Annotated in this window: 48 protein-coding genes, 1 other RNA gene and 2 pseudogenes (2 of these 51 cut by a window edge); 26 read left to right on the top strand and 25 right to left on the bottom strand. The window is 70.9% G+C overall.

The annotated features are described in order from the left end of the window. From AB0M62_RS11550 to AB0M62_RS11540, 3 genes are all read right to left on the bottom strand, one after another. Positions 1-212, bottom strand: partial view of an endonuclease/exonuclease/phosphatase family protein gene (locus AB0M62_RS11550; protein ID WP_366073936.1) — the 5' portion only. It extends 811 nt beyond the left edge of the window; the window shows 212 of its 1,023 coding nt (coding positions 1-212); its start codon is at positions 210-212; its stop codon lies off the left edge, out of view. 243 nt (positions 213-455) lie between these two features. After that, complete coding sequence (locus AB0M62_RS11545) at positions 456-1,079, bottom strand: TetR/AcrR family transcriptional regulator (RefSeq protein ID WP_366073935.1); 624 nt, start codon at positions 1,077-1,079, stop codon at positions 456-458. Positions 1,080-1,213: 134 nt separating this feature from the next. Continuing rightward, positions 1,214-2,818 (bottom strand): MFS transporter, encoded by a 1,605-nt coding sequence (locus tag AB0M62_RS11540; RefSeq protein ID WP_366073934.1) that lies wholly within the window; start codon positions 2,816-2,818, stop codon positions 1,214-1,216. 157 nt (positions 2,819-2,975) lie between these two features. Here AB0M62_RS11540 and panB point away from each other — a divergent pair, with 157 nt between their 5' ends. The 3 genes from panB to AB0M62_RS11525 all read left to right on the top strand — a co-directional run bounded on the left by panB (position 2,976) and on the right by AB0M62_RS11525 (position 5,868). Beyond that, positions 2,976-3,872, top strand: coding sequence for a 3-methyl-2-oxobutanoate hydroxymethyltransferase (gene panB / locus AB0M62_RS11535; RefSeq protein ID WP_366073933.1), 897 nt, complete (start codon positions 2,976-2,978; stop codon positions 3,870-3,872). 107 nt (positions 3,873-3,979) lie between these two features. Beyond that, positions 3,980-5,032 (top strand): ATP-binding cassette domain-containing protein, encoded by a 1,053-nt coding sequence (locus tag AB0M62_RS11530; RefSeq protein ID WP_366073932.1) that lies wholly within the window; start codon positions 3,980-3,982, stop codon positions 5,030-5,032. Beyond that, complete coding sequence (locus AB0M62_RS11525; protein WP_366073931.1) at positions 5,029-5,868, top strand: ABC transporter permease; 840 nt, start codon at positions 5,029-5,031, stop codon at positions 5,866-5,868. Before AB0M62_RS11530 ends, AB0M62_RS11525 begins: the two co-directional genes overlap by 4 nt. A 45-nt stretch (positions 5,869-5,913) precedes the next feature. Here AB0M62_RS11525 and AB0M62_RS11520 read toward each other — a convergent pair whose 3' ends face one another. Further along, entirely contained in the window at positions 5,914-9,519 is a 3,606-nt protein-coding gene (locus AB0M62_RS11520) for a BTAD domain-containing putative transcriptional regulator (RefSeq protein WP_366073930.1), read from the bottom strand. Between the two features lie 284 nt (positions 9,520-9,803). Between AB0M62_RS11520 and AB0M62_RS11515 the strand changes: the two genes are divergently transcribed. Then, positions 9,804-10,598, top strand: a complete 795-nt coding sequence (locus tag AB0M62_RS11515; protein WP_366073929.1) for a site-2 protease family protein — start codon at positions 9,804-9,806, stop codon at positions 10,596-10,598. Here the strand turns inward: AB0M62_RS11515 and AB0M62_RS11510 are convergent. Both AB0M62_RS11510 and npdG read right to left on the bottom strand, forming a co-directional pair. Continuing rightward, positions 10,588-10,776 (bottom strand): hypothetical protein, encoded by a 189-nt coding sequence (locus AB0M62_RS11510; RefSeq protein ID WP_366073928.1) that lies wholly within the window; start codon positions 10,774-10,776, stop codon positions 10,588-10,590. The two genes, AB0M62_RS11515 and AB0M62_RS11510, sit on opposite strands and share 11 nt — an antisense overlap. A gap of 86 nt (positions 10,777-10,862) precedes the next feature. Further along, a complete protein-coding gene (gene npdG / locus AB0M62_RS11505) occupies positions 10,863-11,591 on the bottom strand; it encodes an NADPH-dependent F420 reductase (protein ID WP_366073927.1) in 729 nt (242 codons plus the stop codon). 74 nt (positions 11,592-11,665) lie between these two features. Between npdG and AB0M62_RS11500 the strand changes: the two genes are divergently transcribed. Beyond that, positions 11,666-12,268, top strand: coding sequence for a hypothetical protein (locus AB0M62_RS11500; RefSeq protein ID WP_366073926.1), 603 nt, complete (start codon positions 11,666-11,668; stop codon positions 12,266-12,268). Between the two features lie 65 nt (positions 12,269-12,333). Here AB0M62_RS11500 and AB0M62_RS11495 read toward each other — a convergent pair whose 3' ends face one another. Next, positions 12,334-12,579, bottom strand: a complete 246-nt coding sequence (locus tag AB0M62_RS11495) for a hypothetical protein (RefSeq protein WP_366073925.1) — start codon at positions 12,577-12,579, stop codon at positions 12,334-12,336. A 58-nt stretch (positions 12,580-12,637) separates the two neighbouring features. Between AB0M62_RS11495 and map the strand changes: the two genes are divergently transcribed. Further along, positions 12,638-13,495, top strand: coding sequence for a type I methionyl aminopeptidase (gene map, locus AB0M62_RS11490; RefSeq protein ID WP_366073924.1), 858 nt, complete (start codon positions 12,638-12,640; stop codon positions 13,493-13,495). Positions 13,496-13,634: 139 nt separating this feature from the next. Continuing rightward, positions 13,635-14,282, top strand: a complete 648-nt coding sequence (locus tag AB0M62_RS11485) for a biliverdin-producing heme oxygenase (protein WP_366073923.1) — start codon at positions 13,635-13,637, stop codon at positions 14,280-14,282. Positions 14,283-14,326: 44 nt separating this feature from the next. Here the strand turns inward: AB0M62_RS11485 and AB0M62_RS11480 are convergent, their stop codons facing one another. Further along, positions 14,327-15,034: a PhzF family phenazine biosynthesis protein gene (locus tag AB0M62_RS11480; protein WP_366073922.1), complete on the bottom strand. Its 708-nt coding sequence runs from the start codon at positions 15,032-15,034 to the stop codon at positions 14,327-14,329. A gap of 167 nt (positions 15,035-15,201) precedes the next feature. Here AB0M62_RS11480 and efeO point away from each other — a divergent pair, with 167 nt between their 5' ends. From efeO to AB0M62_RS11460, 4 genes are read left to right on the top strand one after another with little or no spacing between them, the layout of a single operon-like run. Further along, positions 15,202-16,341 carry an iron uptake system protein EfeO gene (efeO, locus tag AB0M62_RS11475; protein ID WP_366073921.1) on the top strand — a complete coding sequence of 380 codons (1,140 nt, stop codon included), beginning with the start codon at positions 15,202-15,204 and terminating at the stop codon, positions 16,339-16,341. 14 nt (positions 16,342-16,355) lie between these two features. Then, the gene (gene efeB, locus AB0M62_RS11470; protein ID WP_366073920.1) at positions 16,356-17,624 is read left to right on the top strand and encodes an iron uptake transporter deferrochelatase/peroxidase subunit; all 1,269 of its coding nucleotides are present in this window, start codon (positions 16,356-16,358) and stop codon (positions 17,622-17,624) included. Between the two features lie 15 nt (positions 17,625-17,639). Beyond that, positions 17,640-18,596 carry an iron uptake transporter permease EfeU gene (efeU, locus tag AB0M62_RS11465; RefSeq protein ID WP_366073919.1) on the top strand — a complete coding sequence of 319 codons (957 nt, stop codon included), beginning with the start codon at positions 17,640-17,642 and terminating at the stop codon, positions 18,594-18,596. After that, the gene (locus tag AB0M62_RS11460; protein ID WP_366074017.1) at positions 18,484-19,464 is read left to right on the top strand and encodes a hypothetical protein; all 981 of its coding nucleotides are present in this window, start codon (positions 18,484-18,486) and stop codon (positions 19,462-19,464) included. The genes efeU and AB0M62_RS11460 overlap by 113 nt, the downstream gene beginning before the upstream one ends. 99 nt (positions 19,465-19,563) lie before the next feature. Here AB0M62_RS11460 and AB0M62_RS11455 read toward each other — a convergent pair whose 3' ends face one another. Both AB0M62_RS11455 and AB0M62_RS11450 read right to left on the bottom strand, forming a co-directional pair. After that, a complete protein-coding gene (locus AB0M62_RS11455) occupies positions 19,564-20,307 on the bottom strand; it encodes a bifunctional DNA primase/polymerase (RefSeq protein ID WP_366073918.1) in 744 nt (247 codons plus the stop codon). Between the two features lie 385 nt (positions 20,308-20,692). Further along, the gene (locus AB0M62_RS11450; protein WP_366073917.1) at positions 20,693-21,328 is read right to left on the bottom strand and encodes a TetR/AcrR family transcriptional regulator; all 636 of its coding nucleotides are present in this window, start codon (positions 21,326-21,328) and stop codon (positions 20,693-20,695) included. A 144-nt stretch (positions 21,329-21,472) separates the two neighbouring features. On the opposite strand from AB0M62_RS11450, the gene ddaH reads away from it, so the two are divergent. Then, entirely contained in the window at positions 21,473-22,342 is an 870-nt protein-coding gene (gene ddaH, locus AB0M62_RS11445) for a dimethylargininase (RefSeq protein WP_366073916.1), read from the top strand. Positions 22,343-22,429: 87 nt separating this feature from the next. Here ddaH and AB0M62_RS11440 read toward each other — a convergent pair whose 3' ends face one another. The 3 genes from AB0M62_RS11440 to AB0M62_RS11430 form a co-directional block, all read right to left on the bottom strand. Continuing rightward, complete coding sequence (locus AB0M62_RS11440; RefSeq protein WP_366073915.1) at positions 22,430-23,428, bottom strand: small ribosomal subunit Rsm22 family protein; 999 nt, start codon at positions 23,426-23,428, stop codon at positions 22,430-22,432. Positions 23,429-23,437: 9 nt separating this feature from the next. Continuing rightward, positions 23,438-24,742, bottom strand: a complete 1,305-nt coding sequence (locus AB0M62_RS11435) for a Bcr/CflA family multidrug efflux MFS transporter (RefSeq protein WP_366074016.1) — start codon at positions 24,740-24,742, stop codon at positions 23,438-23,440. 174 nt (positions 24,743-24,916) lie between these two features. Then, positions 24,917-26,545 carry an alkaline phosphatase D family protein gene (locus AB0M62_RS11430; protein ID WP_366073914.1) on the bottom strand — a complete coding sequence of 543 codons (1,629 nt, stop codon included), beginning with the start codon at positions 26,543-26,545 and terminating at the stop codon, positions 24,917-24,919. Positions 26,546-26,659: 114 nt separating this feature from the next. On the opposite strand from AB0M62_RS11430, the gene AB0M62_RS11425 reads away from it, so the two are divergent. The 4 genes from AB0M62_RS11425 (at position 26,660) to AB0M62_RS11410 (ending at position 29,439) form a co-directional block, all read left to right on the top strand. Then, a complete protein-coding gene (locus AB0M62_RS11425; protein ID WP_366073912.1) occupies positions 26,660-27,421 on the top strand; it encodes an SDR family oxidoreductase in 762 nt (253 codons plus the stop codon). A gap of 53 nt (positions 27,422-27,474) precedes the next feature. Continuing rightward, positions 27,475-28,431 (top strand): PhzF family phenazine biosynthesis isomerase, encoded by a 957-nt coding sequence (locus tag AB0M62_RS11420; RefSeq protein WP_366073911.1) that lies wholly within the window; start codon positions 27,475-27,477, stop codon positions 28,429-28,431. 231 nt (positions 28,432-28,662) lie between these two features. Continuing rightward, a complete protein-coding gene (locus AB0M62_RS11415) occupies positions 28,663-29,115 on the top strand; it encodes a DUF6325 family protein (protein WP_366073910.1) in 453 nt (150 codons plus the stop codon). A 42-nt stretch (positions 29,116-29,157) separates the two neighbouring features. Then, entirely contained in the window at positions 29,158-29,439 is a 282-nt protein-coding gene (locus tag AB0M62_RS11410) for an SHOCT domain-containing protein (RefSeq protein WP_366073909.1), read from the top strand. 30 nt (positions 29,440-29,469) lie between these two features. On the opposite strand, the gene AB0M62_RS11405 is transcribed toward AB0M62_RS11410, so the two are convergent. Beyond that, positions 29,470-30,939, bottom strand: a complete 1,470-nt coding sequence (locus AB0M62_RS11405; RefSeq protein WP_366073908.1) for a hypothetical protein — start codon at positions 30,937-30,939, stop codon at positions 29,470-29,472. A 274-nt stretch (positions 30,940-31,213) separates the two neighbouring features. On the opposite strand from AB0M62_RS11405, the gene AB0M62_RS11400 reads away from it, so the two are divergent. Then, positions 31,214-31,417, top strand: a complete 204-nt coding sequence (locus AB0M62_RS11400; RefSeq protein ID WP_366073907.1) for a DUF6381 family protein — start codon at positions 31,214-31,216, stop codon at positions 31,415-31,417. Between the two features lie 141 nt (positions 31,418-31,558). Next, positions 31,559-31,894, top strand: a pseudogene (locus tag AB0M62_RS11395) (antibiotic biosynthesis monooxygenase); the annotation flags it as partial. Positions 31,895-31,979: 85 nt separating this feature from the next. Here the strand turns inward: AB0M62_RS11395 and AB0M62_RS11390 are convergent. Next, positions 31,980-32,163: pseudogene (locus AB0M62_RS11390) on the bottom strand (DEAD/DEAH box helicase); the annotation flags it as partial. 560 nt (positions 32,164-32,723) lie between these two features. Next, a complete protein-coding gene (locus AB0M62_RS11385; RefSeq protein WP_366073906.1) occupies positions 32,724-39,494 on the bottom strand; it encodes a DUF3320 domain-containing protein in 6,771 nt (2,256 codons plus the stop codon). 375 nt (positions 39,495-39,869) lie between these two features. Here AB0M62_RS11385 and AB0M62_RS11380 point away from each other — a divergent pair, with 375 nt between their 5' ends. From AB0M62_RS11380 to AB0M62_RS11370, 3 genes are all read left to right on the top strand, one after another. Next, a complete protein-coding gene (locus tag AB0M62_RS11380; protein ID WP_366073905.1) occupies positions 39,870-40,088 on the top strand; it encodes a hypothetical protein in 219 nt (72 codons plus the stop codon). 121 nt (positions 40,089-40,209) lie between these two features. Beyond that, a complete protein-coding gene (locus AB0M62_RS11375; RefSeq protein WP_366073904.1) occupies positions 40,210-41,346 on the top strand; it encodes a hypothetical protein in 1,137 nt (378 codons plus the stop codon). Positions 41,347-41,680: 334 nt separating this feature from the next. Further along, positions 41,681-42,160: a DNA cytosine methyltransferase gene (locus AB0M62_RS11370; RefSeq protein WP_366074015.1), complete on the top strand. Its 480-nt coding sequence runs from the start codon at positions 41,681-41,683 to the stop codon at positions 42,158-42,160. A 200-nt stretch (positions 42,161-42,360) separates the two neighbouring features. Here AB0M62_RS11370 and rnpB read toward each other — a convergent pair. After that, positions 42,361-42,761, bottom strand: an RNA gene (gene rnpB / locus AB0M62_RS11365) — RNase P RNA component class A. Between the two features lie 95 nt (positions 42,762-42,856). Between rnpB and AB0M62_RS11360 the strand changes: the two genes are divergently transcribed. Together AB0M62_RS11360 and AB0M62_RS11355 are read left to right on the top strand one after the other, a co-directional pair. After that, positions 42,857-43,588, top strand: coding sequence for a MerR family transcriptional regulator (locus tag AB0M62_RS11360; protein WP_366073903.1), 732 nt, complete (start codon positions 42,857-42,859; stop codon positions 43,586-43,588). Continuing rightward, positions 43,585-44,466 carry a hypothetical protein gene (locus AB0M62_RS11355; protein WP_366073902.1) on the top strand — a complete coding sequence of 294 codons (882 nt, stop codon included), beginning with the start codon at positions 43,585-43,587 and terminating at the stop codon, positions 44,464-44,466. The genes AB0M62_RS11360 and AB0M62_RS11355 overlap by 4 nt, the downstream gene beginning before the upstream one ends. On the opposite strand, the gene AB0M62_RS11350 is transcribed toward AB0M62_RS11355, so the two are convergent. Next, complete coding sequence (locus tag AB0M62_RS11350; protein WP_366073901.1) at positions 44,414-45,859, bottom strand: RNB domain-containing ribonuclease; 1,446 nt, start codon at positions 45,857-45,859, stop codon at positions 44,414-44,416. The genes AB0M62_RS11355 and AB0M62_RS11350 overlap by 53 nt on opposite strands. Positions 45,860-46,033: 174 nt before the next feature. Between AB0M62_RS11350 and yaaA the strand changes: the two genes are divergently transcribed. After that, complete coding sequence (gene yaaA / locus AB0M62_RS11345; RefSeq protein WP_366073900.1) at positions 46,034-46,834, top strand: peroxide stress protein YaaA; 801 nt, start codon at positions 46,034-46,036, stop codon at positions 46,832-46,834. A 70-nt stretch (positions 46,835-46,904) separates the two neighbouring features. Continuing rightward, on the top strand, positions 46,905-47,522 hold the full coding sequence (gene eda, locus AB0M62_RS11340) for a bifunctional 4-hydroxy-2-oxoglutarate aldolase/2-dehydro-3-deoxy-phosphogluconate aldolase (protein WP_366073899.1): 618 nt from the start codon (positions 46,905-46,907) through the stop codon (positions 47,520-47,522). A gap of 22 nt (positions 47,523-47,544) precedes the next feature. Here eda and AB0M62_RS11335 read toward each other — a convergent pair whose 3' ends face one another. From AB0M62_RS11335 to AB0M62_RS11320, 4 genes are all read right to left on the bottom strand, one after another. Further along, positions 47,545-48,816 carry a bifunctional RNase H/acid phosphatase gene (locus AB0M62_RS11335; protein ID WP_366073898.1) on the bottom strand — a complete coding sequence of 424 codons (1,272 nt, stop codon included), beginning with the start codon at positions 48,814-48,816 and terminating at the stop codon, positions 47,545-47,547. 235 nt (positions 48,817-49,051) lie between these two features. Then, entirely contained in the window at positions 49,052-49,795 is a 744-nt protein-coding gene (locus tag AB0M62_RS11330; RefSeq protein ID WP_366074014.1) for a C4-type zinc ribbon domain-containing protein, read from the bottom strand. After that, positions 49,792-50,652 carry a Nif3-like dinuclear metal center hexameric protein gene (locus AB0M62_RS11325; RefSeq protein WP_366073897.1) on the bottom strand — a complete coding sequence of 287 codons (861 nt, stop codon included), beginning with the start codon at positions 50,650-50,652 and terminating at the stop codon, positions 49,792-49,794. Before AB0M62_RS11325 ends, AB0M62_RS11330 begins: the two co-directional genes overlap by 4 nt. Before the next feature lie 98 nt (positions 50,653-50,750). Then, the gene (locus AB0M62_RS11320; protein ID WP_366073896.1) at positions 50,751-51,785 is read right to left on the bottom strand and encodes an iron-siderophore ABC transporter substrate-binding protein; all 1,035 of its coding nucleotides are present in this window, start codon (positions 51,783-51,785) and stop codon (positions 50,751-50,753) included. Between the two features lie 199 nt (positions 51,786-51,984). Here AB0M62_RS11320 and AB0M62_RS11315 point away from each other — a divergent pair, with 199 nt between their 5' ends. Beyond that, a complete protein-coding gene (locus AB0M62_RS11315; protein WP_366073895.1) occupies positions 51,985-53,109 on the top strand; it encodes a hypothetical protein in 1,125 nt (374 codons plus the stop codon). Between the two features lie 425 nt (positions 53,110-53,534). Here AB0M62_RS11315 and AB0M62_RS11310 read toward each other — a convergent pair whose 3' ends face one another. The 3 genes from AB0M62_RS11310 to AB0M62_RS11300 all read right to left on the bottom strand — a co-directional run. Next, a complete protein-coding gene (locus tag AB0M62_RS11310; RefSeq protein WP_366073894.1) occupies positions 53,535-54,479 on the bottom strand; it encodes a 3-oxoacyl-ACP reductase in 945 nt (314 codons plus the stop codon). Positions 54,480-54,489: 10 nt separating this feature from the next. Continuing rightward, a complete protein-coding gene (locus tag AB0M62_RS11305; RefSeq protein WP_366073893.1) occupies positions 54,490-55,566 on the bottom strand; it encodes a Zn-dependent alcohol dehydrogenase in 1,077 nt (358 codons plus the stop codon). A gap of 62 nt (positions 55,567-55,628) precedes the next feature. Next, positions 55,629-56,409, bottom strand: partial view of a MaoC/PaaZ C-terminal domain-containing protein gene (locus AB0M62_RS11300; protein WP_366073892.1) — the 3' portion only. The gene runs 95 nt beyond the window's last position; the window shows 781 of its 876 coding nt (coding positions 96-876); its start codon lies off the right edge, out of view; it ends in the stop codon at positions 55,629-55,631.

The raw sequence follows: 56,409 nt of genomic DNA, 5'->3' as shown, positions 1-56,409 counted from the left end.
GTCAAGCTGCCGAGGTTGCCGATGGTGTTGGGGATCTGCGCGTGGAAAATCATCAGCAGCGCGGTGAGCACGGCGAGGACCGCGAGAAGGATGCCGCGCCGCCAGATGCCGCGGTCGTGCCGCAGGCCCTTCAGCAGGCGCCGGAAGCCGGATCCGGTTCGCTCGGGCCCCGAGCTGCCGTTCCCCGTCTCCGTCACGTACGCCTGCGCCATACCGCTGCCCTCACTGCCTTGCCTCGCACACCGTCTCGCCCCCCTGACCCTAGGGGATGATCGGTGACTTTCCCTGCCGTCCTGAACGGCCGTACTGCCACGAGGACGACGGCACGGCGCGAGGAGTTCCGAACGCCCCGGTCAGGGCCACGGCTGTGACAAAACGCGCATACTCCGAAGCAGATCCGAAGCAGATGTGAGTGCGGACGGGAGTGCAGACAGCACCCTCGCCGCGCAGGTGGGTCACGGCCGGGGCCGGAGCCCTACGAGCACGGCGTCGACGATGCGCTCGGCCAGGTCCTCGTCGAGCGGGCCGTCCGGCCGCAGGACCGTCCGTACGAGCATCGGCCCCACCACCAGGTCGCCGACCAGGTCGAAGTCCAGGTCCGCCCGTATCTCCCCGCGCGCGATCCCGCGCCGGAGCACGTCGTTCAGCACCTCACGGCGGGCCGCGATAACGCTGTTCTGGTAGTGCTGCCACAGCTGCGGATAGCTCTGCACCTGCCCCAGCACACTGCGCAGCATCGCCGAGGAGCGCTTGGCCAGACCGCGGCGGCGCAGCCCCTCCAGCATGACGATGAGGTCGTCGCGAACCGAGGTCCCTGGGAGCGGCGGATCCTCCTGCTCGACGGACCGCATGACGTCGACGAAGAGGGCCTCCTTGCCCTCCCACCGGCGGTAGATGGTGGCCTTGCCCACGCCCGCGGTGCGTGCGATCCGCTCGATGGACAGCTCGACGAGAGGTACGCCGTCCTCAAGGAGCCGGACGACGCTCTCGATAATGGCGCGCTCGGCGGCCTCACTGCGCGGCCGCCCGCGCGGAGAGCCGCCCTTGGCGGGCTGCTCCGGCCGGTCCCTCAACGCCATGTCCGCCAGCCTCTCGCATATGACGTACGACAATCACCACGGAGGATTCTCACGCGAGCGCACGCGAGACCCGGCGGCGGGCCTGGAGAAGCGAGTGGGAAGCAGCGCCGTCCGCCCGCCGGGCAGTCATCCGGTCACTGTTCCCGGACGTCGGCGGGACTGCGGGCCGGCGCGCCGTGCGGGCTGGCGGCCGCGTGTCTCGCGCTCCGGCCCGGCATGAACAGCGCGACGACCACGGCACCCAGGACCGCGACGGCCGCCGCGCCGAGGGCGGTGATGTGCATGGCGTGGACGAACGCCTCGTGCGCCGGGCCGGTCAGCGCCCTGCCCTCCGGGCCGAGCCGCTGTGCGGCCGCCAGGGTCGCCTCGACCGATTCTCCCGCCGCGTGCCGCTCGTCGGGGGGGAGGACGGTGAGGTGGTCCCGGATGCCCATGCGGTAGGCCGTGGAAAGCAGCGAGCCGAGCACCGCGACGCCGAGCGCGCCGCCCACCTGCCGGAAGGCGTTGTTCATGGCCGACCCCGCACCGGCCTTTTCGCGCGGCAGACTCTGCATGACCACGACCGTGACCGGCGTCATGATGTGTGCCGTGCCGGTGCCCTGCAGGAAGAAGATCACTTCCAGCACCCAGATCGGGGTGTCGGTGCCGAGCAGCAGGAACCCGCTGAGTGTGACGGCCACGACCAGCAGTCCCGCCGCGCACGTTGCGCGGGCGCCGAAGCGCTGGACGGCCAGCTGGGCGCGAGGAGCGAAGATCAGCTGGGCCGCGGCGAGCGGCATGACGAGCAGGCCGGTCTGGAGCGGTGAGTAGCCACGCACGCTCTGGGTGTAGAAGACCGAGAAGAACGTGACGCCCATCAGCGCGAAGAAGACCAGCGCGACGGCGGTGACGGCTGCCGAGAAGGCGGGGATGCGGAAGTAACGGACGTCGAACGCGGGGTGGTCGCTGCGTCTCTCGTGCAGGACGAAGACCGTGAGGACCACGAGCCCGCCGCCGATGGGGAGCAGCACCTCGGGAGCCGTGAAGTCGGCGTACCGGCCGCCGGTGATGATCCCGTACACGAGCAGGACGAGGCCCGCCACGGACAGCAGCACGCCGACCGGGTCGAGACGTCCGGGGTCCGGGTCGCGCGAGTCGGGAACCAGGACCACCATCGCGATCACGCCGATGATCACGACGGGCACGTTGACGAGGAACACCGACCCCCACCAGAAGTGGTCCAGCAGCAGCCCGCCGGTGATCGGGCCGATGGCGATCGCGAAGCCGACGCCGCCGGTCCAGATGCCGATGGCCTTGGGCTGTTCCTCACGCTCGAAGACGTTCACCAGGATGGCGAGCGTGGCCGGCATCACGAACGCGCCGCCGAGGCCCATCACCGCCCGGTACGCGACGAGCGCGCCGGGCGATTGGGAGAAGGCCGCCAACGCCGAGCCGGCACCGAAGACCACCATCCCGAAGAGCAGGGCCTTTCTGCGGCCGAACCGGTCGCCGAGGAGGCCGGCGGTGAAGAGGAGGCCGGCGAACACGAGCGTGTAGGAGTTGATGGCCCATTCCAGCGCGCTCTGGGTGGCGCCCAGACCGTCCGGCGGAGGGGTCGCGATGGTGGTCATCGCGACATTGAGGATCGAGTTGTCCAGCACCACCATCAGCAGGATGAGCATCAGAACCGCGAGGATCGCCCAGCGCCGGCGGTGCACGGCTTCGGGCACGGGGTGCGCGGCGGGTCGGCCGGTGTCCATGGGCTGAGCCTAGTCTATTTCCGATACGATGCCGTCTCGTATCGCAATGCTTTGTCGCAATGTCCCCCTTCCGCCTCCGGCCGGCGAGGTGCCACCATGGGGGGCGAGTCCGGGGACGCCGTGAGGGCGCCTCGAGATGACACAAGGAGCCGTTGCAATGACGCACGCCGTCACGCCCGACGTTTCGCCTGCCGTTGTGCCGCCCGCCCAGAACCCGTCCGCCGACAGCAGCAAGGCGCTGTACGGAGGCAAGGGCACCCGGCGCATCACCGTCCGAGACATCACCGCCGCCAAGGAGCGCGGTGAGAAGTGGCCCATGCTCACCGCCTACGACGCGATGACCGCCTCCGTCTTCGACGAGGCGGGCATCCCGGTCATCCTGGTCGGCGACTCCATGGGTAACTGTCACCTCGGCTACGACACCACCGTGCCCGTCACGCTCGACGAGATGACCATCCTCTCCGCAGCTGTCGTGCGGGGCACGCAGCGCGCCCTGGTCATCGGCGACCTGCCTTTCGGCTCGTACCAGGAAGGCGCCGTCCAGGCGCTGCGCAGCGCCACCCGGCTGGTCAAGGAGGCCGGCGTCGGTGCGGTGAAGCTGGAGGGCGGCGAGCGCTCGCTGCACCAGACCGAGCTGCTCGTACAGTCCGGCATCCCGGTCATGTCCCACCTGGGCCTGACCCCGCAGTCCGTGAACGCCATGGGCTACCGGGTGCAGGGCCGCGGTGACGAGGCGGCGCACCAGCTGCTGCGCGACGCCAAGGCGGCGCAGGACGCGGGCGCGTTCGCGGTCGTCCTGGAACTCGTACCGGCCGAGCTGGCGGCCGAGGTCACCCGCTCGCTGCACATCCCGACGGTCGGCATCGGCGCAGGCGCCGACTGCGACGCCCAGGTGCTTGTCTGGACGGACATGATGGGCCTGACCGGCGGGAAGATGCCGCGCTTCGTCAAGCAGTACGCCAACCTCCGCCGGACCATGGGCGACGCGGCGAAGGCGTTCGCCGACGATGTCGTCGGCGGCGCGTTCCCCCAGGCGGAGCACGCTTTCCACTGACCACCTCCGGTTGAACCGACAGCCCGCCGATTCCCCCGTCGGCGGGCTGTCGCCGTCTGTCGGTGTCCTGTCGGCGGATTGTCAGTGGCGACTGGTCCCATGTGGGCATGACGCGATTCGAAAAGAACCCCCGGCACGGCACCAACGCCGTCGAGGTACGGGGACTGGTCAAGCACTACGGCGCGACCAAAGCCCTCGACGGTGTCGACCTCGATGTCCGCGAGGGCACCGTCCTCGGCGTGCTGGGGCCGAACGGGGCCGGCAAGACCACCCTCGTGCGCTGCCTGTCCACACTGATCACCCCGGACGCCGGACACGCCACCGTGGCCGGGTACGACGTGGTGAAGCAGCCCCGCCAGCTGCGCCGGACCATCGGCCTCACCGGCCAGTACGCCTCGGTCGACGAGAAGCTCTCCGGCCGGGAGAACCTGTACATGATCGGACGGCTGCTCGATCTCTCCCGCAAGGAGGCCCGCAGGCGCGCCGACGAGATGCTGGAGCGCTTCTCGCTCACCGACGCCGCCAAGCGGCCCGCGATGCAGTACTCCGGTGGTATGCGGCGCCGCCTCGACCTGGCCGCGTCCATGATCGGGCAGCCCGCCGTGCTGTACCTGGACGAACCGACGACGGGACTCGACCCCCGCACTCGCAACGAGGTGTGGGACGAGGTGCAGCGGATGGTCGCCGAGGGCGCGACCGTACTGCTCACCACCCAGTACATGGAGGAGGCCGAGCAGCTCGCGAGCGAGCTCACCGTCATCGACCACGGCAAGGTCATCGCCCAGGGTGCGGTGAACGAACTGAAGGCGAAGGTCGGGGGCCGCACGCTGCAGATCCGGCCGGTGGACAGGGACCAGCTGCCGGCCATGACACGCGCCCTGACCGACGCGGGGCTCGACGCCCTCTCCCCTCATCTGCCGGGTACCGGTGCGACGGCCGTGCCCGACGAGGGCATGCTCTACGTTCCGATCCTCAGCGACGAGCAGCTGACCGCCGTGGTCGGACTGCTGGCCGCGCGCGGCTTCGGCATCGCCGACATCGGCACCCATCTGCCCAGCCTGGACGAGGTGTTCCTGGCCATCACGGGCCAGAAGACCGACGCGGCACCGACGCAGTACGAGACCACCGTCAACGACAACGCCCAGGAGGTCGCGGTATGAGCGCGGCAACGATCAACCCGCCCGCGCCGCCCGCGCCCTCGAAGGCAGTCCCCGGCGAGGGCCGGATCGGTCTGCGGGCCAATGCCCGGCACGTCGGAGCCCTGGCGCGGCGCAACATGCTGCAGATCAAGCAGGACCCGGAGTCGATGTTCGACGCCGTGCTGATGCCGATCATCTTCACGCTGCTGTTCGTGTTCGTGTTCGGCGGCGCGATCTCCGGCAAGGGGAACCAGCAGGAGTACGTCAACTACGTCATCCCCGGCCTTATGGCCATGATGGGCATGAACATCGCCATGGCGGTCGGCACCGGAGTCAACGACGACTTCAAGAAGGGGGTGATGGACCGGTTCCGCAGTATGCCGATCGCCCGGTCCTCCGTACTCATCGCGAAGATCGTCGTCGAGGTGGGCCGGATGCTCATCGCCACCGCCATCCTGCTCGGGATGGGCTTTCTCCTGGGCCTCGAGATCGGCACGTCGGTCCCCGAACTGCTGGCAGCCATCGCCTTGTCGATGGTGTTCGGCGCCTCACTGATGTGGATCTTCATCCTGCTCGGACTGACCATGAAGACGGCTCAGGCCGTTCAGGGGGTCGCCATGCTCGTCCTGATGCCGCTCCAGTTCGGTTCGTCGATCTTCGCCCCGCCGGCGACGATGCCGGGCTGGCTGCAGTCCTTCACCGATTACAACCCGCTGTCGAACCTCGCGGACGCCGCCCGCGCTCTGATGATCGGCGGGCCCGTCGCCCACTCCGTGTGGATGACTCTCGCCTGGTCGTTCGGCATCACCGTGGTCACCGCCCCGCTGGCGGTGGCGAAGTTCCGCCGGAAGACCTGAGCCCACCGGGACCTGATCCGGCGACGGGTCGCGTCTGCGCCGGCATCAGACGAGGGCGGTGGCCTCTTCCATGGAGAGGCCGCCGCCCTCCGCGTGCGCCGCCTCGAACACGGCGTCGCCCAGCGCGGCACGCGCCGCGTCCTCCGCCCATGCCCTGTTCTCCCGCTCCAGCGAGGTCTCGAAGTGGCCGGCGGGCAGATGGGTCCGTTGCGCGCCGAGCAGCCGCGCCGCGTCGCGGACCCGCCGCTCTCCGCCGAGCGCGGCGAGCGAACCGGCGGCGCTCATCAGATACATCGCGGCCATGTGCGGGGCGACCATCCGGGCGAGCGGGTCCTTCGACCGCTCCAGCGCCTCACGCGCCTTTTCCAGCGCTTCTCCGTAGCGGCCGTCACGGTTGTCCAGCCAGGCGAGGAGGCCCAGCACGATGCCGTCGAAGACGGCGAACGCGCCGTATGCGAACTCGTCGCGGAGCAACTGGAGCTGCCGGCGGGCCTCCTCCGTTCGCGAGGTACGTCCGAGCCACATCGCGAGGTAGATCCGGGCGGCGGGCACGGCCTCATGCCCGCTGCGGGCACCCTCGGCCAGGGTCTTGCGGAGGATCACCTCGCCCTCGTCGCCCTCTCCCGACTCGGCGAGTACGCCGGCCAGCCGCACCCGCAGCAGCGACACCTGGGCCTGGGCGCCGAGCCGCTGGGCGCATTCGACCGAGGCCCGGAAGTCGGCGGCGGCACGGGCGAACTCGCCCCGCCGCTCGCGCGCCTCGCCCCGGGCTGACAGCGCCTCCGCCTCGCCCCAGTCGTCCCCGAGCCTTCTGTAGAGCGCCAGGCTCTCCTCGGCGTCGCGCTCCGCGTCACCGGCCCATTCGGTGCGGTTGGCCAGCACGTTGGCACGCAGCTGCAGCGCTGCGGCCAGCTCCCAGGTGTAGCCCAACTCGCGGCAGGCGCCGACGGTCTCGTCGATGGCCCGCCGCAGTCGGTCGGTGTCTCCGGACAGCATGACCGCGTAGATCCACAGCGATCCCGGGTTGCGGCACGTCTGCGGCAGCCCTGGGCGATAGGCGGTCAGGACTCCCTCGATCAGCGCGGCCGTCGCAGGTGCGTGCCAGTGCTCGTACGCCTGGTCCCGGGACGCCATCTGGATCAGCCGGGCCGAACGCCGGGCCTCCTGCAGCAACTCCGGCGACATGGGCGGCGGGGCGTCCGTGCAGCGCTCGAGCAGCGGCGGCGCCGGAGTGACGGGCGGCGCGAAGGGGTCGGGGCCGAGGGTGACAGCCGCCTCGGACCAGTGCCGCGCCTCGGTCCGCAGATCGCGCATGTGCCAGTACCAGGAGAGGGAGAGGAGGAGGCACATCGTCTCCTGCTCGTCCCGGGCGGCCACGGCCCTGCGCAGCGCGGAGCGCAGGTTCTCGTACTCGACCTCGAGGCGGGCGGCCGCGGCGCGCTGCTCCCGGCCGCGCAGCAGCGGGTCCGTGGTGCGGGCCAGTTCGCGGTAGTGCACGAGGTGCCGCCGCTCGGCCGCACGCCGGTCACCGGCCTCGTCGAGCCGCTCGGCGGCGTATTCGGCGACCGTCTCCAGCAGCCGGTAGCGCATCTCGCCTCCCCCCGAAGGGGTCGCGACGACAAGGGACTTGTCGACAAGGGACCCCAGCAGCGAGGCGACGTCGAGCGGATCCACCACGGGCTGCGCTGGGTCGCCTGGACCGCTGCTAGGGCTGTTGCCGGGACCGCTGCCGGTGCCGGTGCCCGCGCCACCACCGACGCGAGGGCCGGCACCCGCACGGCCGGGGCCGGCACCCGCGCCGTCGCCCGGGGCCGGTCCACCCGTCATCAGCGGGGCGAGGGCGCAGACCTCCTCGGCCGCGGACAGGTCGCAGCCGCCCGCGAAGACCGACAACCGGCGCAGTACGGCCCGTTCGGACGCGTCCAGCAAGTCCCACGACCAGTCGACGACCGCCCGCAGCGTCTGCTGACGCGGCAGTACCGTCCGGCTGCCGCTGCTCAGCAGCCGGAACCGATCGTCCAGCCGGTCGGCGATCTGTCGGGGTGTGAGCATCCGCAGCCGTGCGGCGGCGAGTTCGATGGCGAGCGGCAGTCCGTCCAGACGACGGCAGATCTCGGCGGCCGCGGCGGCCGTCACGGCATCGTCGTCGATCCGGAAGCCGGGCCGCGCGGACGCGCCGCGGTCGGCGAAAAGCCGCAGGGCCATGGGGTCCGGCAGCGGCTCCACCGGGCGTACCGCCTCGCCGGGCACCCCCAGCGGCTCCCGGCTCGTCGCGAGGATCTGCAGCCCTGGGCAGTGGGCCAGCAGTTCGTCGGCCAGCCGGGCCGCCGCGTCGACCACGTGCTCGCAGTTGTCGAGCAGAAGCAGCATCTGTCGCCGTGCGCAGTGCTCGGTCAGCCGGACGACAGCTTCGTCGCCGTGGCGGTCCGCCACCGCCCGCAGTTCCTCCGCACCCGCCCCGCGGAGCACCGTCTCTCGCGCCCCGAGCGCGGACAGCACGGCTTCCGGCACGTTCTCCGGATCGTCCACCGGCGCGAGCTCGGCCAGCCACACCCCGTCGGGCCAGCGGTCGGCGACGGCCTCGGCGGCCTCCTGCGACAGCCGGGTCTTCCCGGCCCCGCCGGGGCCGAGCAGCGTGACGAGCCGGGCCCCGCCGAGGTCGGCCGCGATGGCCTCGATGTCGGCCTCGCGCCCGACGAAGGTGGTGAGCCGGGCACGCAGATTGCCGCTCGGCGCCGCGCCGGACGCCCGGCCGGGGGAGGCCGAAGCCGCCTCGGGAGACCCGGCCGGTGCGGCGGCCGCGCCCCCCTCCGCCCGGCCGCTGCCGGCCGCCTGTCCGGCCGGGGCGAGCCCCGCGCGGCGAACAGCGCCGCCACCCCGGCCCCGCGCGGGCCCGTTTCCCCCTCCCGGCAGGGGCAGCGGCATCGGAGCCAGCAACTCCGCGTGCAGTGCCCGCAGCTCCGGGCTCGGGTCGGCCCCGAGCCGGCCCGCGACGGCGGCACGTACCTCCTCGTACGCCTCCAGCGCCTCCGCCGTGCGCCCCGCCTCGCGAAGGGCGCGGATGCGCAGAGCGTGCAGCGGCTCATCGAGCGGGCGGTCGGCGCAGAGCGCGGTCAGCTCGGGGAGTACCTGTTCCGCACCGCCCAGCGCGAGCACCGCCGAGAAGCGGCAGCGACGGGCATCCAGCCGTCGGGCCTCCCAGCGCGCGGCGTCGGTCGTACGGTCGGGCAGGTCCGCCAGGGCGGGGCCCCGCCACAGGGCGAGCGCGTCGTCCAGGAGAGCCACGGCCTTGCCCGGTTCACCGCCGTCCAGGGCCTGCGCGGCCTCCCCCGCCAACCGCTCGAAGCGGTGCAGGTCCACGTCGTCGGGGCCGGCGGCCAGCCGGTAGCCGCCCTCGGCCGAGGTGACGGCCTCGTGTCCCAACGCCCGTCGCAGCCGCCCGATGAGAGCCTGCAGTGCACCTGCCGCGTCGGCGGGCGGGTCACCGGTCCACACGTCGTCGACGAGCAGCCCGGCAGGGACGGTCCGCCCGGGGCGCAGAGCGAGCGCGGTGAGAAGCGCGCGCAGCCGCGCCCCGCCGAGGGGGGCGGCCGTGCCGTCGTCGCGGAGGGCCTGGGTGGTGCCGAGGATGCCGTAGCGCACGGGCCCCATTGTCCCCGGTCCCGGGCGCGGCCTCGGAAGGGCGTGAATCGGGGCCGGTCGGGGTCGGGCGTCCGGTCCGGCGGCCGGGGTCCCCGTCTCCTCGCCGGTCACCGCGTCGGTTCCTCGCCGGTCAACTCACCAGCCACCTCAGCGGTCACCTCAGATCTCACCTCGCCGCTCGGGCCCGCCTGGCAAACTGTCGGGAACCCCGGAGGATCCGCAGGACGTTTCCGTCACGTCGCCGGTACGGTCGACGCGCGCACCCGCCCGCCACGATCCTGGGAGCCCCGCCCATGACCACCGCAGCAACCCGCGGCGACCGGCGGGTCAGTCCCGTCTTCCTCGGAATCGTTGCCGTCATGGCGGTCACGAGCTGGGCCGTGTGGACGGACTTCTCCGCGAGCGCCGGTCTGGCCGTCTTCCTCTTCGTGACGGCCGCGTGGATCGTGTCGCTCTGCCTTCACGAGTACGCACACGCCCGCACCGCGCTGCACAGCGGTGACATCTCGGTCGGTGCGAAGGGCTATCTGACTCTCAACCCGCTCAAGTACACGCACGCCCTGCTGAGCATCGTGCTGCCGGTGCTCTTCGTGATCATGGGCGGCATCGGCCTTCCCGGCGGCGCCGTCTTCATCGAGCGGGGCCGGATCAGGGGCCGCTGGAAGCACAGTCTGATCTCGGCGGCCGGACCCCTGACGAACGTCGCGTTCGCGATCGTCTGCACGGCGCCGTTCTGGCTGGACGCCCTGGACGGGGTGCCGCTGCTGTTCCGATACGCGCTGGGCTTCCTCGCCCTCCTCCAGGTCACCGCCGCCCTGCTCAACTTCCTGCCGATCCCGGGCCTCGACGGCTACGGGGTGATCGAGCCCTGGCTGTCGTACGGGATCCGCCGCCAAATCGAGCCGTTCGCGCCCTTCGGCCTGCTCGCGGTCTTCGGCGTCCTCTTCATCCCCGCGGTCAACCACGCGTTCTTCGACGGGATCCACGCGCTGATGCAGACGCTCGGAGTGAGCGAGGTGGACACGTACTGCGGGCAGCAGGCCTACCGCTTCTGGACCGACCAGGACCCGCGCTGCCTCATGCGGTAGGCGTGGGCGCGGTCCGCTCGGCCTTCGCCCTGCGCAGGTAGTACCAGGCCATGTTCGACGACAGACCGGCAAGCAGTACCCACACGATCCCGAGGAAGCTGCCCTTGGCGAAGGCCAGCACGGCCGCGGCCACGGCCAGGGCGCAGACGACGAGGGCGTACAGAGCAAGGCGGGGCATGGGGTCGGCTCCTGTCCGGGGGCTTTCAGTGCAGCCCCTCCAGTGTCCCCCATGCCCCGGTGCTCCCGGCACGGGCTCGGTACGGCTCAGACGTCGGTGACGCGCAGGCCCGCGTGCGCCTTGTAGCGCCGGTTCACCGAGATCAGGTTCGCGACGAGCGACTCGACCTGGTGGGCGTTGCGCAGCCGCCCCGCGAAGACGCCCCGCATCCCGGGGATCCGGCCGGCCAGGGCCTGGACGAGGTCGGTGTCGGCGCGCGCCTCGCCCAGCACCATCACGTCCGTGTCGATCTCGTCGATCGACTCGTCCTGGAGCAGGACGGCGGACAGGTGGTGGAAGGCGGCGGTGACCCGGGAGTCCGGCAGCAGGGCGGCGGCCTGCTCGGCAGCGCTGCCCTCCGCCGGCTTCAGGGCGTACGCGCCCTTCTTGTCGAAGCCGAGCGGGTTGACGCAGTCGACGACGAGCTTCCCCGCCAGCTCCTCGCGAAGCGACTCCAGCGTCTTGGCGTGCCCGTCCCAGGGAACGGCGACGATCACGATGTCACTGCGCCGCGAGCACTCGGCGTTGTCCGCGCCCTCGATGCCGAGGCCCAGCTCGGCGGCGGCGGTCCGCGCCCGCTCGGCCGCCCGCGAGCCGATGATCACCCTCTGGCCGGCCTTGGCCAGCCGGTAGGCCAGCCCGCGCCCCTGGTCGCCCGTGCCGCCGAGCACGCCGACCACCAGGCCGGAGACGTCGGGCAGGTCCCAGGGGTCCTTCGCGGGCGCCTTCTGCGCACTCGGGGTGGACGCGGTGTCAGCACTGTCGGAAGAAGTCATGCTGCGACCTTACTTGCTGGTAGAAGCGCGGACTTCAGGACTGGGGACAGGCCGGTACGGCAGGATGCGGAGCCATGGATGCCGTACGCGTCGCCCTGCTGCGTGAGGTCCTCGCCGGGACCGAGTGGCTCGGTGCCACCCGGCGGTTCGCAGGCGCGCTCCGGTCGTCCGTCGTCGCGTGCGGCGGCGGGCTGCTGCTGGTGGGCACCGAGCGGTACGAGCCGTGGCATCTCGCTGCCCATCTGGTCGACGAGTCGGCCTGGTCGGGGCTGCCCCAGTTGGCACCGACGCTGGTACGCCACCGGGTGCTGCCCGGTGAGCCGCCGCACCTGTCCGTCGGGCTTGGCAGGATCGAGGCTGCCCGGCGCGGGGAGACGCTGCTGGTCGTGGCTCCCGAGCGGCCGGACGGCGGGCTGCTGGAGCGGGTCCACGATGCACGCCGGGCCGGGGCGACCGTACTGTCCCTGGACGGCGGAGACCGGGAGCTGCACACGATCGCGCACGACGCCCTGTCCGTGCCGGGCAGCGCCGACCTGGACCTGGACACCGTTCAGCACCTGGTCAGCGCGGCCGCCGGGGAGAACAGCATGCCCGACCAGCGCACCCCCCGCCGTCTGCGGGACCGGCTCTCGCGGCTGGCCGACCAGCTGACCGCGCCTCCGCCGGCCCGCTGGTAGCGAGGGGGCCGGCGCGTATCCGCCGGCCGGCTCCCGCGCTCGTCAGGGCGGCTTGCCCTCGTCCGTCAGGCCGGCTTGCCCTCGCCCCCGCCCTCACCCTCGCCCGCGGCGTCGTGCCACCTGGGATCGTTCTCCCACTGGAGGTTCCGCTCCCGCGCGATCTCCATCGCGTGGTTGGCCTCCTCGCGGCTGGCGTAGGGACCGAAGCGGTCCTTCGCCGGGCACTCCGGGCCCTCCTCCACCTTCTTGTGGGTGAGGCAGTAGTACCACTCGCCCGGTTTGCCCACCGTGCGCTTCTTGAACAGGGCCATCGTCGGCTCCTCTCTCTGCGGCCAGCCTGCCCGATCCGCGCTGGATACACTCGCTCTCATGTCTGGCCAGTCGCTGCTCGTACCAGGGGAGCTCTCTCCCACCCGTTCCGTTCCCGGAAACATCCGGCGTCCCGAGTACGTGGGCAAGCCCGCGCCGACGCCGTACTCCGGGCCCGAGGTGCAGAACGCCGAAACGATTGAGCGCATGCGCATCGCGGGGCGGATCGCCGCCCGGGCGATGGAGGAGGCCGCGAAGCTCATCGCGCCCGGCGTCACGACGGACGAGCTGGACCGGGTCGCACACGAGTTCATGTGCGACCACGGGGCCTACCCGTCCACCCTGGGCTACCGCGGATTCCCCAAGTCCCTGTGTTCCTCCGTCAACGAGGTCATCTGCCACGGCATCCCGGATTCCACGGTGCTCCAGGACGGCGACATCGTGAACCTGGACGTCACGGCGTACATCAACGGGGTGCACGGCGACAACAACGCCACATACCTCTGCGGGAACGTCGACGAGGAGTCCAAACTGCTCGTCGAGCGGACCCGCGAGTCGCTGAACCGGGCCATCAAGTCGGTCAGGCCGGGCCGCCAGATCAACATCATCGGCCGGGTAATCGAGTCGTACGCGAAGCGTTTCGGCTACGGCGTCGTGCGCGACTTCACCGGGCACGGCATCAACTCGTCCTTCCACTCCGGCCTGATCGTCCCGCACTACGACAGCCCGCACCACACCACCCTCATCCAGCCGGGCATGACGTTCACCATCGAGCCGATGCTCACACTCGGCACCCATGAGTACGACATGTGGGACGACGGCTGGACCGTGGTGACGAAGGACCGCAAGCGCACCGCACAGTTCGAGCACACGCTCGTGGTGACGGCGAACGGGGCGGAGATTCTCACGCTGCCGTGATCCCGTCCGGGGCGTAGGGTTTTACCGACAGGACGTCGGGAACACATTGGGCTCAGGTACTCCGAAGCAGGAGGACCGGTGGTGGCGGCAGCTTCCGCGGCTCTCCTTTCCTTGTCCCTCGGCCCCGGAAAGGTCCGTCATGGACGCCTTCTCCACGCTCATCCGTACCGCCTCTCACACGCAGCACACGGATGCCCAGAGTTCGTCCTTCATGAGCGACCTGCTGGGCGGGCGGCTCGGCGTCGACGCGTACACGCGCTACACCGAGCAGCTGTGGTTCGTCTACAGCGCCCTGGAGGGTGCGGCCGAGCCGCTCGCGGCCGACCCGGTCGCGGGCCCGTTCATCCGGCCCGAGCTGATGCGCGTGGCCGAGCTGGAACGGGACCTCGCGTATCTGCGCGGTCCGGACTGGCGTTCGGGCGTGACTCCGCTGCCGGCCACGGCGGCGTACGCGGCGCGGGTGGCGGAGTGCGCGCGGAGCTGGCCCGCCGGTTACGTCGCGCACCACTACACGCGCTACCTCGGCGACCTCTCCGGCGGCCAGGTGGTCCGCGACAGGGCGGAGAAGACCTGGGGCTTCGCGCGCAAGGGCGACGGCGTGCGGTTCTACGTCTTCGAGCGGATCGCCAACCCGGCCGCATTCAAGCGGACCTACCGGGAGCTGCTGGACGCGGTGAACGCGGACGACCTGGAGAAGCAGCGCATCATCGACGAGTGCAAGCGCGCCTACGGGCTCAACGACGCGGTGTTCCGCGAACTGGGCCGGGAGTTCCGCCTCAGCGCCTGATTCTCAGCGCCCGAACGTCAGCGCTGTGCGTCGGCTACTGACCGTCAGCGCTGTGCTTCAAGGCCTGGTCCTCTGCCCTGCGCCGCCCATCGGACCCGGCCGCCGATCTCGATCGTGCCGCCGGGTCCTGGTGCGGTCAGGATCTGCGACCCCTGCCCCTGTGTGATGTTGAGGGCGCGGTTCAGTTCGGCGGTGAGCACCAGGGCCGCGGCGCCGGTCGCCTCGTCCTCCGCGATACCGTCGCCGCGCCGGGGGAATGCCCGGGCCCGGACCCGGCCTGCGGCTTCGTCCTGCCAGGCCCAGGCGTACAGCCAGCCCTCACCGGGCGGAGGACTCGGCAGTGCGTCCACATCGGCGACGGTCGCGTACTGCTCGGTGCGGCGGCCCCCGGCCCACTCCGGCCGCGCGGTGATCCAGGTGAACTCGCCGTCACTGCGCGCCCAGACCTCGCCGGCGGGCGGCAGCAGTTCCTCGACATCCAGCAGCCAGGCGGCACCGACGAGCGGATGCCCGGCGAAGGGCAGACGGAAGCCGGGGGTGTAGATGTCGACGATTCCGCGCTCCGGGTCGTCGACGAACACGGTCTCGCTGTATCCGAGTTCGGCGGCGAGAGCCTGCCGGGACGCCTCGTCGGGATACGCGCGGCCGTCGCGCACCACACCCAGAGCGTTGCCGTGCCGGCCGTCCGGCCCGCAGAACACCCTGAGCACGTCCAGTACATGCGGTGCGTCGAGTACGTCGAGTTCGCTCACTCCGGCATTCAAGCACTACGCACCCCCGGCTCGACGCGCGTGTGAGAGCTGAATCACTGAACGAGTGGATGCCGGTGAGGTAAGGCTCCGTTAAGTTAGGTTCGCCTCTCCACCGAGGCAGGCCCCGTCCCCGTCCAGCCGCGCTGCCCACCCGCCTTGGAGTCCGAATGCGACCCGCCCGCTTCTCCGTCGTCACCGCTGCCATCACTGTGGCCGCTCTGACCGCCGCCACGGGCTGCGCCGAGAAGAGCGACGCCAAGGGCGACGGCGTCATCGAGGTGACCGCGACCGACACGTCCTGCGAGGTCTCCAACAAGGAGTTCCCGGCGGGCAAGGTCCAGCTCGCGGTCGAGAACAAGGGCTCCAAGGTCACCGAGGTCTACATCCTCTTCCCCGACGACCGGATCGTCACCGAGCGCGAGAACATCGGCTCCGGCACGAAGGCGGACATCACCGCCGAGGTCAAGGCCGGTGACTACGAGATCGCCTGCAAGCCCGGCATGAAGGGCGACGGCATACGCCAGAAGGTCACGGCCACCGGTGGCGGAAAGGCCGTCAGGCGCGACCCCCAGCTGGACCTGGCGGTCGCCGCGTACCGCAAGTACGTGATGCGGCAGGCCGAAGAGACGCTGCCGAAGGTCAAGGTGTTCACGGACGCCGTCAAGGCGGGCGACATCGAGGGCGCCAAGAAGGCGTACGCCGACTCCCGTATCGGCTGGGAGCGCACCGAGCCGGTCGCCGAGTCCTTCGGCGACATCGACCCCAAGGTCGACCTGCGCGAGGACGGCCTGGAGAAGGGCCAGGAGTGGACCGGCTGGCACCGCCTGGAGAAGGCGCTGTGGCTGGACAGGAAGCTCGGGCCCGCCGAGAGCAAGCTCGCCGACACCCTGGTGGCGGATCTGACCGTCTGGCAGAAGAAGGTCGGCACGGCGGAGATCACCCCCTCCTCCATGGCGAACGGCGCCAAGGAGCTCCTCGACGAGGTCGCCACCGGCAAGGTCACCGGTGAGGAGGAGCGCTACAGCCACACCGACCTGGTCGACTTCAAGGCGAACGTCGAGGGTGCGGAGATCGCGTACCAGCTGCTCAAGCCGACCGCGGAGAGGAACGACCCCGCCCTCACCGCCGAACTGGCCAAGCAGTTCGCGGCCCTGAACAACCTGCTGGACAAGTACCGCGCCGACAAGAACTCCTACGAGTTCACCTCCTACGACAAGGTCGGCAAGGTGGAGCGCAAGGAGCTCTCGGACGGTGTCAACGCGCTCGCGGAGCCGCTGTCCAAGCTCGCCGCGGCCGTGGTGAAGTAAGGGATACGTCCGCGATGAGCTACACAGTCGACGAGACCACCGCCGCGTCGAACGACCCGGCGCCGTCCCGCCGTTCTCTTCTGGGCTGGGGCGGTGCCGGGCTGGCCCTGGGTGCCGCCGCGGCAGCCGGCACCGCCGTGGCGCTGCGCCCCGGGGAGGAGACGGCGCCCGCTGCGGCGGCCGGTGGGGCCGTGCCCTTCCACGGCGTCCACCAGGCCGGCATCGCCACGGCCGTACAGGACCGGCTGCACTTCGCCGCCTTCGACGTGACCACCGAGGACCGGGCGGCACTCGTTCAGCTGCTCAAGGACTGGACGGCCGCCGCGGACCTGATGAGCCGCGGACATCCGGTCGGCGAGGGTGCCTTCGGCGGTCTGCCGGAGGCCCCGCCGGACGACACCGGGGAAGCGGTCGGACTCAAGCCGTCGCGGCTGACACTGACCATCGGATTCGGTCCGTCGCTGTTCGCCAAGGGCCGCTTCGGCCTGGAGGACCGCAGGCCCGAGGCGCTGGTCGACCTGCCGCTGTTCCCCGGCGACAATCTGGACGCGGCGCGCAGCGGCGGCGATCTCTGTGTGCAAGCCTGCGCGGACGATCCGCAGGTCGCGGTGCACGCGATCCGCAATCTGGCCCGGATCGGCTTCGGCAAGATCGCGATCCGTTGGTCGCAGCTCGGCTTCGGCAAGACGTCGTCGACCACGCCCGAGGCGCAGACCCCGCGCAACATGATGGGCTTCAAGGACGGCACCCGGAACATCTCCGGCACCGACCCCGATGCCCTGGACAAGCATGTGTGGGTCGCGGAGAAGGACGGCCCCGCGTGGCTGGCCGGCGGCTCGTACCTGGTGGCGCGCCGCATCCGGATGCACATCGAGACCTGGGACCGCACCTCGCTGCAGGAGCAGGAGGACATCATCGGCCGGGACAAGGCCGAGGGCGCCCCGGTCGGGAGGTCGAAGGAGCGCGACGAGCCGTTCCTGAAGGCGATGCTGCCGACGGCGCACGTTCGCCTCGCCCACCCGGACACCAACAACGGCGCCCAGATGCTCCGCCGCGGCTACTCCTTCACCGACGGCACGGACGGCCTCGGCCGACTCGACGCCGGGCTGTTCTTCCTGGCGTACCAGCGGGACATGCGCACCGGGTTCATCCCGGTACAGCGCAGCCTGGCGCGCGCCGACGTTCTCAACGAGTACATCCAGCACGTGGGTTCGGCCGTCTTCGCCGTCCCGCCGGGCGTCCGCGACAAGGACGACTGGTGGGGGCGGGCGCTGTTCTCGTAAGCGAGAGGAATCGGAGTGCTCAGCAACTTCCTGATCGGCCTGCGCGAGGGCCTGGAGGCCGGCCTGGTCGTCTGCATCCTCGTCGCCTATCTGGTCAAGACAGGCAACAAGCAGAAGCTGCCGCCCATCTGGGCCGGTGTCGGCGCCGCGGTCACGGTGAGTCTCGCGTTCGGCGCCGGTCTCGAATTCGGTACGCAGGAGCTGACGTTCAAGGCGCAGGAGGCCATCGGCGGGACCCTGTCGATCGTCGCCGTGGGGCTGGTGACGTGGATGGTCTTCTGGATGCGGCGGACTGCCCGGCATCTGAGGGCCGAGTTGCACGGCAGGCTCGACGCCGCGCTCGCCATGGGCACCGGCGCACTGGTGGCGACGGCCTTCCTCGCGGTGGGCCGGGAAGGCATCGAGACCTCCCTGTTCGTCTGGCGCTCGGTGCACGCGGCCGACGACGGGTGGCGCCCGCTGGCCGGCGCCCTGCTCGGCATCGCGACGGCGGTGCTGCTGGGCCGGCTGTTCTACCGGGGCGCGCTGCGGATCAATCTGGCCCACTTCTTCACGTGGACCGGCGGAATGCTGGTCGTCGTGGCGGCGGGCGTCCTCGCGTACGGCGTACACGACCTGCAGGAGGCCGAGTTCGTCGGCGGCCTGCGGAACAAGGCCTTCGACATCAGCTCGACCGTCCCTCCCGACAGCTGGTACGGGACACTGCTCAAGGGCACGTTCAACTTCCAGCCCGACCCGACGGTTCTTCAGGTCACGGTGTGGCTGCTGTACCTGATCCCGACGCTCGCGCTCTTCCTCGCCCCGGTAGGGTTCGGACGGTCGGTGGGGGCGAAGGAGCAGAAGAGTACGCATGAGCAGGCTGAGGCGGCTGGCCGGACTGACGGCCGCGGTGACGGTGCTGACGGTGACAGCGAGCGGGTGCGTGACGGTGCACGGCGAGCTGGAGGTCGTACCGTCGGCGACGAAGGCTGAGGCCACGCAGGCCCTGAAGGACTTCACCGACGCGTACAACAAGGCCGACCGGGCTTTCGATCCGGCCCTCGACGCGGGCCGGGTCACGGGCGCGCTCGGCGCCATCAACCAGGCGGGCCTTAAGGCCAAGGGCATCAACAATCCGAACGGCAATCCGCAGCACGTGCCCCTGGAGCTGGCGGACGCCTCGTTCACGATTCCCCGTAAGGCGGGCTGGCCGCGCTGGTTCGTCGCGGACACCGACAGCAACCGCGACACCGACCAGGGCCCGCAGGACAACCGCTGGATGCTCGTCTTCGTCCGCGGAGGCGCCGACCAGCTGTGGGAGGTCGCCTATCTGTCGATCCTCACGCCGGACGAGATCCCCGCGTTCAGGACGGACAAGGACGGATTCGCGGAGCCGGTGGCGCCGGCCGACGCAAGCCTGGCGATGACGCCGCAGGAGCTGAGCAAGCAGTACGCCGCCTATCTGCAGAGCGGCAAGCCCGCGGACTTCGTGGCGGGGCAGCACACCACCCAGTGGCGCGACGAGCGCAGCGAGAACGCGCGCCGGCCGGGCGTTTCCACCCAGTACGTCGACCAGGCGCTGGACACCGGGACGTTCGCGCCCCTCGGGCTGCGGACGAAGGACGGCGGGGCGCTGGTGTTCTTCGCCACCCGCCACTACGAACAGCAGACGGCGGCCAGGGGTGTGCGTCTGCAGATCAGCCCCGATGTGAAGGCACTGATGAGCGGCACGATCACCGACACGGTCATCAAGGAGCGGGTCTCCAGCCAGGCGGTGTCCGTACCGGCGATCGGCTCCGCCGCCCCCCGGGTGGCCTTCCTCAACCGTATCCAGGGCCTGGTCGGCGCGAAGGGCTCCTGAGCGGCCCCGGGAACCCGTGCGACTGCGCTCCGTGGGCCCGGGCGCTTCTCGGGCCCGGGGCCGAGCCTCGCCGGGCGGGTCCGCCGCTGCTGAGGCCCGTCAGCGGCCCAGCGGCCAGGCGACCGGGTGGTGCTCGTGGCCCTCGCCCGCGTACTGCGCGCAGGCGTCGGTCAGGGTCTCCAGCAGCGTCAGCGGATCGGGCAGCGGATGCTCGGGGCCGCGGATCCAGTCCACGCTCCGGTCCTCGGGCAATCGCGCCGGCGGTACGAGGACGTAGCTGCCGCGGCAGTGCCAGCGCAGCCCGGGGTGTTCGTCCATGGTCTCGGGGTGGCAGTCCAGCTCACACGGCCACCACTCGTCCTCGTCCTCGGGCGTGCCGCGCGTGGCGGTGAAGAACAGCATGCGGCTCTGGCCGTTGGCGGCACCCGATTCGGCGACCGGGCCCACGTCGATACCGGCCTCGAGGAGGCGCCTCAAGGCGTTCCTCCCGGCGTCCAGCGGAACGTCGAGGACGTCGTGGACCATGCCGGTCGCGGTGATGAAGTTGGCTTGGGGCTGACCGCTTGCCCAGCGCTCGATCTGGGCACGATCGGTGGTGGACTGGGTCTGCCAGGCGAAGGAGACGGGATGCCGGGCGGGAGTGGGACAGCCGACACGGTCGCAGGAACACCGGTAGCCCGCGGGATGGGCGGCGGGGGCGAGCGGGAGGCCGGCGGCAGCGGCGGCCAGGAGCAGACTCTCCCGTTCCGCGCCGGGATCGGCGGAGGGCTTCTGCCTGCGGCGCAGCCACTGGGAAATCCTGCTCTCTTCGCCGCGGTAGTTGCGGCCCGACTCAGCGCCCATCTATCCCCTCACCTCACCGTTGCCCCGGCGGACCTTCACATGCTCCCACCATCCTGCGCCCCGGGTGACCGCACTGCCCAACCGGGGTGCGCGCGGTGAAGCCGCGATCCGCACGCCATTGCTGTCCATATGCGGATATTCCAGCCTATTGAGATGCCCATGGTCATGAGGACTCCCTGGCCGTACTCATCGCCCTGCCCCTTGCCGCACAGGCCAACAGCCTTGAGCCGCCTGGTCGGAGCAGCCGCCGGGTGACATGGGACACGCTTCCCCACCCTGTGTACAGTGCCCACCGCTGTGGAGCGCTGGAGGGGCCGGAGAACAGCGTGACCGCGCGGTCGACGGCGTACGAGCGGGGGGACTGGCCGCCCGGTCGCGGCAGGCTTCAGCGGGGGCGGATACCACGCAGCACCTGGTCCACGAGCGCGTCCGCGTAGGCGTGGGTGAGTGGCGCGGTGCGCAGCAGCCAGCGGTGCATGAGCGGGCCGAGCAGCGTTTCGAGCGCGATCCGCAGGTCGGTGTCCTCGGCGACCTGGCCGGCCTGCTGCGCGGAGCGCAGCCGCTGCTCGTACAGGGCGAGCTGCGGCTCGAGGAGCTGCTCGGTGAACTTCCGGCCGAGCTCGGGGTCGGTGGCACCGGCGGCGGTGAGGGCGCGGGCCGGGGCGTCGTACTTGTCGTCGTTGAACTCGTCGACGGTGGCGCGGAGCACGTACTTAAGGTCGGCGGCGAGATCCCCGGTGTCGGGAAATCCGGTCCACTCGGCCTCGGTCCCGGCATCCCCGGCGAGGGCGAGGGACGCATCGAGCAGTACGGCCGCCTTGGACGGCCACCAGCGGTAGATCGTCTGCTTGCCGACGCCCGCGCGGGCCGCGATGGCCTCGATGGTCAGCTTGTTGTAGCCGACCTCACCGACCAGGGCGAGCGCGGCGTCGAGAATCGCGCGGCGGGAGCGCTCGCTGCGGCGCGTGGAGTCGGGAACCTTCGCCTCTGCGGACCGGGCGGTCCGCGCGGTTTCTGTCATGGTTTCAATCTAGCAGGTCGGCGAGACGGATCGTCTCGCCTCATGCGACGCATCCTTCCCGTCGACGCGGCCGAGTTCCACCGGACCTCACTTAAACCACCCGAATAGTTCAGTGCGCGGTGGCACCTGAGGAGAGACGATTCTGTGGCGCTCGACAACCACTCGGCGCGCCCGTCGTCCCGTGAGGAGCCCTCTTTGCGCAGAGACGCCACACCCCGCCGCTACCTGATGTGCCCACCCACGCACTTCAAGGTCACGTACTCCATCAACCCATGGATGGACCCCGCGAAGCCGGTGGACCTGCCGCTCGCCCTGACCCAGTGGGAGGACCTGCGCGACCGCTACCGCGCGCTCGGCCACACCGTCGAACTCCTCGACTCCCGCCCCGGCCTCCCCGACATGGTCTTCGCCGCGAACGGCGCGACCGTGGTGGACGGCCGCGTCCTCGGGGCGCGCTTCGCCTACCCCGAGCGGGCGGCGGAAGCCGAGGCCCATCTCGACTGGTTCCGGACGCACGGCTTCGCCGAGGTCCACGAGCCCTCCCACATCAACGAGGGCGAGGGCGATTTCGCGGTCACCGCGTCATGGATCCTCGCCGGGCGCGGCTTCCGTTCCAGCCCGCTGTCGCACGACGAGGCCCAGGAGTTCTTCGGCCGACCGGTCATCGGCCTCGACCTCGTCGATCCGCGCTATTACCACCTGGACACGGCGCTGGCGGTGCTCGACGACACCGTCGACGGGGAGGTCATGTACTACCCGGGCGCCTTCTCCCCCGGCAGCCGGGCCGTACTCGCCCGGCTGTTCCCCGACGCGATCATCGCGGAGGAGGCGGATGCCGCGGCACTCGGCCTCAACGCGGTGAGCGACGGCCGCCACGTGCTGCTGCCGCAGGCGGCTGTCGGCCTCTTCGAGCCGCTGCGGGCCCGCGGCTACGAGCCGATCGGCATGGACCTGGGCGAACTGCTGAAGGGCGGCGGCAGCGTGAAGTGCTGCACACAGGAGCTGCGCACCTGACCCGGCGTGCGGGGCCCGGGGAGCTTCGGCACCCCGGGCCGTCCCCTCCCCCGGAGGGGCGGGGCGCGCGCCGCGCGGCGAGGTCGGTCAGGAGTCCGGCTCCGCCGGCCATGCGTCGCCCCAGTCCGCGTCCCGGGCCTCGCGGTAGAGCGGGCCGTGGCGCTTGGTCACCGTGTCGCGGCGCAGGCCGTCCTCGGCCGTGCACAGGTCCAGCAGGACCATGCCCTTGCGGATCTGCGGTTTGCGCGTTATGCGGGCACGCGCCGGGTCCGCGGGGAATCGGACGGCCGCGACATAGCTGAACTTCTCGTCCTCGTACGCCAGTGAACCGCCCTTCACCTGCCGGTGCAGCGAGGACCGGCTGACCCGGGCAGAGAAGTGGCACCAGTCCTCGCCCGGCACGATCGGGCACGTGCCGCTGTGCGGGCACGGCGCGGCGACGCGCATCCCGGCGTCCGTCAGCTGTTCCCGTGCCTCGCGGATGCGGAGGTAACCGTCGGGGGTTCCGGGCTCGATCAGTACGACCGCCTGCGCGGCCCGCGCCGCCTCGGCGACGACCGCGCGCCGCGCGCCGGGCGTCAGCTCGCCGAGGACGTAGGAGACGGTGACCAGGTCGGTGGCGGGCAGCTGAAGGCCCGGCCCGATGATGCGGCGCTGCCAGTCGGCCGCGCGCAGGGCGGCCGAAGGCGCGTCGGACGCCAGTTCGCGCCCCAGCGCGAGAGCCGGTTCGGCCCAGTCCAGGACGGTCGTGGTCCGGGGCTCCGCCCAGGTCGCGTCCACCGCCCAGGTCGCCGCGCCGGTGCCGCCGCCGACATCCACATGGCTGCCGGGAGCCCAGGCGGGGGCGGCGGCCGCGAGGCCGGCCAGCGCGGACCGTACCGCTTCGAAGGTGGCCGGCATCCGGTAGGCGGCGTACGCGACGACGTCGGAGCGGTCCCGCAGCACCGGGGCGTCGGTCGGGGTGCGGCCGCGGTAGTTGGCGATCAGCCGCTCGACGGCCTGGGCGGCCTGCTTCGGCGGCAGCCCGTCGAGAAGTCCGGCGAGGGCGCTGCGCAGGGCTTCTGCGGTGGGGACGGTGCTGGTCACCAGCGAAGTTTACGTTCCGGGCGGGGAGCTCTGAGCCCGCGCGGCCTGCTGCCAGGGACGGCACAGGCCCAGGAAGCAGGCGACGGACCCGAGAGCGCAGACGAGCTGCACCACGGCCATGGGAACGGCGGTGTCCTCACCCGCGATGCCGACCAGCGGGGATGCGATGGCACCGATGAGGAAGGATGTGGTGCCGATGAGCGCGGAGGCGGAGCCGGCGGCGTGCGGGGTGCGCATCAGCGCCTGCGCGTTGGTGTTGGGCATCGCCACGCCCATCGCGGACATCAGCACGAAGAGGCCGGCCGCGATCGGCACCAGGCCGACCTCGCCGAAGACGCCGGAGGCCATCAGCAGCAGGGCTGCCGAGGCCAGGGTGATCACCGCAAGGCCCACGGCGAGCACCTTGTCGAGGCTGACCCGGCCGACGAACAGTTTGCCGTTGAGCTGCCCGACGGCGATCAGGCCGATCGAATTGACGCCGAAGAGCAGGCTGAAGGTCTGCGGGGACGCGCCGTAGATGGCCTGGACCACGAAGGGCGAGGCGGAGATGTACGCGAAGAGCGCGGCGAAGGCGAGACCGCCGGTCAGCACGTATCCGGTGAAGACGCGGTCGGCGAGCAGCGAGCGCATGGTGCGCAGGGCCTGCCCGACGCCGCCGCTGTGCCGCCTGTCCCGCGGCAGGGTCTCGTGCAGCCACTTGGCCACCACGAGGGTGAGGACCACACCGATGGCGGTCAGGACGTAGAAGACGCCCCGCCAGTCGGTGAGGCGCAGGACCTGGCCGCCGATGAGCGGGGCGATGATCGGGGCGACTCCGGAGATGAGCATCAGGGTGGAGAAGAACCGGGCCATCTCGACGCCGTCGTAGAGGTCGCGGACCACCGCGCGGGCGATCACGATGCCGGCCGAGCCGGCCAGGCCCTGGAGCAGCCGGAAGCCGATGAGCAGCTCGGCGGTGGGCGCGAACGCGCAGATGGCGGTGGCGACGACGTACACGACCATGCCGATGAGCAGCGGGCGACGGCGGCCCCACCGGTCGCTCATCGGCCCGACCACGAGCTGGCCCAGCGCCATGCCGGCGAGGCAGGCGGTCAGGGTGAGCTGGACGGTCGCGGCGGGGCTGTTCAGCGAGCGCGTGACCTCCGGCAGCGCCGGGAGGTACATGTCCATGGAGAGGGGCGGCAGTGCGGTGAGCCCGCCGAGCACCATCGTGACGAGGAAGCCGGTGCGGCGCGTGGCGGCGACCGCGGGCGCCGAGGACCGCTGTGCCGATATGTGGTCGGGCTTGTTCGTGGTCCGGCCGCTCTCCGGCATTGAGCTCTCCATGTCCTTTTCCGCGCACTCCGGGGGACGCCCCCCGGACATCCCCCGCGGCGGATCCATGCTCTCAGCAAATCCGGGTGGCCGAGACCGACGGGGGATGAAACCGGGTCGGTCCCCGCCGCCCCCGCGGGGAAGCCTCCCCGGTCGTACGGGTGTGAGCCCCGGTCATACGGGTGTGAGGCCGGGATCACCCGCCTCCGTCACGAAGGACGCCGCCGTGACGACGGGCGCGCCGGGCGTGGTGACTGCGGACACCGTACGGAAGTCCGCCCTCGCCCGTTCGGTGCCGAGGGTGACGACGGCGTACCCACGCCGGCCGTTGTAGAACTTCATGTGCGGGTTGGCGCCGGTGAGGTCGTTCCAGTTGGCCGGCTTGTCCGCGCCGTTCTTGCCGCTGGAGACCGAGGTCGCGACGATCTCGGTGCCGACGGTCGGCGAAGCCGGGTCGTCGAAGTCCTTCTTCAGGTCGAAGCCGTAGCCGACGTGCACATCGCCGGTGAGCACCATGAGGTTCTCGACGCCGGCCGCTGCCGCCCCGTCGAGGATGCGTTCGCGCGAGGCCGGGTAGCCGTCCCACGCGTCCATCGAGAGCTTGAAGTCGGACGTCGGCACGTTGCGGCGCTGCGCGAAGGTCACCTGCTGCGGGACGAGGTTCCACTGCGCGCCCGACTGCCGCCAGCCGTCGAGCAGCCATCGCTCCTGGCTCTCGCCGGTCATCGTGCGCGAGGGGTCCTCGGATTCGGGGCCCGGCGTCTGCCAGCCGTCGCCGTACGCCTGGTTGGAGCGGTACTGGCGGGTGTCGAGGATGTCGAACTGGGCGAGCCGGCCGAAGTGCAGCCGGCGGTAGAGCCGCATGTCCGGGCCCGTCGGTTGCTGGGGCAGGCGCAGCGGCTGGTTCTCCCAGTACGCGCGGTAGGCGGCGGCTCGCCGGATCAGGAACTCTTCCGGGGGGACGTCGTTCTCGGGGATCTCGCCCGCGTAGTTGTTCTCGGTCTCGTGGTCGTCCCAGGTGACGACGAAGGGGTGCGCGGCGTGCGCGGCCCTGAGGTCCGGGTCCGACTTGTACAGGGCGTAACGCAGCCGGTAGTCCTCGAGGCTGACCGTCTCGCGGTTGAAGTGCGCGGGGAGGCGGCGGTCGGTGTAGGCGCGCGCGCCGCCGGTGGCGTTCACGGCGTACTCGTAGAGGTAGTCGCCCAGATGGACGACCACGTCGAGGTCTTCCGCCGCGAGGTGCTGGTACGCGGTGAAGTAGCCGTCGTGGTACGCCTGGCAGGAGACGGCGGCCAGCCTCAGTTCCGCGATCTGGGCGTCGGCTTCGGGGGCCGTTCGGGTGCGCCCGGTCGGGCTGATCCAGGTGCCCGCGCGGAAGCGGTAGTAGTAGACGCGGTCCGGGATGAGCCCGTCGGCCTCGACATGGACGCAGTGGTCGAACTCGGGGTGCGCGGTGACGGTTCCGTTCGTGACGCGCCGGCGGAACTGGTCGTCGTGGGCGATCTCCCAGTCCAGCCGGACTCGGGACGGCGGGAGGCCGCCGCCCGGTTCGTAGGGACTGGGCGCGAGCCGGGTCCACAGGAGTACGGATCCGGGCATCGGGTCGCCCGAAGCGACACCGAGGGTGAACGGGTCCTCGGTGATCCTCCTTGCGTTCAGCTCGGCGGCCCGGGCGCTGCCCGGCAGGTCGGTCGCGAACGCGAGGGCGGCCGCGGCTCCGGTGGTGGTGAGGAACCGGCGGCGGCCGATGTGCCGGGCCGCTGCGCGGAGCTCCGGTGAGATTTTGTCCTGATATGACGTCATTTGCCCCTCCCCTGCCGGATGTTGCCAGAAGCATTGGAGGGGATGGGGGAGGCGCGCGGTTGTCACGTACACAACAGCAAAATGACGAGGGTGTGTCACGTACGCTGCGGCCCCATGGATGCTGTTGCGAAGAAGATCGCAGTCGTGACGGGTGCAGGCTCCGGGATCGGCCGGGCGGTCGCACTGACCCTGGCCGGAGCCGGCTGGTCGGTGGCTCTGGCCGGCCGCCGCATGGAGGCCCTGGAGGCGACGGCCGAGGCCGCCGGACTCTCGGGCGACCTGCTGTGCGTACGGACGGACGTGTCCTCGCCGCAGGACGTGGCCGCGCTGTTCACCGCAGCGCGCGAGCGGTACGGCCGGTTGGATCTGCTGTTCAACAACGCGGGCACGTTCGGACCTGGCGGCGTGGCACTGGAGGACCTCCCCTACGAGGCGTGGCGCAAGGTGGTGGACGTGAACCTGACCGGCTCCTTCCTGTGCGCGCAGGCCGCGTTCCGGCTGATGAAGGATCAGGACCCGCAAGGCGGACGGATCATCAACAACGGCTCGATCTCCGCGCATGCGCCTCGGCCGAACTCGGTGGCGTACACCGCGACGAAGCACGCGATGACGGGTCTGACGAAGTCGCTGTCCCTGGACGGACGCCCGTACCGCATCGCGTGCGGGCAGATCGACATCGGCAACGCGGCGACCGAGATGACCGGGCGGATGCAGACCGGCGTCCTGCAGGCGAACGGACAGCTCGCGGCTGAACCGGTGATGGACGCGGCGGACGTCGCCCGGACCGTGCTGCACATGGCGGAGCTGCCGCTGGAGGCGAACGTGCAGTTCGCGACCGTGATGGCAACGACGATGCCGTACATCGGGCGCGGCTGAGGCGGCCTGCCCGGCCGGGAATGAGCGCGCGGCGGGCGTGGTTGCTCCGCCACATGACGACGAATGAGATCCTGCGCTACACCGCGTTCTCCGCCGACCCCGCGGGCGGCAATCCCGCAGGGATAGTGCTCGATGCGGCCGGGCTGGACGACCAGGCCATGCTCGCGATCGCGGCGGAACTCGGCTACAGCGAATCGGCTTTCCTGACCGCCCCGCCGGAGGGCCTCGGCGAGCCCGGTCGCGCGTTCACCATCAGGTACTTCAGCCCGAAGGCCGAGGTCTCCTTCTGCGGTCACGCCACCGTGGCGACCGCGGTCGCCCTGGGCGAACGCACAGGTCCGGGCGAGCTGGTCTTCGCCAGCCCCGCGGGTCCGGTCCCGGTGACCGTGACCGAGACCGACGGCGAGCTGCGCGCCACACTGACCAGCGTCGAGCCGCACGTGGAGGACATCACTGCGGAGGACCTCACAGAGGCGCTGGCCGCGCTGGACTGGCCGGCCGCCGACCTGGACCCGGCGATGCCGCCGCGGATCGCCTACGCCGGCGCCCGCCATCTCGTCCTGGGGGCCGCCACCCGTGGGCGGCTGGCCGATCTGGCGTACGACTTCGCCCGGCTCGAGGCGCTCATGCACCGACTGGATCTGACGACGGTGCAACTGGTCCACCGCGCGTCGGAGACCACCTTCCACGTCCGCGACCCGTTCCCGGTGGGCGGCGTGGTCGAGGACCCGGCGACCGGCGCGGCGGCGGCCGCGTTCGGCGCGTACGCGCGTGAGCTCGGCCTCGTCCCGGAGGAGTCGGTGCTCACCCTCCACCAGGGCGAGGACATGGGACGCCCGGGCGTCCTGACGGTGGAGCTCCGCGCCGGAGACCCGCGGGTGCGGGTGGGGGGCGCGGGGGCGCGCATCCCTGACGAGTTGTCCGGAAGGTTCTCATCGTCACCGCCGAGGCCGAGCGTTCGTTCAAGTGGAATCCCCAGGGAATCGAGCTCGTCATCCTGGTCGGGCTGATCTTCGTCATGGCGCTGGCCATTTTCGTCTGGCGGCACGCAACCCGGCCCCACGACTTCACGCTCTTCACGGGCACAGCGCGCCTGACCTGCCCGACAGGCGGGGCCTGACCCGAGGTGCAGGGACTTCCGGGCGGTGATGCAATGGCTGAGGTGCGTGAAAGCCGTGGAACGGCTCGGAGAGGTTCCACTCGGACGAGCCCAGTCGAGCCCAGCCCTGCGAGGAGTCGACATGAGCGCCGACGAGTTTTCCGAGATGGGTCCTGTCGACTATCTGGTCATTGAGTTTCCCGGCAACCGAATGACCGGCGAGGGCCTGCCTCTGCTGCTCGATCTGGTCGAGCGCCGAATCATCCGGATCCTCGACCTCGCCTTCGTCAGAAAAGAATCGGACGGTTCCGTCACCGGGATGGAAATCGCTGACATCGACGGCGACGGCCTGCTCGACCTGACCGTCTTCGAAGGCGCCTCCTCGGGCCTGCTCGGCGACGACGATCTTCAGGAGGCGGCCGCCGCTCTCGAACCCGAACGCGCCGCCGGAATCATCGTGTACGAGAACCTGTGGGCCGGTCCCCTCGCGGCAGCCCTGCGGCGCAGCGGCGCCCAGATGGTGGCCGGCGGACGGATTCCGGTGCAGGCTCTCGTGGCCTCACTCGAGGCCACCGAAAACAAGTCCGGTTCCTGAGGCAGTCCCCAGCGGCTGCTCGCGAGACTAAGGACAAAGCACATGCCTGGACTACTCCGGGGGGTTGCCCGCACCGCCGTCGTCGCCGGGACGGCGACCGCGGTCTCCAACCGTGTGTCGCGCCGACAGGCCGGCCGGTGGGCCGACCAGGATGCCCAGCAGGCCGGTCCCCAGCAGCCGGCCGAAGCGGCGCCTGCGCCCCCGGCCGCACCCTCGATGGAAGCCAAGATCGCCCAGTTGAAGGAGCTCGGCGAGCTCAAGTCCCAGGGCGTGCTCACCGAAGCCGAGTTCGCGGATCAGAAGAGCCGGATCCTGAGTTCCTGAACCGACTCCCCGATCGGGGCGCCCCCGTTCTCATCCCCCGTCACGACGGTCGGCAGCGGGCGCCGGCGCATGCTCCTGCCGGCGCTTCTCCGATGCGGCCTCGTCCCGTCCCGGGCCGCCGTCGTCCAGGAACTCACGGAGGGCGAAGGCCGCCAGTACGGCGACAACAAGCCACAGCACCACTTGCGTGGTCGGGTACGACCAGGTGACGAGGACGAGCACCGCGGCCAGCAGGACGGCCCCGCCGATCCAGCGCTTGTAGCGGTGGACGAACGTGCCCACCGGGCCCAGGCGCCCGCCGGCCCCAACGGCTTCCCGCACTGCGCCGATGCCCGTGGCGCAGGCACGGCGCACCGCGACCGCGGCCCGGGAGGGCCCGACGAGAAAGGCGCCGATGGCGGTCACCAACGCGACCGCGCCCACGACACGCACCGTGGCACGCAGGAATCTGATGAGTGTGTCGAAGACCGCGGCTGCCGCGGGCTGGTACACATGCGGCGGCAGCCGGTCGAGATAGATGGCGCGGAAGATCGTGAGGCCGGTGCCGAGCAACAGCATGGCGAAGGCGATGGAGAGCGCGACCGCGATGAGTGCGCGGCGGCGGTTGGCTGCCAGGAACACCGCGGCGGCGGCGATGAGCACGGTGATGACCGGGAGCCAGGTACCGAGGATCTGCAGGATCCGCACGTACGTCTTGACCTTGCCGAGGTCGTCCGAGGCGAACACGACGAAGTCGGTGTGCACCTCGGGGATCTTCGCCGCCCGGGAGAGGCCGGCGTTCACCAACTCGTCCTTGGCCTTGTCGACGATGGGGCCCACATCGATGGCGACCTCGTTGTTCTTCAACGAGACGGCGCCTCCGCCCTTACCGGTCAGCGCCTTGTCCAGAGTGGTGTGAGCGACTCGGTTGGCGTCGATCCACAAGGTCTCGAACACGTCGCTGGAGACGACTCGGCGGACCGTACTGCTGATCAGTTCCTTCAAACCGCTCTCGATCGGTCCGCTCAGCCCGCTGATCAGCCTGGCGACCTCGGGGCGTACTCCCTCCTGGGATGCCGCGGCGGAAAGTTCGTTCACCACGGCTTTCACGTCGATCTCCGCCAGGAGCGCGGCGGTGGCCCGATTGGTGACCGCCGTCTGCACCGCTGGATCGTCCGCCAACGGAGCGACCGTGGCGACATAGCGGTCGGTGTCCCCCACGATGCTGTCCGCCCACACGGCGACGACCGACAGGACGGACAGCACCGCGGCCAGGATGATCAGTACGGCGGAGAGCAGCGACCGGCCCCGGTGTCGGCGACGGCTTCCCCCCTCCAGGTCCGCGACACGACGCTGCAGGTCGTCCCACCGCGCTTGATCATCCGACGGCCGCTGGTCGCCGGCCGTGGAGCGGGCCGTTCCTTCGGAGTCGGCACCGACGGGCCGCCCGCTCGGCGAAGCAGGGACCTCCCGTCCCTGACTGGTGCCGGATGCATCCGGCTCGGACGAGTGGGCTGCCATGAAGCACTCCTGCGTCTGGTCCCGTGGGCCGCGAGCGGCGGAGCGCTCCGCCGCTCATCCAGGAGAAAGGCAACCCGCGGATCTCGCGACCGGAGCGGCGCCGACGGGTGTACGCCGGCTGCTCGGGCCCTGCTGACTCAGCTGGGGAAACCGTTGTGCTCGCGAGCCCCCGGCGTGCGGGGATCACGGGGGGTGATCGTTCGAGATGCGCGGTTCCGGGGACGCTGGTTCGCTGGTTGCGCTCGCTTCTTCCCCCACAGATCGAGGAGTGATCATGAGCGTTGCAGGTGAACCCGGCGGCCGTGCACAGCAGATGCGCGCCAAGGCGCAGGAGATGAAGGACGCGGCCGACCGCGCCACAGACCCTGAGGAGCGCAAGCGGCTGCAGGAAAAGGCCCGTCGGCTGCAGGAGCAGAGTGAGCAGGAAAGCGGCATGGGCAGCCAGAGCATGGGCACTCAGGGCATAGACCCCATGTAGTTCGGTCCTGCCATTCCCTCGCACCGACGAGGCCACCACCAGTGAGGCGAAGCCTGTGTGGTCGGCCGTGTGGTCGGCCGTGGGAAAACCGCATACGCGAACCGCCGCCCGCAAGCTCCGAGCTTGTGGGCGGCGGCCGCGATGCCGCCACGCCGGTGGCGCCCCAACGATCCCATTCCGCGCCGCTGGAAGGGGTTCGGCCTCCGCCCGGTTGCCCCCGTGAGACGGGACACACCGACAGAACCGGAGAAGTCCGTGATCGTGGAATGCATCCGCTACCGGATCACAGATCCGGCACGCCGGGGCGAGTTGGAACGCGCCTACGCGGCCGCGTCACAGCAGCTGGACCTCGCTTCCCAGTGCCTCGGTTATGAGCTCTCCCACGGCGTGGAGAAACCGGAGCGTTACGTATTGCGCATCGAGTGGACCTCGCGCGAGGAGCACGAACAAGGCTTCCGGGGCGGACCGTACTTCCAGGCCTTCCTCGCGGCCGTGCGCCCCCACATCGGCGACATCGAAGAAATGAAGCACTACGAACAGACCTACGTGACCTCCGTGAAGGGAGGTACAGAACGGATGTGCCGGTCCACTTCTGCTCGGTCATCGCCGACAGCAGCGGGAAGCAGGCTGCCTCGGTCTTGCCCCCCCGCCATCGGAGCCAGCAGTACGGCGTCCTGCCCCTGCATGAGCGGCGTGATCGCCCCCCGCTGCAGAGGGCGCAGATCGGGCCAACCGAGGGTGTTGACGAGACTCGTGCGGGTGGGGGCATGTCCTCCGAGACTCCACCGGGGTGGAGCGGAAGCCCGTCGGGCCGCGTTGACGATGTGTCTGAGGGTACCTGGCGGTACTGACAGTCGTACCGGTGGTCGCAGTGGCGGCAGCGGGCGCCGTGCCCGGTCTCCCCTACCGACGTCCGGATACCGGAGTGCATGGCCTCTGCCCTCTGGAGTCGGCACGGTCGACCTCGGTGGCGTCCGCGTCATCCCAGCGGATGCGGCCGGTGTCGGGGTTTACAGGCCGCAAGGGAGCCAGGCCAACGCAACGGCGACCAGAATCCCGTCGTCACTCTGCACCGCCCAATTTGGACATCGGACCGCTGCTCTGCGTGGTCGACGACGAGGACCGCGCCAGCGCCCGGCGGGTCTCAGTCCGGGAGCAGCACAAATCCTTCAGCAATGGCCTCGTCCACGAGAGCGTCCCACGTTCGATCGCTCGCTTCGGCAACGAATCAATCGCATAGCGCTTGCTCCATCCTGTCGGCTCAGCGGGCCCTCCGTGCGATACGAGAAGAGCCCACCGCAGCGGATCAAGAACCCTCCGCAGGCATCAGGCCGCCCTCCGACTCGACCAAGTCCCCGGCGGCGATCAACGCGTTGATGTCGCCCGTCAGCGCGTCCCGGATATCGGCTCCGAGCCGCGCCCATCCGAAGAATCGAGCAGCCTCCCGCAGCAGATCCTCGCGGTGCACACCCGGGCCTTCGTCGACCACGTTTCTGAGCACGAGCTGCCGCTCCGCCACGGGAACCTCCGCCACTCGTCGGGCGCACCGCTCCGTCGGTGTGCGGGCGAACTCCGTCTCGTGGCCGGGCCTGTCGTAGGCCGTACCGACGTGGACGATCTTGCCCTGCCTGAGCAGGCGGCGAAGAGCTCGATCGATGCGGTCGCGAACCACCTGGCCGGCTCGTCCGAGGCCCCACGCGAGACGGACCCTGGTGTAGATCACCTCCTTCTCGACGGGCCCTTCCGCCTCAACCACACACAGCGCCACGTCCGCCACCACGTCGAGGGCATCGGGGTCCTGCAGCTCCACGCCCCACATGCCCCGCCGGCTGCTCGACCTGTCACGTACCTCTGTCAACAGGTCAGGGTCGACGTCCTGGTAGGGACGGCTCCAGGGCGCAGGGCCGGCGTCGACCGTCACGAACTCCACTCGCGGGACTGCCGGACGACCTGCTGCCCCTTCTACAGACTCTCCGCGCCCCGCGCTCATGGGGCCGTCCACGGCCTCCGCCGTACTGTCACCGTTGCCAGGGTTGCCGCCGCTGCCGTCCACCCCCACGGGTGGCGCCACTCGCACCGCATGCGGGTCCTCCGCACACGCCGCCTCCACCGCGGCCCGCAGTCGCGCCATCGCATCCCGCCGGTTCCGATACCAGTCCGTACCCCAGATTCGGTGCAGCCTCCAACCCAGGTCGAGCAGGACCGCTTCCCTGAGCCGGTCGCGGTCCCGAGCCGCCCGCGAGGAGTGATACATGGCGCCGTCGCACTCGATGCCCAGCGCGTACGTGCCGGGCGCGCCCGGGTGCCGTACCGCCATGTCGATGCGGAACCCGGCGACCCCCACCTGCGGCTGGACCTCATATCCCCAGCCGCGCAGGACGTCGATGACCTCCTCTTCGAAGGGGCTCTCCGGAGCCGCGTCCGGCTCGGCGGCCTCCGTCTGGAGGATCGCAGGACCGTGCTGGGCGTACTGCAGGTACCGCTTGAGGTGCTGCACGCTCTTGTTGGCGCTGTCCGGCAGATCGCCTCCGTGGAAGGAAGCGACGACCTCCATGCGGCGCCGGGCGCGGGTCACGGCCACGTTGAGGCGTCGCCAGCCGCCCTCTCTGTTGATCGGACCGAATCTCGAGTCCATCTTGCCCCGGTGGTCGGGACCGTAGCCGATGGAGAGGATGATGACGTCGCGCTCGTCGCCCTGGACGGTTTCGAGGTTCTTGACGAAGAAACCGTCGAGCCGGCCCTCCGTGAAGTGGTGGTCGAGGTGCGGGCGGGCCGCCCTCGCCTTCTGCACCGCCTCCTCGATCGCCTCCGCCTGCGCCTTCGACAGCGCGACCACGCCGAGGGTGTGCTCGGGGCGGGTGTCGAAGTGGTGGATGACGCGCTGGGCCACCTTCGTGGCCTCGAGGGGGTTGTCGCTCCTCCCGCCGCGGTCGTAGACGCCGTCCGCCTTGATGAACTCCACACCGATGTCCGGTCCCTGTTCCAGCGCGCCCGGGAACGTGACCATGGAGTTGTCGTAGAAGTCGTGGTTGCTGAAGGCGATCAGGTTCTCGTGCCGGCTGCGGTAGTGCCAGCGCAGGGGCAGCCCGCGCAGGACTCCGCTGGCCTTGCACATGTCGAGTATGGACCCGAAGCCGTCGGTGGCGTCCTCGTCCCAATCGTCGCCGTCGTCGCTGTCGCCGGCCGCGGTGAAGAACGAGGTCGGCGGCAGCTGCTTCTGGTCACCCGCCACGATGAGGGCGTTGCCCCGGTAGACGGAGTTCACGGCGTCCTGGGGCAGCACCTGGGACGCCTCGTCGAAGACAACGACATCGAACTCGAAGTCTGGTGGCAGGTACTGGCTGACGGTCAGCGGGCTCATCATGAAGCAGGGCTTGACCAGCCGTACGACGTCGCGGGTCTGCTGCAGCAGGTGCCGTACGGGCATGTGACGACGCTGTTTCTCGGACTCGCGGCGGATCACGGCGGCCTGGCCCACCGATGTCCGGCGAGGGCGGCGGGAGTTGCACGCGGCGATGACCTCGGCGTGTGCCGCCGCCACCAGGTCCTGGTCCGCCCTCTGGAATCGCTCCACCAACTGGTCGCGTTCCACCGCCCGCATCGGCTTCAGCCTCTGGTCGGTGGCGAGCTGGTGCTCGACCCACGCGGTGAGCACCGCACGTTCCATAGCGGCGGGGAAGTCCTCGGCGGAAACCTCGCGGCGTGCGAGCTGGTCGGGCAGCCCGTCGAGGCGGTAGCGGCGCAGCAGGATCAGTGCGTCGGCGCACCTGGTCCACGCTTCCGGGCCGAAGGGGTCGCGGTCGAGGCGGGACAGGACGGACTGGGCAGCGGTGAGGGATTCGGAGAGTTCGCGTCGCAGCTCCTCAGCCTGCTCACGCTCGAAGTACCCGGCGAGTGCCTCGCGCTGACCGCTCCAGTCGCCGGCGCGGGCCGCGACGGACGGGTCGGCTGACGCGGCCAGCATCAGCCGGGCCGCCGCCCGGGGCAGGGGCGCGGAGTGGCCGCCGTGTGCGGTACGACGGACCTTTTGGGCCCAGTCCAGGGCATCCAGGATCGCATCACGGTCTGTCTCGGTGCCCTGGTAGAGGGAACCGAGAAGGCTTCGGTACGTGGCGTCGTTCTCCGCGAAAGAGGACTGGGCGTCGCGGGCGGAGACGACTGCGGCCACCGCTTCCCTGGCCCGCGACAGGGTGAGGCCCGTCTCCTCGTCCATGACGCGGGCGGTTGAGCGGATGAGGTCGGCCGCGTCCTCGAAGGGCTCCACGTGCGCGCGGAGCCAGCTCGCCGCCCGTTCGAGGGAGCAGGCGGCAAGCGCTGCGCCGACCGTCGCGAGGTGGGGCTGCCCGCTGTACCCCTGCCAGAGGTCCAGGTCACGGCGGATCTGGTCCGTCTGGGCGAGGAGTTCGCGCGGTACGGGGCGGCCGTCGGCCAGTACGTCGACGAGGTTGGTCCGGCGCGCTGGTTCCGTGAGCGTGTCGGGCGCGAGGCGGGCGATCAGCCGAGCGGAGTCCAGGGCGGCCCGCAAGGCCTCGGTGTGGGGGTGCCCTTCTGGGGCGTACCGGCCCAGCAACTCGCGCTGTTGCTCCGTGGCGTACGGGCCCGGTTGCTGTCGCGTCAGGTCAAGGCCGCGGCGCATGAGCTGCCCCATGGGCTCGTAGCCCGTCATGCCGTTGGGCGCCGCGTCGTGCAGGTCGTCCGCCTGCGTGTCGAGGCCCCGGTACCAGGGGCCGAGAAGGCTGCGGTCGGTTACGGCCTGAGCGGCGAACGCGGCGGTCTCCTTCTGTGCCGCGTGCGCGGCCGTGACCGCCGTGCGCGCACAGGCGAGCGTGTGCTCGGAACCGGGGCCACTGTCCCGGCGACCGACCGAGGCCACGGTGTGCAGCAGCGCGACGGCCTGCCGCAATGGGGCATGGTGGGCGCGCAGCCAGCGGGCGGCGTCGCCGAGCGGCTGCTTGGTGAGGTCGGCCGCATGCGGAGCCAGCGACGGGCTGTCCAAATCCCTTCGCCACGTGGCGAGATCGTTGCGCAGCGCCGTGCCCTGCTCGACGAGTGCGGGTCGCGGCTCTCGGCCGTCGGCCAGGTGAGTGGCGAGCAGACTCCGGCGGTAGGGGTCGGCGACGGTTTCCGGCGCGAGTGCGTGGACCGCTTCGGCGTGCGCCAGTGCCTTGCGCAGTGCCGGGACATCGGGCAACGCCGTGCCCCGATAGCGGCCGATCAACTCGGCGTGGGTCGTGGCCAGCGACCGCAGCTTCCGGTGCGCGGCGCACCAGGCGTCGGCGAGCGGCAGCTTGTCGTACAGCTCGCCGCGCCACGAGCCGCCGTGCGTCAGCCGGGCCACGAGCTTGCGGTCGGCCCGGATGCCGCTGGACAGCATGCCGGCGAATCCCTGGCGGCCCTCCATGAGCCGGCGGGCTGCTTCGGGCAGTTCGGGCGTGGAAACGACTTCGGGGAGGAAGGTGTCGCACGCCGCCTCCTCCGCGGCAGCCAAGTCTTCGGCGGCCGAGGAGATCTCCGCGACGGCTGCCTGGGCACCGGGAAGTGCCCGGGGATCGAGCCATGCTTCGAGCGTGCGGTCCGAGGCTGTGGCCAGCTCCACGAGCGTGGCCAGGTCCTCCGCCTCGGACGTCGCCTTCGGCCGGTCACACCCGAGGCGCTCGGCCACCGAGTCGGCATGCTCGGCGGCCATCTCAAGGGCATCGGCAAGCGTGTCGAACCGCTCGGCCAGCTCCGCGGCCTCGCGGCCGGTCAGCGACACGATGTCGGCGCCTGGCGGTTCCAGTGCAGCGAGGGCCTGCTCGTTGGCCGGTCGCTCGGCACTCACTTCCCAACGCAGTTCGGCCCACCCCGGGCCCGCGTGGTCCGTCGCGAGGGCCTGGGCGGAGAGTACCCGGTCCCGTCGTAGGAAGAAGTCGCTCAGTGCGTCGGCGGCGACCCCGACTGCCGCCTCCTCCGCCCGCGCGGGGCCTTCAGGGACCAGCCACTGCTCGAGAGGGCGGTGTTCGGTGCCGGCCACGGCGATCACGTCACACAGATGACGTACTTCCTCGGGGCTGCCGGGATTCGTCAGCCCGGTGAGGTGGCTGACACCGGTGAGGCTCTGCAGGGTCCGCTCCAGCACACCAGCGGTCGCGTCGAACTCCCCGGCGAGCTGTCGCGCTCGCTCCTCCGTGAGTCCGGCGAGGTCAAGGCCGCGCGGCGCCATCGCCGAGAGCGTCTTCTCGGCTTCCCCCGGCTCAGCCGTCAGCCTGGTGGACAGCTCCTGCCAACGCTCACCCACCGCCGCGCGGACGGCAGTGCTCGTACGCTGCACCTTGCGCAGTTCCGCCAGGAAGGCGTCGGCCCGGTCGTCCACCTCGTCGGCGAAGGCATCCGTGGTCAGCCACGCTTCCGGCACAGGACTCCGCACGTCGAGCAGCCGCAGGAGCGCGATCAGGCGGTCGATTCCGCTCTGGTCCGTGACGGGCACTCCCCCGGGCGCGAGATCCCGGTATCGGTCGACCGCCGTCGCGAGCGCGTCCCGCGCCGCCTGCGCCTGCTCCAGCACAGGACGTGGATGCGGCAGGCCGGCTCGCAGGTCACGCCAGGGGAACGACGGGTCGGCGACCGCCTCCCAAGCGTCGGAGATGGTTTTCGTCGCCTCGACGATCAGGCGCAGGTCCTCGTCACTGAGCGTCTCAGCGCGAAACGTCGCCGCTGCCCCCGTGGGGGTGTCGTCACCATGGCGCAGATAGGCCACCGGCGCCTCGGACAGCCGGCCGACCCGACCGAGCACGTCGTGCAGGGTCCGTCCCAGCGGGTCGCGGACCTCGTTCATCGCTTCGGCGTAGGCGCTGAGAGCGAGGCGCAGTCCCCTGGCCTGCGCCAGGGTCTGCTGTGACAGTTGCGGTGCGCGCGGCTCCTCCGCGAGCGCCCGGCCCAGCTCCTGGGCCACCGCCTTGCGGCTGGTGTTGTGGCTGTGGAGGGCCAGGGCGTACGAGTCGAGTCCGACCGACTTCAGCCGGTCGAGGACGACATCAAGGGCCGCCGCCTTCTCACTGACGAACAGCACACTGCGGCCCGCGTGCATCAGGCCGGCGATCATGTTCGTGATCGTCTGGCTTTTGCCGGTACCGGGCGGGCCGTCCAGGACGAACGACTGTCCGGCCACGGCCGCGGCGACGGCCTGCCGCTGCGAGGCGTCGGCGTCAAGCACCAGCGGGCTGTCCTCGGGCGGGCTCAGTTCGTCGATCCGGTCGAGCTCGATCTCCTCGAAGTCGAAACGGTCGGAGGCGAGTCCGGAATTCGGGCCGAGCGCCATCGCCCGTACGAGGTCACTGCCGAGGACGCGGTCCTCGTTGTCCAGCAGGTCCTGGTACATCGACTCCTTGTGGGAGGCGAAGAGTGCGAGCACCACGCGGTCGGAGATCTGCCATCCGGCCTTGCCCGCCACCGCGCGAGCCGCGGCGGAGAGCACCGCCTGCAGGTCCGAAGGGTCCTGTTCGGCGACCGGCGTCCAGTCGATGTGGAATTGCTGCAGCTTCACTTTCAGGGCCGGGTTGAGGCGCGGTTCCTCGTCGTCGCTCGCCCTGAGGCGGATCCGGCCGTTGCGCGCGCGCTCGATGGCCACCGGCATCAGGATCAGGGGGGCGTCGCTGGCCGACTCAGCCCCGTCCTCGCGCCAGCGGAGCATGCCGACGCCGAGGTTGAGGGTCCACAGGCCGTAGTCGTTGAAGACCTGCGTCGCTTTGGCGCGCAGGCTGTTCAACGCGCGCAGGAGGGAAGGCGCGGTGGTCTTCTGGGTGATGATTCCGTCGGTGCGGTCGCCCTTCTTCGCAAGGACCACATCGCCGGATCGCATACCCTCGCCGGCATCCGGCTCCTCGTCCGGGAGCGGCGCGAAGTCCCAGCCGCGGGCCAGGCGTTCGACGAGCTCCTGCGCGGATGGGGTCGCGATCTCCAGGGTCGCCGACTTGGTGTGGCGGAAATTGAGCAGCCGGTTACGGCCGCTCAGGTCCACCAGAGAGGTGCGCCAGCTCTCAAGCATCGCCTTGAGGCGGTCCAGTTCCTGGCTGCCCCCGAAGTCATCCGAGTTCGTCACGCTGGCCCCTGATGTTGTCGCTTCTGGGCCAACGGAGCACCTGCATCGACGGCAGTCCCCTCTGCCGCCAACGCGAAGCGCGGCCAGAGAAGTCCGTACTGTCCTGGTGGCCGCACGAGTCCCGCTGATCCCCCCTGGATGCGGAATTCTACGGTCAGCTCACCAATGCGTGAAGCGTTAACTACGTTCGAGAAAGTGAATGGAGCACAACCGACTCCATCGCCCGGTCCCACGACCTCGACGGCCGCCCGTCCAACGCGGGTGTCTGCTTCGACTCCTCCATTGGACACAGCCACCACAGGCCGTGTGGCGCCTCAGCCGTGCGGCGGACGGCCTGCGGCAACGAGACCAGGAGTTCGTGCCCCGCACCGCCGTGTGCGAGCATGCCGGAGTTGGGTCGTAGGCCTGATCGCGGGAATCCGGAAGGTTCTCATCGTCACCGCCGAGGCCGAGCGGAAATTCCAGTGGAATCCCCAGGGAATCGAGCTCGTCATCCTGGCCGGGCCGATCTTCGTCATGGCGCTGGCCACCCTGGTCTGGCGGCGCGCGACTTGGCCCCGTGAGTTCGCGTTCCCCAAAGGCATCGGTGCCTGACCCGCCCGGCGCGGGCAGCCCGGGGGTGACTGTACGGAGTCACGCTGCGGTTGCTGCTCCCGCGCCCACCGCGTTACCTGGAACGGGGCGGAGCGAGGCGCACGGAGCGCGAGGAGCGGTGATGATCACACAAGACCAGGTCGATCGAATTCTCCGGCTGGACGGGAACGGACTTCCATTGGTCTCGCTCTACGTCCCCGCGGAACCGGACAGGACGGGCCGCCGCGCGTTCTTGACCCGGGTGGCGAGCCTGCTGGACCGCATCCGGCCCCTCGCGGAGGATCGCTCACTTGAGCACGCCGCGCGGCTCTCGCTCCGCGACGACATCGCGAAGATCGAGAAATCGCTCGAGGAGGAGCCCCACAAACCGGGCGCTGTCGCCGTCTTCTCCTGCAGCGGCAACGGCGTCTACGAGCAGGTGTGGCTGCCGCGAAGCACCCGCGAACGCATCGTGGTGGACGCCGATCCGTACGTCCGTCCGATGCTGGGCGTGCTCGACGAGTACTACCGCACCTGCGCGGTCATCGTGGACAAGGGGACCGGCCAGGTCTGGGAGCACTACATCGACCAGGCCCGGGAGCTGGAGACGATCCGCGACCGTACGCTGCGCAAGCCCAACTACGCCGCGGGGCTCGCCGAGGACCGGGTCCGCAACAAGGCCGACGAGCTCAGCAAACGGCACTACCGGCGGCTCATCGGCGAGCTGAAGCAGCTGTTCGGGACCGGGAGCTTCGACCTGCTCGTCGTCGGCGGCCACCCTTATGAGGTACCGGTCTTCATCGAATTTCTCCCGCGCGAACTGCGGGACCGGCTCATCGGCAGCTTCACCGTCGACCGCGAGACCGCCACGCCCGCGGACATCAAGCAGAAGGTGCAGGAGCTCGTCTCCGACCACGCACAACAGGAGCAGCGACAGCTCGTCGGCGAGATCCTCGAAGCCAAGGCGGCCCGGCGGCCCTGCGCCGTCGGGCTCGACGAGACGCTGTGGGCGGCGTCGCTGGCCGCGATCCGGACGCTGGCGGTGGACGAGGATGCGGTCGCCCCAGGCGTCGTCTGCGACCGGGACGGGCTGCTTGCGCACTCGGGAAAGACCTGCCCGCTCTGCGGGGAGCCGCTGCGCGAGGTCCCCGACATCATCGACGAACTGACCGAGACCGTCATCGACGACGGCGGCGAGGTCCGGCACATCGAGCCGGAGACGGAACTTCGCGCGCACCAGGCCGGGGCACTGCTGCGCTTCGAACTTCCCCCGCAGTAGGCCCCCACGGTAGTCCGCCGGATCCCTTGACCACCTCGAAGAAGCGGAGTAATCATTGTAAATAGGACCGGTCAACCACGACAGGACTCCCTCGCGGAGTACCTGTCGGGCACCGGCCAGGTCCCCGGCGGCTTCTGAGCAACGCGTAATGGGTTGATCAGAATTTTCCGGGGACCGCCTGTGTGCAGGATGCCTTCAGGCCCGGATCGACGACCCGGGCCTTTGTGCTGTCTCCGGCTTCTGTTCCGCGCGGACAACTACTGACCGTAACCAATGCTCATGATCGCCAGATCTGCTCGGACAGTGGTCATGATCCGCCGACAGCGCTCACGGAATCGCGGATCCCGCACTCGGAGGCGCCGGACTCGGAGAGTGGGCCTGCAACAGCCGCGAGATCACGGAGGCCGCCGACTACGGCCTGCCCTCCCGCCGCAGGCGCGTCTACATGATCGCCACCCGGCACAAGACGGCCGAAGTCAGCAGGCCGACCGCCGAAGACACCGTGGCCGCCGCAGACGACGGCGGGAACTGCGCCTGCCCCGGCTGCTCGGCCGTCGCCACGCTCCTCGCCCTCCTCGAACACATGGGCAAGCACCTGGAAGCCTCGACGCCGAGCAGCGAGCGCGGCGACCCCCTTGGTCTCGCCGCCGGGCCGCGGCCGCCGACGCCTCTCTCCGGCGAATGTCAGTCGGTACGCCAGGCTGTTGACGATCAGACGAAGAGCGCTGCTCCACTCAGCAGGGCTGTCAGGGAGGTACAAGCCAGAAGGCGGCTGCGTACATCCTCAGACATCTCGACGGGACCGCACAGATGACCCAGGACATAGTCCGCCTGCACCAGGTCAGGCCCCATCGCCGCCAATCTCCGACCCCACTTTCCATGGCTACCCTCGTGGCTACTGTCGTAGCCGAGCGGTCCGGTTTGAACCGGTACGGAACGGAGTCCAGCCAAGTCCCGGATCTCAGAAAAAAGGGCCTCTGACCAGCCATTTCGCTGGTCAGGGGCCCATACAGGCAGACGAGTCGAGCTGTACGCCGGGTTCTGTCTCCGGCGGGCCTCGCGGCCCGCCAGGAGGCGGCCATCCATCTAGGGCCGGCGTTGCCGCCGGCCTCGTGCGGTCTACCCGCGGACTCGGGCAGGCAGCCCTCGATCGTCCGCGCAGGGCCGTCTTGCGACGACCCCTTTTGACCTTGCTCCGGGTGGGGTTTACCTAGCCGCCTGAGTCACCTCAGGCGCTGGTGGTCTCTTACACCACCGTTTCACCCTTACCGAGGACCGAAGTCCTCGGCGGTCTGTTTTCTGTGGCACTGTCCCGCGGGTCACCCCGGGTGGGCGTTACCCACCACCCTGCCGTGTGGAGCCCGGACGTTCCTCGGCAAGATCCAGGATCTTGACGCGGCCGCCCGCTCGGCTCGTCTGCCGTACCACCATCGTAGAGGGTCACCGGGCCTGCCATGCACTCCCGGCCCCGGCTTGACCTTGCCGCAGCGTCAGGCTTTCTACTGGGGCCATGCGGATCGGACAGATCGCCGAGCTCGTCGGAGTCACCTCCCGGGCGATTCGGCACTACCACCACGTCGGGCTGTTGCCCGAGCCTGCGCGCCGGGCCAACGGCTACCGCGCGTACACCGTACGGGACGCCGTGCTGCTGGCCAGGATCAGGCGGCTGACCGAGATCGGGCTGAGCCTCGACGAGGTGCGCGATGTGCTCGCCGACGACGCGGGGCGTGAGCTGACCGAGGTGCTGGGCGAGATCGATGCCGACCTGGCCCGCCAGGAGGCCGAGATCCGGGACCGGCGGCGCCGGCTCGCCCAGCTGCTGGAGGGGCCGCTGACCGCCGAGGGGCCCGTGTCGCCTCTGCTCGCCGAGCTGCTGGGGACGCTGCCCGAAACGGCCTCCCCTTCCGCCGCCAAGGACCGCGAGCACCTGGCACTGCTGGACACCGTGGAAGGCGGCGAGCAGATCTACGCCGCGCTCACGCCGCTCGCCGCCGACCCGGCCGTACTCGCGCTGTACGAGCGACTCGACGAGCTGGCGGCGGCGCGCGTGGACGATCCACGGATCGGCCCGCTGGCGGACGCGCTGGTCGCGGCCGTGCCGGACGAGGTACTTGCGGCGATCCCCGCCGAAGGGCGGGTCGTCGACGGTTTCGGCGAGGCACTTCTGGCGGACTTCGCCCCCGCGCAGGCGGAAGTGGTGCGCCGGGTGATGGAAGCACTGACGAGGGGGAGGACAGAATGAGCGTACGGGTGGCACGGCTGGTGGCCGCGGCGGTACTGCCGGCCGAACTGGCCCTGGGGACCTGCCTGCTGGCGGGGATACGGATACCCCCCTCGGTCGTGTTCGGGGCCGAGGCCCTGGTCGTGGCGGTGCTCGTGCTCGAGGCCCTCGTCCTGCGGGGGCTGTACGCGGCGGGGCGGGCCAAGGGCGCGGGGCGTCGCGAGGCGCTGGGCGACGCGGTCCGTACGGTCGTACCGGTGCAGGTGCGCCGGCTGCTCGCGCACGAGCTGCGCGCGACCGCCAGCCTCGGACTGTGGGCGGCCCGGCGGCGGCACGGGGTGCGCGACGGTGCGGTCGCCGTCGCGTACACGGCGCCACAGACTGCGATCATGTACGGCCTCGTCTTCGTCTCGGTCATCGAGACGGTCGCGCTTGCCGTGCTGATTCCATGGCCGCTGCTGCACCGGATCGTCCTGGTCCTGGACGTGTACGGGATCGTGTTCGTCCTCGCGATGCACGCGGCGTGTGTGACCCGGCCCCACGTGGTGGGCGCGGACGGGTCGCTGAGGATCCGGTACGGCGCGCTGTTCGACCTGCGGCTGCCGGCCGGGGCGGTGGCGTCCGCCCGCGTCGAGCGGCGCTACCCCGACGGCAGGCTGGCGCAGCTGGACGACGACGGCGTGCTCGACCTGGTGGTCGGCGGCCAGACGACGGTGACGGTGGAGCTGACGCAGCCGGTCGAGTTCGTGCGGCCGCTCGGCGGACGCGGCCTCGCCCGGGCCGTCCGCTTCAACGCGGACGACCCAGGCGCCGCCGTCGCCGCCCTCTCGGCGGGACCCGACGGGCTCACGTCGCGGGCGCGAACAGCACCTTCGCCCTCCCCGGGTCAGCCTGCGTGAGGCGTACGCGCAGCCGCTCACCCAGCGGCAGCCGCTGTGAGCCGCCCTCGATGCGGGCGACCACCGCCGGGTCCTCCAGGTGGACGGTTCCCACGGCCGGTTCCTGTTCCCGCACATCCACCACCCAGGCGTCGAAGACCTCGCCGACCCGGTCCTTCAGCAGGACGGTCTCGATCAGGTCGACGCACTCGCGCTCCACGGTGTTCGCGTGCCGCGAGCCGTCCGCCATCTCCTGCGCGATCCGGGGCAGCGCGGCCGTCACCCACTCCGGCGGCGGCTCCCCCGCCGCCGCCGCGAGGCAGAGTTCGCCCGCGTACCGGTCCACCAGGCGGCGCAGCGGTGCGGTGCAGTGCGTGTACTCGTCGGCCACGGCAGCGTGCACCGCGGGTTCGGGGACCTGGCCGTCCTGGAAGACGGTGTACCCCGCGCCCCGCAGAAGTGTTGTGCAGTCCTGGAGGAATGCCGCGTGGCCGGGCCGGGTGGGATCGAGCGAGCGGACGAGTTCGGCGTAGGCCACATGGTGCGGCCAGTCGATGTGGAGGGCCTTCGCGGAGCGCCGCAGCCGGCCCACCGCCCCGTCGGGGGCGCTCGGCAGAGTGCGCAGGATGCCGGTGCCGGACGCCGTCATGAGGTCCGCCGCCGCCATGCCGGTGAGCAGCGAGAGCTGCGCGTTCCAGCCGTCGGCCGGGAGTGGTGCCCGGTAGGCGAGGAAATGCGCGCCGTCCCGCTCGACGATCTCCTGCTCGGGGACGTTGAGGGAGATTCCGCCACGCTCCCGCTCCAGCGCCTCCCGGAGTCCGCCGATCTCCCGCAGCAGCGCGAGGGGCTCTTCGGCCGTCCCGTCGTCGATCTGCTGTTGCACCGACGCGTAGTCGAGCTTGGCCCGGCTGCGCACCAGCGCCCGGTGCACGTCGGTGGCCACGGCCCGGCCCTCCGCGTCGAGGTCGATCCGCCACAGCACGGCCGGGCATGTCTGGTCCGGCAGCAGGCTGGCCGCCCCCTCCGACAGCAACGCGGGATACAGCGGGACCCTTCGGTCCGGGAAGTACAGGGTGGTCACCCGGCGGTGCGCCTCCGCGTCGAGCGCGCCGCCAGGGGTGACGAACGCCGCGACATCGGCGATCGCGTAGTGGACCCGGTAGCCGCCGCCCGGGCGGCGGGCGAGGTGCATCGCCTGATCGAGGTCGACGGAGGTGGGCGGATCGATGGTGAAGAGGGGGAGGCCGGTGACATCGGCGGTGGGCAGCCGCGGGGACCGGGCCGCCTCTTCCGCCTCGGCGAGTGCCTCCGGCGGGAAGTCCTCGCGCACGCCGAGCTTCGTACGCAGTTCGCGCAGAGGGGCCCGCAGCGCGTCCTCGGCTGCGCCGATCATGTGCAGGTGGCGGCGGGGCATGCGTCGAGCGTATGAGGAGCGGGGCGGGGAAGCACGGCGAGCACGGTGGCCGGCATCGGGGTGCCGTGGGAGGGGCGAGCAAGGGGGCCGGCCGTCGGGCCGGGCCGCCCGCGTGGTCGCCTACGCTGGCGCGGGGGCCGCACCCCCCTCTCGTACGTACGAAGGAGAACCGCCGTGCTCGTGCTGCTGCCGCCGTCCGAAGGAAAGGCCCGTAGCGGTTCCGGTGCGCCCCTCAAGCTGGAGGGGTTGTCCCTGCCCGGCCTTGCCCAGGCGCGTACCGCGGTGCTCGACGAACTGGTCGAGCTGTGCGCGACGGACGAGGAGAAGGCGCGTGAGGTGCTCGGGCTGAGCGAGGGCCTGCGTGGCGAGGTCGCCAAGAACACGGAGCTGCGGAACTCGGGTGCCCGTCGGGCCGCGGAGATCTACACCGGTGTGCTGTACGACGCTCTGGGGCTCGCCACCCTGGAGCCCGCCGCCCGGAAGCGGGCCGCAAAGTCCCTGCTGGTGTTCTCGGGGCTGTGGGGCGCGGTGCGGATCACCGACCGTATCCCCTCGTACCGCTGCTCCATGGGCGTCAAGCTGCCCGCGCTGGGTGCGCTGGGCGCGTACTGGCGTACGCCGATGGCCACGGTCATGCCCGAGGCGGCCGCGAGCGGACTCGTCCTCGACCTGCGGTCGTCCGCCTATGCCTCGGCCTGGAAGCCCAAGGGCGAGGTCGCCGAACGGACGGCGACCGTCCGGGTGCTGCACTCGCAGTGGGTGAACGGGGTCGAGAAGCGGTCGGTCGTCAGCCACTTCAACAAAGCGACGAAGGGCCGTCTGGTGCGCGACCTGCTGACTGCCGGCCCGGCTCCGTCCGGGCCGGCGGAACTGGTCGAGGCGCTGAGGGACCTGGGATACGTGGTGGAGGGCGAAGCTCCCGGCGGGCCGGGCAGGACGTGGGCGCTGGACGTGGTGGTGACCGAGATCCACTGAGTGTCGCGAGTCGTTGCAACATACGCAACACTCGTTGCGCAACATGCATTCACCGGGGCAGGATGGCGGTATGACCTCCGTGCTGGACCTTGCCCCCGTCGTCCCGGTCGTCGTCCTCCAGGACGTGGCGGACGCCGTGCCGCTGGCACGTGCCCTGGTCGCGGGCGGCCTGCCCGCGATCGAGGTGACCCTGCGGACGCCGGCGGCGCTCGACGCGATCCGCGCGATCGCGGCCGAGGTCCCGGACGCGCTGGTCGGAGCGGGCACGGTGATAACCCCGGAGGCGGTGGCCGAATCCGTCGCGGCCGGCGCCCGCTTCCTGGTCAGCCCTGGCTGGTCGGACCGCCTTCTGGATGCGATGCGGGCGTCCGGCGTGCCCTTCCTGCCCGGCGTCTCCACCACGTCGGAGGTCGTCACGCTGCTGGAACGCGGCGTCACGGAGATGAAGTTCTTCCCGGCGGAGGCGGCGGGCGGCACGGCGTACCTCAAGTCCCTGGCGGGCCCGCTCCCCCGGGCACGCTTCTGCCCGACGGGAGGGATCACTTCGGCGTCGGCCCCCTCGTACCTGGCCCTCCCGAACGTGGGGTGTGTCGGGGGTACATGGATGCTTCCTCAGGACGCGATCACCACGCACGACTGGCCCCGGGTCCAGGCCCTGGCCAAGGCGGCGGCGACCCTGCGCGGCTGAGCCGCCGGGCCCCGCACCGCGCTCAGCGCAGGTGGGAGGTGTCGTTGAGCAGCCGCAGTGACGCGTTGCCGTCCGCGTAGTACGCCACCGCCGACAGCGATGCCGCCGAGAGTTCCATCCGGAACAGGGACTCGGGCGGCGCGCCCAGCGCCAGCCGTACGAGGGTCTTGACGGGGGTCACGTGCGTGACCAGCAGCACGGTCTTCCCCGGGTACTGCGCAAGCAGCTTGTCCCGGGCGGACCCTACGCGCCGCGCCACCGTCGCGAAGCTCTCACCGCCGCCGGTCGGCGCCGCCTTCGGCGAGGCGAGCCAGGCGTCCAGGTCGGCCGGGAAGCGTTCCCGTACTTCTTCGAAGGTCAGGCCCTCCCATGCGCCGAAGTCCGTCTCGCGCAGGCCGTCCTCAAGCCGGACGTCGAGCCCCAGCCGCCCCGCGACCACCTCGGCGGTCTCGCGGCACCGCCTCAGCGGCGAGCTCACCACGGCCTGGATCGTGCCGCGCGCGGCGAGGACGGAGGCGACCGCCTCGGCCTGCCGCCGGCCGACCGGCGAAAGCTCGGGATCGGAACCACCGCTGCCGGAGAACCGCTTCTGCGGGGTCAGAGCCGTCTCGCCGTGCCGCAGCAGCACGAACGTGGAGGGAGTACCCAGGTCGGCGGCCGCGCCCCACCCCACCGAGCCGGCCGGCACGGCAGTGGAAAGGGCATCGTCCGTCGGAGCCGGCTCGGCCGCGGCCGCCTTGGCCGTGCGGGCCGACAGGGCCGCACGGGCCTTTGCCGCACCCGCCGTCGCGTCCCCCGGCGGACCCGACGGCGGCGGTACCGCGACCGCGCGGGCAGCCCGGGCGTCGAGCGCGGCGGAGGACGCCGACGGCTCCCACTGCCTGCCCTTCTTGCCCGCGTCCATGGCCTCGTTGGCCAGCCGGTCCGCGTGCTTGTTCTTCTCGCGCGGGATCCACTCGTACACGACCTGAGAGCGCGGGAAGATCCTGGCCGCCTCGGCGGCCAGCGGCTTCATGTCGGGGTGCTTGATCTTCCAGCGGCCCGACATCTGCTCCACGACCAGCTTGGAGTCCATCCGGACGTGGATCTCGGCGTCCGGGGCAAGTGCGCGGGCGGCCTTCAGCCCGGCGACCAGCCCCTTGTACTCGGCCACATTGTTCGTGGCCACACCGATGTACTCGGCGACCTCGACCAGCGTCTCGCCCGTCTCCGGGTCGAGGACGACCGAGCCGTAGCCCGCGGGTCCCGGGTTGCCACGGGACCCGCCGTCCGCCTCGATGACGAGCTGCCGCATGGGGGCCTCCGGGATCTGCGGGGTTGACGAATGTACGGGTCCCCCCGGGCTTTCGGCCCGGGGGGAGAGAGTGGAGCCGAGGGGCGGGCATGGCGAGGACGAAGAGGCGGCGGCGCTGGACGTCACGGCGCTGGACGCCGGGCGCCGCCGCGAGTGCGCGGCAGAGCCGCGGCGACCGACGGCAACGCAGCCGGGCCGGCTCACCGGCCGGCGACCGCCCCTCCTCAAAGACCTCTCAGATACCCGAATCGGCCGTACGGACCAGGATGCGGCGGCAGTTCTCGCAGCGCAGCACCGTGTCGGGTGACGCGGCCTTGACCTCGTTGACCTCGGTGATGTTGAGCTCCAGCCGGCAGCCCTCGCAGCGCCGCTGGTAGAGCCGGGCCGCGCCGACACCGCCCTGCTGGACGCGCAGCTTCTCGTACAGCTTCAGCAGGTCGGCCGGCACCGACGCGGCGACGATCTCGCGCTCCTTGGTGATGGTGGTGATCTCGCTGTCGATCTCCGCCTGCGCCGCGTCACGGCGGCTGGTCGCGTCATCGGCCTTGGCCTGGACGGAGGCGACGCGCGCCGTCAGCTCGCCGACCCGCTCCTGGACGGACTCGCGGTGCTCCATGACCTCGAGGACGACGTCCTCCAGGTCGCCCTGGCGCTTGGCGAGCGAGGTGAGTTCGCGCTGGAGGTTCTCCAGGTCCTTGGGGGAGCTGACCGCTCCCGAGTCGAGACGCTGCTGGTCGCGGACGGCGCGCTGGCGCACCTGGTCGACGTCCTGCTCCGCCTTCGTCTGCTCGCGGGCGGTGTCGCTCTCCTCGGTCTGCGCCGCGACGAGCAGGTCGCGCAACTGCGTGAGGTCCTTGGTCAGGGAGTCGAGCTCGGCGTGCTCGGGAAGCGACTTGCGCTTGTGCGCGAGCTGCGACAGACGGACGTCCAGGGCCTGGACGTCGAGAAGTCGGATCTGGTCGGCGGGCGCGGCGTTCAGTTGGGGGCTCCTGTTGATGTGTCGGGGTTCGTGGTGGACGCCGCGTGGGCGGTCCAGGGGTCGGTGACCATACGCGAGACGTGGGTGCGCAGACCCCATCCGTGCCGGTCGGAGTGCGCGTCGAGCTGGGCGGCGGCCTGCTGGCACCAGGGCCATTCGGTGGCCCAGTGCGCGGCGTCGATCAGCGCGAGGGAGCTCTGTTCGCGCGCCTCCGAGACGGGGTGGTGCCGCAGGTCGGCGGTGAGGAAGGCATCGACGCCGGCGGCCCGGACCGCGTCCAGGAGGCTGTCACCGGAGCCGCCGCTGACCGCGACGGTACGGACCAGCGCCTCGGGGTCGCCCGCGGCGCGGATGCCCTGCGCGGTGCCCGGCAGGCGGGCGGCGGCGTACGCGGCGAACTCGCGCATGCGTAGCGGGTGGTCCAGTTCGCAGATCCGGCCGAGGCCGCGGCGCCCCGCCGGGTCGGAGGCATCCGGGACGAGGGGCCGGACGACGCGCAGGTCGAGCGCGCCGGCGAGGGCGTCGGAAACGCCGGGATCGGCGGTGTCGGCGTTGGTGTGCGCGACGTGCAGGGCGACGTCGTTCTTGATCAGGGTGTGCACGACGCGGCCCTTGAACGTGGAGGCCGCGACCGTCGTCGTCCCGCGCAGATAGAGCGGGTGGTGGGTGACGAGCAGGTCGGCGCCGAGCTTCACGGCCTCGTCGGCGACCTCCTGGACGGGGTCGACGGCGAAGAGGACCCGGGTGACCTCGGCATCGGGTTCGCCGCAGACGGTACCGACCGCGTCCCACTCTTCCGCCCGCTCGGGCGGCCAGAGAGCGTCGAGCGCGGCGATGACTTCAGACAGACGGGGCACGAGGAAAGGCTACCTGTCCTACGTGCCCCAGGACCTACCGGTCAGCGGGCGGACCTGGGGAACTGCCCGTCGGTCGGCCGCGGAGGCTGTCCGCGGGCCTACTTGATCAGAAACGTCCGGAGGTCGTCGAGGACCTTGTCGGCGGCCGTGACCCCGAGACCGAGGTACCAGGTCTCGTCAGGGACGTCCTTGGCCCGGCCGTTCTTGACGGCGGCCAGGTTCTTCCAGAGCGGGTTGTCCTCGGCCTTGTCCCGCTTGGTGGTCGTGGCGTCGCCGTAGACGCCTGTGAAGATCCAGTCGGCGTCGGCCTCGTCGATCTTCTCCGGGCTGATCTCCGCGGCGAGGTCGTTGATCTGCTGGTTCTTGGGCCGCGGCAGGCCGGCGTCGTCGAGGATGGTGCCGATGAAGGAGGCCTTGGCGTACAGGCGGGTCTTCTCGGGCATGTAGCGGAGCATGGTGACGGTCGGTTTCTTCTCGCCCAGGTCGGTGCGGAGCTGCTTCACCTTCTTCCCGTAGGCGTCGAGCTTGGCCTTCGCCTCCGCGCTCCTGTCCAGGGCGGCGGCGTTGAGGAGGTAGTTCTCCTTCCAGGTGAAGCCCGGCCGGATGGAGAAGACGGTCGGCGCGATCTTGGAGAGCTCGTCGTACTTGTCCGCCGCGCGCAGCTGGCTGCCGAGGATGAGGTCCGGCTTCAGCGCGTGGATCGCCTCGAGGTTGAGGCTGTTGATGGTGCCGACGCTCCTGGGGGCGCCGGCATCCTTCTTCAGGTAGCCGGGGATGCCGTCGTCGCCCTCGGAGGGGGCGTAGCCGACCGGCTTGACGCCGAGCGACACCACGTTGTCCAGCTCACCGACGTCGAGCACGACGACCCGCTGGGGCCGGGTCTTCAGTTCGGTCGTCCCCATGGCGTGGGTGAGGGTGCGCGGGAACTGGCCGGCCGCCGCGTCCGTACCGTACGACGCGGTCTTCTCCCCGGCGTCGGCGAAGTCCTTGCCGCCCTGGGCGACGGATTTCTTGCCGCCGCCGGTAGTGGCGGAGTCTTCGCCTCCGCTGTCGCTGCCTCCGCAGGCCGCGAGCGAGAGCGCGGCGGCAGCGGCAAGGGCGACGGCGACGGTGCCGCGGCGTCGTGGGGACATCAGGTACTCCAGTGGGGCGGCGGAACAGAGGGGCTACTTAGGTTCGCCTTACCCTATGCGGCCGGACATCGGCCAGCACAACCGCCTCCCCCCTCTCAGCGGAATCGCGCAACACCCACCCTTATGTGTGAAGGGACTGGTCTGGCGTTGTTCGGCAGGAAGTGCGAAAACTAGCTTCCTCGCTGGAGGTGACGATCCGATGACAGCCTGTGCAATCGAGGCCACCGCACGTCCGGGGTTCACCATCGCCGCGGACGGCTCCTACGCCGCGCGGCTGGCAGGCACCGGGGAGGCGCGTTTCCCGGAGCGCTGGACGCTTGACGGGCCCGAGCCGTACGCGGTGCCGCTGCCGCTCGGACAGCCGGAGGAGGCGGACAGCGAAGTACTGCCGCTCGTCGACGGACGGGTGCTGATCCACCGGCGCGTGGCGGGGCACCACGGCTTCTCGCTGCTCTACCCGACCGGACCCGGCACCGGGGAACTCCCGCTGGGAGCGGTCGACTGCGAGCGGCTTGCCCTGCTGCCCCCCTCCCCCGACGGCCGGGCGGCCTACGCCCTGGCGGCCGGCGAGCGGGCGACCGCAGTGTGGCTGGTGGCGGGGGGCGCCTTCGGTCCCGAGCACATCGTGGACGTACCGGGGCGCTGCTCGGGCGGGGTGTGGCTGGACCGTACGGGCCGGATACTCGCCCTGGACCAGGAGCTGGGCGGGCGGACGAAGGCGGTGGCGGTCGACCTCGGGCGGGGCGGGGAGGTGACGCCACTGCTGCAGATCGCCGACGACAGCAACGACCGTCTGTTGCTGGCGGACCCGGACAGCGGTCTGCTGCTGATCCGTTCGGACGCGCCGGGCCACGACCGGCTCGGATGGGGGGTGTTGGGGAGCCTGAGGCCGGTGCGCTTCCCCGAGTGCCTGCGGCTCGCGGACTGTGCGGTGACGCCGTTCGCGGTGCAGCCGGGGCAGGTGCTGATGCCGGAGAGCTGCGCGGTGGCGCTGCGGATCGACGGGGCGGCGGGGACGTGGCTCGGGGTGTGGCGGCCGGCGGGACGGCGGCTGACACAACTGCCCGCACCCGGAGGGTGGTTGGCAGGCACCGGACTGTGGTCCCGGGCCGGGGTGCTGGGGCTTCCGTACGTGACGGAGGAAGTGCCGTGCGGGGTGGCCCTGATGGAGGTTCCGGAACCCGCTCCCCCACTGGTGATCACAGAACCCGCACAAGCGGAAGCCGCAGGTGAGGAACCATGTGCGCCCCCTGAACATCCACCAGTACGCAGGCCGGTTCCGCTGCAGCAGGCGCCGCTGACCGGGCACGGGGCAGCTGGTTGAACTCACGGCGGGGGCTGCGCAGCTGTACCGGCCGAGCGCCGAGGGTGACCGCGACAGTGCTGTCGGCCGGGCGGCAGGGGTTGGCGCCTTCTCACGGCACAGAAGCGAATTGATGGATCGACGGAGTGACTTCCCACATGTCCGAAGTAGGGACCGAAACGACTGAGCCGCGTCTGCAGGGGGCAGGCGCTCGGGCCGAATCCGGCCGCTCCGGGCGGCACCGGGGCGGTGCGGCCGCGACGGAGGACTCGGCCGCTCCGGTACACGGACGCCACCGGCGCCCGTCGGAGGACGGCAACACGGCCTGACCTGACTCGGGCAACGGCCGCCGGGCCGCCACGGTCTGACCGTGGCGGCCCTTTCGCATCGCGCGGCCAGGGGCCCGGCATGACGGGCCGGACTCGGCCTCCAACCGTGTCCGAGGCCTACTGAGCGTGTTTGAGGCCCAGGACCTCCTTGGCCGCGAAGGTCTCGCCGGACGGCCGCCCCTCGTAGTACGGGGAAAGCAGCTCGTCCAGTTCCTCGTACGAGAACGCCTCCGTGACGGCGTCGAACTTCGCCGCCACCCTGGGGCGTTCCACGACGGCGACGATCCCGCCGTGGACCACGAAGAGCTGGCCGGTTGCCCCGGCCGAGGCCGGGGAGGCGAGATAGCCGACGAGGGGCGAGACGTGCTCGGGGGCGAGCGGGTCGAGCCTGCCGTCCTCCGGGACCGCGAAGCCTTCGAACACGTCCTCGGTCATCCGGGTGCGGGCTCGCGGGCAGATCGCGTTGGCCGTCACGCCGTACCTGCCCAGTGCCAGCGCCGTCGACGTGGTGAGGCCGACGATGCCGCCCTTGGCCGCCGCGTAGTTGGGTTGGCCGGCGGATCCGGCGAGGAAGGCTTCCGACGAGGTGTTGATGATGCGGCCGTAGACCGGGCCGCCGGCCGCCTTGGAGCGTTCGCGCCAGTGCGCCGAGGCGAAGCGGGTCGTGTTGAAGTGGCCCTTGAGATGAACCCGGATCACCGAGTCCCACTCGTCCTCGGACATCGAGAAGACCATGCGGTCGCGGAGGATGCCCGCGTTGTTGACCAGGATGTCCAGTTTTCCGTAGCGGGACACGGCCAGTTCGACCAGTTCGCGGGCCTGGCCAAAGTCGGCCACGTCTCCGAGGTGGGCCACTGCCTGCCCCCCGGCCGCCCGGATCTCCTCGGCCACTTCCTCGGCCGGCGCGGCCGAGGGCTCGCCGGAGCCGTCCCGTCCCGGCCGGCCGAAGTCGTTGACCACGACACTCGCACCGAGTCCGGCCAGTTCGATCGCCTCGGCCCTGCCGAGGCCACGGCCCGCGCCCGTCACCACGGCGGACAGGCCCTCAAGTGGCAGTGACATCAAAGGCCTCTCAGATTTCGATGCAGGTTCGGAGCGCCTCACCGGTGCGCATCTGGTCGAGGGCGTCATTGATGCCGGCAAGCTGCACCCGGTGGGTGATCAGGCCCGCCAGGTCGATGCGGCCCGCCCGCCAGAGGGCGATGGCCCGCTCGTACGACGTGAGCACGTCCCCGCCTCCGTACATGGACGGCAGGATCCGCTTCTCGTCGAAGAACAGCTCGAACATGCTCAGCTGCAGAAAGTCGTCCAGGGCTCCCGCACCGACGACACAGAGGGTGCCGCCGCGGCGGGTGGCCTCGTACGCCGTGCGCGCGGTGGCGGACTTGCCGACGACCTCGAAGACGTAGTCGAAGCCCTCGCCCGCGGTGATACGCCGGCCGGCATCGGCGAGTTCGTCCGGCGACACGGCCTCGGTGGCCCCGAACCGCAGAGCCGCCTCGCGGCGCGAGGCGACCGGGTCGACGGCGACGATCTGTGCCGCGCCCTTCAGCCGGGCGCCCTGGATGGCGGAGATACCGACGCCGCCGCAGCCGATGACAGCGACGGACGAACCGGCGGAAACGTCGGCGGTGTTGATCGCCGCGCCGAGGCCCGTGGTCACTCCGCAGCCGATGAGCGCGGCGATGTCGAACGGCACGTCGTCGGGTATCGGTACCGCGCAACCCGCGTCGACGACGACCTCCTCCGTGAAGGTGCCGGTGCCCGCGAAGCCGAACACGTCGCCGCCGGGCCGCTTGAAGTTGGGGGTGCCCGCGTTCACGAAGCCGGCCAGGCAGAGCTGCGTCTGGCCGCGCTTGCAGGCGGGGCAATGGCGGCAGGCGGGCAGCCAGCACAGCAGCACCCGGTCGCCGGGCTTGACGCTCGTCACCCCGTCGCCGACGTCGACGACCTCGCCGGCGCCTTCGTGCCCGGGGACGAAGGGCGCGGGCTGGGGCAGCACGCCGTTCATGGCCGAGACGTCCGAGTGGCACAGGCCGGTGGCCCGGACGCGGATCTTCACCTTGCCGGGGCCAAAGCCCACTGCCTCGACGTCCTCGAGGACCTCGAGCTTGTCCTGACCTATCTCGTGCAGTACGGCTGCGCGCACAGTGCGGCTCCCTTCGATGCGTACGGCTGGGGGTCCTCCTTCTGAAGGTGAGGACCGTCCCCCTAGGCGGCGTGCTCGACGACCGTGTCGGCGAGGACCGGCGCGTCGTCCCTCTCGACGGCGGTGACCGACACCTGGACACGGCCCGGCGACTGCCACATCCGGATACGCAGGGTCTCGCCGGGGAAGACGATTCCGGCGAAGCGGGTGGTGTACGAGCGGACGCGGGTGACATCGCCGTCCAGGGCCGTGTCGACGACCGCCTTGAGCGTCACTCCGTACGAACAGAGTCCGTGCAGAATCGGCTTGTCGAAGCCGGCGAGTTTGGCGAACTCCGGGTCGGCGTGCAGCGGATTCCAGTCGCCCGAAAGGCGGTAGAGGAGCGCCTGGTCCTCCCGGATCGCCCTGTCCGCGGTCCTGTCCGGCGCGGTCTCGGGCAGTTCGAGCCGGTGGGACGGGCCACGCTCGCCACCGAACCCGCCCTCGCCCCGCACGAAGATCTGGGAATCGCTGGTCCAGAGCGGGCCGTCGTCGTCGGCGACCTCGGCGCGCAGCACGAGGACGGCGGCTTTGCCCTTGTCGTACACCGCCAGGACCCTGGAGGTCGCGACAGCCCGGCCCTTCACGGGGATGGGCCGGTGCAGCTCGATGGTCTGCCCGCCGTGCAGTACGGAGGCGAGGTCGACCTCGACGCCGGGAGCGGCGAGCCCGCCCATCATGGCCATGCCTCTGCCGGCGACGGTGGCGAAGCTGGGCAGAACGTGGAGTCTGGACTCGAGCGTGTAGCGCAGCTCGTCCGGGTCGGTCGCGGGACCGGGCTTGCCCTGGAACGAGCCTGCGCCG

Origin of the sequence: Streptomyces sp. NPDC051219 (assembly GCF_040682335.1) — a bacterium.
In the GTDB taxonomy this organism is placed as follows: domain Bacteria; phylum Actinomycetota; class Actinomycetes; order Streptomycetales; family Streptomycetaceae; genus Streptomyces.
Note: the sequence above shows the minus strand (reverse complement) of the source record. Positions and strands in the feature narration are given on the sequence as shown.

What these genes read in the sequence shown, in the direction of transcription:
- AB0M62_RS11545 (WP_366073935.1), bottom strand. Translation starts at nt 1,079, where the DNA reads ATGGCGTTGAGGGACCGGCCGGAGCAGCCCGCCAAGGGCGGCTCTCCG.
- AB0M62_RS11540 (WP_366073934.1), bottom strand. Translation starts at nt 2,818, where the DNA reads ATGGACACCGGCCGACCCGCCGCGCACCCCGTGCCCGAAGCCGTGCAC.
- panB (WP_366073933.1), top strand. Translation starts at nt 2,976, where the DNA reads ATGACGCACGCCGTCACGCCCGACGTTTCGCCTGCCGTTGTGCCGCCC.
- AB0M62_RS11530 (WP_366073932.1), top strand. Translation starts at nt 3,980, where the DNA reads ATGACGCGATTCGAAAAGAACCCCCGGCACGGCACCAACGCCGTCGAG.
- AB0M62_RS11525 (WP_366073931.1), top strand. Translation starts at nt 5,029, where the DNA reads ATGAGCGCGGCAACGATCAACCCGCCCGCGCCGCCCGCGCCCTCGAAG.
- AB0M62_RS11520 (WP_366073930.1), bottom strand. Translation starts at nt 9,519, where the DNA reads ATGGGGCCCGTGCGCTACGGCATCCTCGGCACCACCCAGGCCCTCCGC.
- AB0M62_RS11515 (WP_366073929.1), top strand. Translation starts at nt 9,804, where the DNA reads ATGACCACCGCAGCAACCCGCGGCGACCGGCGGGTCAGTCCCGTCTTC.
- AB0M62_RS11510 (WP_366073928.1), bottom strand. Translation starts at nt 10,776, where the DNA reads ATGCCCCGCCTTGCTCTGTACGCCCTCGTCGTCTGCGCCCTGGCCGTG.
- npdG (WP_366073927.1), bottom strand. Translation starts at nt 11,591, where the DNA reads ATGACTTCTTCCGACAGTGCTGACACCGCGTCCACCCCGAGTGCGCAG.
- AB0M62_RS11500 (WP_366073926.1), top strand. Translation starts at nt 11,666, where the DNA reads ATGGATGCCGTACGCGTCGCCCTGCTGCGTGAGGTCCTCGCCGGGACC.
- AB0M62_RS11495 (WP_366073925.1), bottom strand. Translation starts at nt 12,579, where the DNA reads ATGGCCCTGTTCAAGAAGCGCACGGTGGGCAAACCGGGCGAGTGGTAC.
- map (WP_366073924.1), top strand. Translation starts at nt 12,638, where the DNA reads ATGTCTGGCCAGTCGCTGCTCGTACCAGGGGAGCTCTCTCCCACCCGT.
- AB0M62_RS11485 (WP_366073923.1), top strand. Translation starts at nt 13,635, where the DNA reads ATGGACGCCTTCTCCACGCTCATCCGTACCGCCTCTCACACGCAGCAC.
- efeO (WP_366073921.1), top strand. Translation starts at nt 15,202, where the DNA reads ATGCGACCCGCCCGCTTCTCCGTCGTCACCGCTGCCATCACTGTGGCC.
- efeB (WP_366073920.1), top strand. Translation starts at nt 16,356, where the DNA reads ATGAGCTACACAGTCGACGAGACCACCGCCGCGTCGAACGACCCGGCG.
- AB0M62_RS11455 (WP_366073918.1), bottom strand. Translation starts at nt 20,307, where the DNA reads ATGGGCGCTGAGTCGGGCCGCAACTACCGCGGCGAAGAGAGCAGGATT.
- AB0M62_RS11450 (WP_366073917.1), bottom strand. Translation starts at nt 21,328, where the DNA reads ATGACAGAAACCGCGCGGACCGCCCGGTCCGCAGAGGCGAAGGTTCCC.
- AB0M62_RS11435 (WP_366074016.1), bottom strand. Translation starts at nt 24,742, where the DNA reads ATGCCGGAGAGCGGCCGGACCACGAACAAGCCCGACCACATATCGGCA.
- AB0M62_RS11430 (WP_366073914.1), bottom strand. Translation starts at nt 26,545, where the DNA reads ATGACGTCATATCAGGACAAAATCTCACCGGAGCTCCGCGCAGCGGCC.
- AB0M62_RS11425 (WP_366073912.1), top strand. Translation starts at nt 26,660, where the DNA reads ATGGATGCTGTTGCGAAGAAGATCGCAGTCGTGACGGGTGCAGGCTCC.
- AB0M62_RS11420 (WP_366073911.1), top strand. Translation starts at nt 27,475, where the DNA reads ATGACGACGAATGAGATCCTGCGCTACACCGCGTTCTCCGCCGACCCC.
- AB0M62_RS11415 (WP_366073910.1), top strand. Translation starts at nt 28,663, where the DNA reads ATGAGCGCCGACGAGTTTTCCGAGATGGGTCCTGTCGACTATCTGGTC.
- AB0M62_RS11410 (WP_366073909.1), top strand. Translation starts at nt 29,158, where the DNA reads ATGCCTGGACTACTCCGGGGGGTTGCCCGCACCGCCGTCGTCGCCGGG.
- AB0M62_RS11405 (WP_366073908.1), bottom strand. Translation starts at nt 30,939, where the DNA reads ATGGCAGCCCACTCGTCCGAGCCGGATGCATCCGGCACCAGTCAGGGA.
- AB0M62_RS11400 (WP_366073907.1), top strand. Translation starts at nt 31,214, where the DNA reads ATGAGCGTTGCAGGTGAACCCGGCGGCCGTGCACAGCAGATGCGCGCC.
- AB0M62_RS11375 (WP_366073904.1), top strand. Translation starts at nt 40,210, where the DNA reads ATGATCACACAAGACCAGGTCGATCGAATTCTCCGGCTGGACGGGAAC.
- AB0M62_RS11360 (WP_366073903.1), top strand. Translation starts at nt 42,857, where the DNA reads ATGCGGATCGGACAGATCGCCGAGCTCGTCGGAGTCACCTCCCGGGCG.
- AB0M62_RS11355 (WP_366073902.1), top strand. Translation starts at nt 43,585, where the DNA reads ATGAGCGTACGGGTGGCACGGCTGGTGGCCGCGGCGGTACTGCCGGCC.
- AB0M62_RS11350 (WP_366073901.1), bottom strand. Translation starts at nt 45,859, where the DNA reads ATGCCCCGCCGCCACCTGCACATGATCGGCGCAGCCGAGGACGCGCTG.
- eda (WP_366073899.1), top strand. Translation starts at nt 46,905, where the DNA reads ATGACCTCCGTGCTGGACCTTGCCCCCGTCGTCCCGGTCGTCGTCCTC.
- AB0M62_RS11335 (WP_366073898.1), bottom strand. Translation starts at nt 48,816, where the DNA reads ATGCGGCAGCTCGTCATCGAGGCGGACGGCGGGTCCCGTGGCAACCCG.
- AB0M62_RS11320 (WP_366073896.1), bottom strand. Translation starts at nt 51,785, where the DNA reads ATGTCCCCACGACGCCGCGGCACCGTCGCCGTCGCCCTTGCCGCTGCC.
- AB0M62_RS11315 (WP_366073895.1), top strand. Translation starts at nt 51,985, where the DNA reads ATGACAGCCTGTGCAATCGAGGCCACCGCACGTCCGGGGTTCACCATC.
- AB0M62_RS11310 (WP_366073894.1), bottom strand. Translation starts at nt 54,479, where the DNA reads ATGTCACTGCCACTTGAGGGCCTGTCCGCCGTGGTGACGGGCGCGGGC.